The 57,671-nt window shown below is 62.3% G+C and carries 47 protein-coding genes (1 of these 47 running past the window's edge); 34 read left to right on the forward strand and 13 right to left on the reverse strand.

What is annotated here, in order from left to right; genetic code table 11:
- From idi to CLAC_RS02220, 9 genes are all read left to right on the forward strand, one after another.
- Positions 1–532, forward strand: the 3' portion of a protein-coding gene (gene idi, locus CLAC_RS02180) for an isopentenyl-diphosphate Delta-isomerase (protein WP_053411504.1). Its footprint begins 125 nt before the window's first position; 532 of the gene's 657 nt are visible here — the last part of the coding sequence; its start codon lies beyond the left edge, outside the window; it ends in the stop codon at positions 530–532.
- Positions 533–543: 11 nt separating this feature from the next.
- Positions 544–1,539 carry a mevalonate kinase gene (gene mvk / locus CLAC_RS02185; protein ID WP_053411505.1) on the forward strand — a complete coding sequence of 332 codons (996 nt, stop codon included), beginning with the start codon at positions 544–546 and terminating at the stop codon, positions 1,537–1,539.
- The gene (gene mvaD, locus CLAC_RS02190) at positions 1,536–2,513 is read left to right on the forward strand and encodes a diphosphomevalonate decarboxylase (RefSeq protein ID WP_053411506.1); all 978 of its coding nucleotides are present in this window, start codon (positions 1,536–1,538) and stop codon (positions 2,511–2,513) included. The genes mvk and mvaD overlap by 4 nt, the downstream gene beginning before the upstream one ends.
- A gap of 10 nt (positions 2,514–2,523) precedes the next feature.
- Positions 2,524–3,657 carry a phosphomevalonate kinase gene (locus CLAC_RS02195; RefSeq protein ID WP_245621939.1) on the forward strand — a complete coding sequence of 378 codons (1,134 nt, stop codon included), beginning with the start codon at positions 2,524–2,526 and terminating at the stop codon, positions 3,655–3,657.
- A 5-nt stretch (positions 3,658–3,662) separates the two neighbouring features.
- Positions 3,663–4,715 (forward strand): hydroxymethylglutaryl-CoA reductase, encoded by a 1,053-nt coding sequence (locus tag CLAC_RS02200; RefSeq protein WP_053411507.1) that lies wholly within the window; start codon positions 3,663–3,665, stop codon positions 4,713–4,715.
- A 161-nt stretch (positions 4,716–4,876) separates the two neighbouring features.
- Complete coding sequence (locus CLAC_RS02205) at positions 4,877–6,067, forward strand: hydroxymethylglutaryl-CoA synthase (protein ID WP_053411508.1); 1,191 nt, start codon at positions 4,877–4,879, stop codon at positions 6,065–6,067.
- A 170-nt stretch (positions 6,068–6,237) separates the two neighbouring features.
- Positions 6,238–6,534: a hypothetical protein gene (locus CLAC_RS02210; RefSeq protein WP_245621940.1), complete on the forward strand. Its 297-nt coding sequence runs from the start codon at positions 6,238–6,240 to the stop codon at positions 6,532–6,534.
- A complete protein-coding gene (locus CLAC_RS12785) occupies positions 6,513–7,748 on the forward strand; it encodes a hypothetical protein (RefSeq protein WP_169750314.1) in 1,236 nt (411 codons plus the stop codon). The genes CLAC_RS02210 and CLAC_RS12785 overlap by 22 nt, the downstream gene beginning before the upstream one ends.
- Before the next feature lie 3 nt (positions 7,749–7,751).
- Positions 7,752–8,057, forward strand: a complete 306-nt coding sequence (locus tag CLAC_RS02220) for a hypothetical protein (protein ID WP_156324745.1) — start codon at positions 7,752–7,754, stop codon at positions 8,055–8,057.
- A gap of 1 nt (position 8,058) precedes the next feature.
- On the opposite strand, the gene CLAC_RS02225 is transcribed toward CLAC_RS02220, so the two are convergent.
- On the reverse strand, positions 8,059–8,907 hold the full coding sequence (locus CLAC_RS02225) for a dienelactone hydrolase family protein (protein ID WP_053411510.1): 849 nt from the start codon (positions 8,905–8,907) through the stop codon (positions 8,059–8,061).
- A 165-nt stretch (positions 8,908–9,072) separates the two neighbouring features.
- Here CLAC_RS02225 and glmS point away from each other — a divergent pair, with 165 nt between their 5' ends.
- Positions 9,073–10,947, forward strand: coding sequence for a glutamine--fructose-6-phosphate transaminase (isomerizing) (gene glmS / locus CLAC_RS02230; RefSeq protein ID WP_053411511.1), 1,875 nt, complete (start codon positions 9,073–9,075; stop codon positions 10,945–10,947).
- Here glmS and CLAC_RS02235 read toward each other — a convergent pair.
- The gene (locus CLAC_RS02235) at positions 10,930–12,288 is read right to left on the reverse strand and encodes an HNH endonuclease signature motif containing protein (RefSeq protein WP_053411512.1); all 1,359 of its coding nucleotides are present in this window, start codon (positions 12,286–12,288) and stop codon (positions 10,930–10,932) included. The genes glmS and CLAC_RS02235 overlap by 18 nt on opposite strands.
- Positions 12,289–12,495: 207 nt before the next feature.
- Complete coding sequence (locus tag CLAC_RS02240; RefSeq protein ID WP_082313031.1) at positions 12,496–13,581, reverse strand: esterase/lipase family protein; 1,086 nt, start codon at positions 13,579–13,581, stop codon at positions 12,496–12,498.
- A gap of 24 nt (positions 13,582–13,605) precedes the next feature.
- Here CLAC_RS02240 and CLAC_RS02245 point away from each other — a divergent pair, with 24 nt between their 5' ends.
- The 9 genes from CLAC_RS02245 (at position 13,606) to groL (ending at position 23,461) form a co-directional block, all read left to right on the forward strand.
- Positions 13,606–15,177, forward strand: a complete 1,572-nt coding sequence (locus CLAC_RS02245) for an NAD(P)H-hydrate epimerase (RefSeq protein WP_053411514.1) — start codon at positions 13,606–13,608, stop codon at positions 15,175–15,177.
- Positions 15,174–16,826: an alanine racemase gene (gene alr, locus CLAC_RS02250; RefSeq protein WP_053411515.1), complete on the forward strand. Its 1,653-nt coding sequence runs from the start codon at positions 15,174–15,176 to the stop codon at positions 16,824–16,826. The genes CLAC_RS02245 and alr overlap by 4 nt, the downstream gene beginning before the upstream one ends.
- Before the next feature lie 10 nt (positions 16,827–16,836).
- On the forward strand, positions 16,837–17,499 hold the full coding sequence (gene tsaB, locus CLAC_RS02255) for a tRNA (adenosine(37)-N6)-threonylcarbamoyltransferase complex dimerization subunit type 1 TsaB (RefSeq protein WP_053411516.1): 663 nt from the start codon (positions 16,837–16,839) through the stop codon (positions 17,497–17,499).
- Between the two features lie 14 nt (positions 17,500–17,513).
- A complete protein-coding gene (gene rimI, locus CLAC_RS02260; protein ID WP_053411517.1) occupies positions 17,514–17,987 on the forward strand; it encodes a ribosomal protein S18-alanine N-acetyltransferase in 474 nt (157 codons plus the stop codon).
- Between the two features lie 52 nt (positions 17,988–18,039).
- Complete coding sequence (locus CLAC_RS02265; protein WP_053411518.1) at positions 18,040–19,776, forward strand: pyruvate dehydrogenase; 1,737 nt, start codon at positions 18,040–18,042, stop codon at positions 19,774–19,776.
- Between the two features lie 57 nt (positions 19,777–19,833).
- A complete protein-coding gene (locus CLAC_RS02270) occupies positions 19,834–20,262 on the forward strand; it encodes a hypothetical protein (RefSeq protein ID WP_053413206.1) in 429 nt (142 codons plus the stop codon).
- Positions 20,263–20,296: 34 nt separating this feature from the next.
- Positions 20,297–21,394, forward strand: a complete 1,098-nt coding sequence (gene tsaD / locus CLAC_RS02275; protein ID WP_245621941.1) for a tRNA (adenosine(37)-N6)-threonylcarbamoyltransferase complex transferase subunit TsaD — start codon at positions 20,297–20,299, stop codon at positions 21,392–21,394.
- A 135-nt stretch (positions 21,395–21,529) separates the two neighbouring features.
- Positions 21,530–21,829: a co-chaperone GroES gene (gene groES, locus CLAC_RS02280; protein WP_053413208.1), complete on the forward strand. Its 300-nt coding sequence runs from the start codon at positions 21,530–21,532 to the stop codon at positions 21,827–21,829.
- Between the two features lie 18 nt (positions 21,830–21,847).
- Positions 21,848–23,461: a chaperonin GroEL gene (gene groL, locus CLAC_RS02285; RefSeq protein ID WP_053411519.1), complete on the forward strand. Its 1,614-nt coding sequence runs from the start codon at positions 21,848–21,850 to the stop codon at positions 23,459–23,461.
- A gap of 103 nt (positions 23,462–23,564) precedes the next feature.
- Here groL and CLAC_RS02290 read toward each other — a convergent pair whose 3' ends face one another.
- Positions 23,565–23,876, reverse strand: coding sequence for a WhiB family transcriptional regulator (locus tag CLAC_RS02290; RefSeq protein ID WP_053411520.1), 312 nt, complete (start codon positions 23,874–23,876; stop codon positions 23,565–23,567).
- Positions 23,877–24,014: 138 nt separating this feature from the next.
- Positions 24,015–24,404, reverse strand: coding sequence for a DUF5319 domain-containing protein (locus tag CLAC_RS02295; RefSeq protein WP_053411521.1), 390 nt, complete (start codon positions 24,402–24,404; stop codon positions 24,015–24,017).
- Between the two features lie 140 nt (positions 24,405–24,544).
- Between CLAC_RS02295 and guaB the strand changes: the two genes are divergently transcribed.
- The 7 genes from guaB (at position 24,545) to CLAC_RS02330 (ending at position 33,628) form a co-directional block, all read left to right on the forward strand.
- Entirely contained in the window at positions 24,545–26,074 is a 1,530-nt protein-coding gene (guaB, locus tag CLAC_RS02300; protein WP_053411522.1) for an IMP dehydrogenase, read from the forward strand.
- 68 nt (positions 26,075–26,142) lie between these two features.
- Positions 26,143–27,291, forward strand: coding sequence for a GuaB3 family IMP dehydrogenase-related protein (locus CLAC_RS02305; protein ID WP_053411523.1), 1,149 nt, complete (start codon positions 26,143–26,145; stop codon positions 27,289–27,291).
- 145 nt (positions 27,292–27,436) lie between these two features.
- On the forward strand, positions 27,437–29,185 hold the full coding sequence (locus tag CLAC_RS02310) for an FAD-dependent oxidoreductase (protein ID WP_053411524.1): 1,749 nt from the start codon (positions 27,437–27,439) through the stop codon (positions 29,183–29,185).
- 13 nt (positions 29,186–29,198) lie between these two features.
- Positions 29,199–30,767 (forward strand): glutamine-hydrolyzing GMP synthase, encoded by a 1,569-nt coding sequence (gene guaA, locus CLAC_RS02315; protein ID WP_053411525.1) that lies wholly within the window; start codon positions 29,199–29,201, stop codon positions 30,765–30,767.
- Positions 30,768–30,868: 101 nt separating this feature from the next.
- Positions 30,869–31,180: an antibiotic biosynthesis monooxygenase family protein gene (locus CLAC_RS02320; RefSeq protein ID WP_053411526.1), complete on the forward strand. Its 312-nt coding sequence runs from the start codon at positions 30,869–30,871 to the stop codon at positions 31,178–31,180.
- Between the two features lie 160 nt (positions 31,181–31,340).
- Positions 31,341–32,057: a hypothetical protein gene (locus tag CLAC_RS02325; protein ID WP_211255367.1), complete on the forward strand. Its 717-nt coding sequence runs from the start codon at positions 31,341–31,343 to the stop codon at positions 32,055–32,057.
- Entirely contained in the window at positions 32,054–33,628 is a 1,575-nt protein-coding gene (locus CLAC_RS02330; protein ID WP_053411527.1) for a Y-family DNA polymerase, read from the forward strand. Before CLAC_RS02325 ends, CLAC_RS02330 begins: the two co-directional genes overlap by 4 nt.
- Positions 33,629–33,666: 38 nt before the next feature.
- On the opposite strand, the gene CLAC_RS02335 is transcribed toward CLAC_RS02330, so the two are convergent.
- Positions 33,667–34,329: an AMIN-like domain-containing (lipo)protein gene (locus CLAC_RS02335; protein WP_053411528.1), complete on the reverse strand. Its 663-nt coding sequence runs from the start codon at positions 34,327–34,329 to the stop codon at positions 33,667–33,669.
- A gap of 184 nt (positions 34,330–34,513) precedes the next feature.
- Between CLAC_RS02335 and CLAC_RS02340 the strand changes: the two genes are divergently transcribed.
- Positions 34,514–35,446, forward strand: coding sequence for a sucrase ferredoxin (locus tag CLAC_RS02340; RefSeq protein WP_053413210.1), 933 nt, complete (start codon positions 34,514–34,516; stop codon positions 35,444–35,446).
- Positions 35,447–35,460: 14 nt separating this feature from the next.
- Here CLAC_RS02340 and CLAC_RS02345 read toward each other — a convergent pair whose 3' ends face one another.
- From CLAC_RS02345 to CLAC_RS02355, 3 genes are read right to left on the reverse strand one after another with little or no spacing between them, the layout of a single operon-like run.
- Positions 35,461–36,162 carry a methionine ABC transporter permease gene (locus CLAC_RS02345; RefSeq protein WP_053411529.1) on the reverse strand — a complete coding sequence of 234 codons (702 nt, stop codon included), beginning with the start codon at positions 36,160–36,162 and terminating at the stop codon, positions 35,461–35,463.
- Positions 36,159–37,187, reverse strand: coding sequence for a methionine ABC transporter ATP-binding protein (locus tag CLAC_RS02350; protein ID WP_053411530.1), 1,029 nt, complete (start codon positions 37,185–37,187; stop codon positions 36,159–36,161). The genes CLAC_RS02345 and CLAC_RS02350 overlap by 4 nt, the downstream gene beginning before the upstream one ends.
- Positions 37,188–37,230: 43 nt before the next feature.
- Positions 37,231–38,097, reverse strand: coding sequence for a MetQ/NlpA family ABC transporter substrate-binding protein (locus CLAC_RS02355; protein ID WP_053411531.1), 867 nt, complete (start codon positions 38,095–38,097; stop codon positions 37,231–37,233).
- Positions 38,098–38,390: 293 nt separating this feature from the next.
- Here CLAC_RS02355 and CLAC_RS02360 point away from each other — a divergent pair, with 293 nt between their 5' ends.
- Genes CLAC_RS02360 through CLAC_RS02380 form a run of 5 tightly spaced genes read left to right on the forward strand, consistent with a single transcriptional unit; the run spans position 38,391 to position 45,414 of the window.
- Entirely contained in the window at positions 38,391–41,639 is a 3,249-nt protein-coding gene (locus tag CLAC_RS02360) for an error-prone DNA polymerase (RefSeq protein ID WP_053411532.1), read from the forward strand.
- 13 nt (positions 41,640–41,652) lie between these two features.
- Positions 41,653–43,557, forward strand: a complete 1,905-nt coding sequence (locus CLAC_RS02365; protein ID WP_245621942.1) for an alpha/beta hydrolase family protein — start codon at positions 41,653–41,655, stop codon at positions 43,555–43,557.
- A gap of 46 nt (positions 43,558–43,603) precedes the next feature.
- Positions 43,604–44,122 (forward strand): tRNA (cytidine(34)-2'-O)-methyltransferase, encoded by a 519-nt coding sequence (locus CLAC_RS02370; RefSeq protein WP_053411533.1) that lies wholly within the window; start codon positions 43,604–43,606, stop codon positions 44,120–44,122.
- Positions 44,123–44,156: 34 nt separating this feature from the next.
- Positions 44,157–45,014 (forward strand): bifunctional methylenetetrahydrofolate dehydrogenase/methenyltetrahydrofolate cyclohydrolase, encoded by an 858-nt coding sequence (locus tag CLAC_RS02375; protein WP_053413212.1) that lies wholly within the window; start codon positions 44,157–44,159, stop codon positions 45,012–45,014.
- A 37-nt stretch (positions 45,015–45,051) separates the two neighbouring features.
- Positions 45,052–45,414 carry a DUF3017 domain-containing protein gene (locus CLAC_RS02380; protein ID WP_053411534.1) on the forward strand — a complete coding sequence of 121 codons (363 nt, stop codon included), beginning with the start codon at positions 45,052–45,054 and terminating at the stop codon, positions 45,412–45,414.
- 11 nt (positions 45,415–45,425) lie between these two features.
- On the opposite strand, the gene metX is transcribed toward CLAC_RS02380, so the two are convergent.
- Together metX and CLAC_RS02390 are read right to left on the reverse strand one after the other, a co-directional pair.
- On the reverse strand, positions 45,426–46,580 hold the full coding sequence (gene metX / locus CLAC_RS02385) for a homoserine O-acetyltransferase MetX (RefSeq protein WP_053411535.1): 1,155 nt from the start codon (positions 46,578–46,580) through the stop codon (positions 45,426–45,428).
- Positions 46,581–46,658: 78 nt separating this feature from the next.
- Positions 46,659–47,981, reverse strand: a complete 1,323-nt coding sequence (locus tag CLAC_RS02390; RefSeq protein ID WP_053411536.1) for an O-acetylhomoserine/O-acetylserine sulfhydrylase — start codon at positions 47,979–47,981, stop codon at positions 46,659–46,661.
- A 180-nt stretch (positions 47,982–48,161) separates the two neighbouring features.
- On the opposite strand from CLAC_RS02390, the gene CLAC_RS02395 reads away from it, so the two are divergent.
- A complete protein-coding gene (locus CLAC_RS02395; protein ID WP_082313035.1) occupies positions 48,162–52,958 on the forward strand; it encodes an ATP-dependent helicase in 4,797 nt (1,598 codons plus the stop codon).
- Positions 52,951–53,787, forward strand: a complete 837-nt coding sequence (locus tag CLAC_RS02400) for a DNA-formamidopyrimidine glycosylase family protein (RefSeq protein ID WP_053413213.1) — start codon at positions 52,951–52,953, stop codon at positions 53,785–53,787. The genes CLAC_RS02395 and CLAC_RS02400 overlap by 8 nt, the downstream gene beginning before the upstream one ends.
- A gap of 255 nt (positions 53,788–54,042) precedes the next feature.
- Here CLAC_RS02400 and CLAC_RS02405 read toward each other — a convergent pair whose 3' ends face one another.
- Both CLAC_RS02405 and CLAC_RS02410 read right to left on the reverse strand, forming a co-directional pair.
- A complete protein-coding gene (locus tag CLAC_RS02405) occupies positions 54,043–56,265 on the reverse strand; it encodes an NADP-dependent isocitrate dehydrogenase (RefSeq protein WP_053411537.1) in 2,223 nt (740 codons plus the stop codon).
- 167 nt (positions 56,266–56,432) lie between these two features.
- Positions 56,433–57,419: a hypothetical protein gene (locus tag CLAC_RS02410; protein WP_053411538.1), complete on the reverse strand. Its 987-nt coding sequence runs from the start codon at positions 57,417–57,419 to the stop codon at positions 56,433–56,435.
- Positions 57,420–57,671 lie beyond the last annotated feature (252 nt).

The raw sequence follows: 57,671 nt of genomic DNA on the forward strand, positions 1-57,671 counted from the left end.
CCCGGGAATCCTTCACCGTGCTTTCTCTCTCTTTCTCTTCGACCACGACGGCCGCATGCTCCTGCAGCGCCGCGCGAAGGCGAAGTACCATTCGCCGCTTCTGCTGACGAATGCCACCTGCTCCCACCCGCTTCCGGGAGAGCCCGTCGCCGATGCCGTCGAAAGGCGGGCGAAAGAGGAGCTGGGTGCGGATGTGTCCGACTTGGAGGAGATAGGCATCGTCACATACCGCGTTGACGACGATCGCACAGGCCTGTCGGAGCACGAGTACAACCACGTCTACGCAGGGTATGTAGACACCGACAGCATTGACTTAAACCCTGACGAGGTCGACGAGATCGTCTACGTAACACCTGCCGAACTCGCCACTCGCCGCGCGAATGAGCCGATGACCCAGTGGTTCAATCACGTGTGGGGTGTGGGCGCTGAGAAGTTTTCTAAGTTCGGCTTCGATATCGAAGGCATCGCCGGGATTCATGGCCCGGAGGAAGCCGTTGCAGCGGCCCGTTCTGTCCAGACGGACGAAAGGTAGTTTTTAAAACCGTGACCAGCGTAGATGATACGGAGGATATGGCTACCGGGGAGTTTTACGCACTCGCAAATGAGCAGGGCGCGGCCTTCGGAGAAGCCCATGCCAAGTCCATTCTGATGGGCGAGCACTCGGTGGTGTATGGCCAGCCTGCCATCGCTCTGCCGGTGACTTCCCTGCGCACGATGGCGTGGATCGACCGGGTCGAGGATTCACCGGTCCTATTTTCCATGGACGGCGAGGTCATTAGCATCGATGAGCTGCCAAATCGGTTTGCCTCGATTGCGGCGGCCACGCGTGCTGCTCTCCGCAAGTTCGGCCTGCCTGAGCAGGATTTGCTGATTCGCCTACGCTCGGGAATTCCGCCGGCCGCCGGACTCGGAGGTTCCGCCGCGGTGGCTCACGCGGTCATCGACGCTGTCCGCGACCTAGCTGATGGCGCCCTGACCGAGGCCGAGCGTTTCGAGCTAGTGCAGGAGGCCGAGCGCGTTGCTCACGGCAACCCGTCCGGGCTCGACGCCACGGCCACCCGCGCGGCCGGTCCCGTGTACTTCCAGCGTGGGAAGTTCCATCCGCTGCGGGTCGGCAAGAAGATGTGGCTGGTCATCGGAGATACTGGCGTGCGCGGTTCCACGTCCATCGCCGTGGCGCGTGTGCGAGGATTCGTCGATTCCCACCGAGTCCGCGGGCAGCAGCTGCTCGACGATTTGGGTGATCTTACCGACGCCGCTGTACGGCACCTGGCCAAGGGCGATATCACGCGCCTTGGGCAACGTATGAATGCTGCGCAGTCCGCCCTCGATGAGCTGGGTGTCGGGCATGAGACCATCAGCGATTTGGTGACCGCGGCTCGCCTAGCGGGAGCCTCGGGCGCGAAGTTGACCGGCGCCGGCTGCGGTGGTTGTGTCATCGCTCTTGCCGATTCCGTCGATCACGCCGATCTCATCGCGCACGCGATGATGGGCGCGAATGCAGTTGCTACCTGGACCGTGGAGGTTAATCCGTCGTGAGTGTTAGTGCTACCGCCGTTGCGCATCCGAACATTGCCCTGATCAAGTATTGGGGCAAGCGGGACGAGGCTATGCAGCTGCCCGCCACTGGCAGCCTGTCCCTGACACTGGGAATCGCTCCGACGACTACCACCGTCACTCTTTCCGACGACCCCAAGGTCGCCGCCGACCTCGGCACGCTCAACGGGGAGGAGATGCGCGGCAAGGACCTGGCCCGAGTCCAGAAGTTCTTGGACCTCGTTCGCGAGCGCGCAGGCAGCCAGGCCTACGCTCAGGTCGACAGCGTCAACGAGATTCCGACGGGCGCGGGGCTGGCCTCCTCGGCATCCGGTTTCGCCGCGTTGACCTTGGCTGCGGCGAAGGCCTTCGGTTTGGATTATTCGAAGGCCGAGTTGTCGGCGCTGGCGCGGAGGGGATCCGGCTCGGCGAGCCGCTCCATCTTCGGTGGCCTCGTGGAGTGGCTGCCGGGGCACGACGACGCCTCCAGCCACGCGGTGGAGCTGGACAACCCCGGGCTGGAATTGAGCCTTGTTGTTGCGGTGCTCTCGCCCGGTCGCAAGAAGATTGACAGTCGCGCCGCTATGCGCCAGACGGTGGCGACATCCCCGTTCTTCTCTGCGTGGGTAGAGCAGGTACCCCGCGACATTGAGGAGATGAAGGCCGCTATTGCCGCAGCCGATTTCACGGCGGTGGGATCGCTGGCGGAGGCCAACGCGATGCGAATGCACGCGACAATGCTGGGGGCGCTGCCACCGGTGCGCTACTGGAACTCCGACTCGGTCGCCGCGCTGGATCTTGTTGCTAGCCTGCGCGAGGAGGGCACAGAATGCTACGCGACGATGGATGCGGGCCCGAATGTAAAAGTGATCTGCCGCAGCGGTGACGCCGAGGCGATTGCTTGTCGTTTCCGTTCGGAGTTCGACGGCATCGATGTGCTGGTCTCTGGCTCGGGGCCGGGCGCGTACCTGATGTAAAGGAAGCGAAGTGACCAGTATCGGCCGCGGGTGCGGCAAGCTGTATCTGACCGGAGAGTTCGCGGTTATGTCCACATTGGGTGCAGCTGTAATCGCAGGCGTAAACCGCTACGTATCCGCAACGGCCACGCTGGTCTCCACGGATTCGGATGAGACAACCGGCATCGTGCACTCGGCGTACTACGACGAGCAGGGCAGGCGTCTGTCCGGCGGAGTCCTGGAGGGAGAGCAGGACATAGTCGCGCACGCGATTTCGCTGGTCTATCGCCTTGGCGTCCAGCGTGGGGCCCGGTGGGCCCGGTACGCCGTGGATATCGACATCGTTTCGGGGCTAGACGATAAGGCGAGTGGCCAGAAGTTCGGGCTCGGCTCCTCCGGCGCTGTTGCTGTTGCGGTTGTACGAGCTGTAGCCAGCGAGATTGGTCTTGCTCTGAGCGACCTCGAGGTGTTCAAGTTAGCTTTCTTGGCCACGATTGCATCGGGCGCGGCCGGCTCGGGCGGTGATATCGCCTGCTCGAGTCACGGGGGAGTGGTGTTCTACCGACGCCCCGAGCCTGATGCTCTGGTCGAGTTATCGGCTCTGGCCGCCACCGACCCTGCCGGTGCGCTAGCGAGAAAGTGGCCGAACCTGCAGATTGAGTCCAGGGCGGACTTATCCGAGCTCTCCCTGCTGGTCGGGTGGACTGGAACCCCGGTGAAGACCGATTCGCAGCTGGCCAAAGCGGGGCCGGTGGACGAGGTTCGCACCGCTGACGGTGGGCGATTTGTGACCGCGGTGGCGTCGTTAAGTGAGAAGCTCTGGCGCGGCCTGGCCGAGCACGACCGGGTGGCATGCATGGAGGCGCTGTGGGAAAACCGCAGGCTGCTGCAGGACTACGAGAGTCAGCGGGGCGTGTGCATTGAGACGGATCGCCTCGAGCGGCTGGCTGATATCGCGAATGCGCACGGTGCGGCGGGCAAGAGTAGCGGCTCGGGCGGGGGAGACTGCGGAATCGCGGTGCTGCCGTCAGGTGGCGACGCCCAGACGATTCTTCGTCAATGGGCCTCGGCGGGGATTAGGCCACTCGACCTCGAACTGGCCGTAGACTTTAAGACGCAAGTTTTTAACAAGCAGAACAGCAGAATTACAAGAAAGGGCCTCTAGACACCATGGCTCACGATGTGGAATACGCTCAGGTACCGCTCAGTTGGATTGGCCCGGTGCGCATCAGCGGCAACGTCATGAACGATGAGGTCAAGATTCCTCTGGCGACCTACGAGACTCCGCTGTGGCCGTCGTGTGGCCGTGGTGCGAAGGTCTCCCGCATGATTGAAGGCGGCATCACCTGCACCTTCGTCAGTGAAAAGATGACTCGTTCGGTGATTTTCACGCTTGATTCAGCGGCCGATGCGGTAATTGCGCGCGATAACATCATCGCCCGGACCGACGAGCTGAAGAAGGTTGTGGAGTCCTCCTCGCGGTTTGCGAAGCTGGTCGACATCCACTTCCAGATTGCCTCGCGACTGCTGTTCGTCCGCTTCGATTTCTTCTCCGGTGACGCTTCCGGCCACAATATGGCGACCCTGGCATCCGAGCGCCTGATGGCCTACCTGATGGAACAGATGCCGGAGCTGGGCTACGGCTCCATCTCGGGCAACTACTGCACAGACAAGAAGACCTCCGCAGTCAACGGCATCCTGGGGCGTGGCAAGTGCATGATTGCCGAGGCCGTCATCCCCGAGCCGGTCGTCCGCGAGCGCCTGCGCACCACCGCCAAGCGCCTGGCGGAGCTCAACGAGCGCAAGAATCTCGTCGGCTCGATCATGGCGGGCTCCCTGCGCAGCGGAAACGCTCACTACGCCAACATGCTGCTGGGCTTCTACCTGGCCACTGGGCAAGACGCCGCCAATATCGTGGAAGGCTCGCAGGGGCTCACCCAGGTCGAGGCGCTTGACGACGGTTCGGTGCGGTTCACCTGTACCCTTCCGCACCTCATCGTGGGATCGGTGGGTAACGGCAAAGGGCTCGACTTTGTCGAGAAGAACCTCACTGCACTGGGATGCAAGGAAGATCGCGAGCCCGGAGAAAATGCGCGTCGACTGGCCGCCTGTTGTGCGGCGATTGTATGGTGCGGCGAGCTGTCCTTGTTGGCTGCGCAGACGAACCCGGGTGAGCTGATGGAGGCGCACGTCGCCATCGAACGCGCGAGCAAGAGCGAGTGAGACCGAATAAGAGCTAAGCCAAATCTCAGGTCCTCGCGCTAGTTTCTAGCTAGGTTCTAGTTAAGTTCTAGCTAGGTTTAGAGACAAACGTACTTTGTCTCGGACATCTCCCATATTGGCTCGGTAAAGAGTCCCGTAACGGCAGTGAAAGCACGGTTTTAATGACAACTAATAACGTGACCTCGGTCGGAATCGACGACATCGCATTCGCGACCGGTTCCTACCGCATCGACTTGGCTGATATCGCACCCAGGCTTGGAGCGGATCCGGCGAAGTACCACAAGGGTCTCGGGCAGGAGCGCTCCAGCGTCGTCGCCTCGGATGAAGATCCGGTGACCATGGCGGCCGCAGCGGTGAAGAAGATTGTTGATCGTTCCGGGGTCGAGGGAGTGCGTACCATCATGTTCGCCACCGAGACCGGGATCGACCAGTCGAAGGCGGCAGCAGTCTACGTCCACGAGCTGGTTGGGCTTTCGCCCCAGACTCGGTCTGTCGAACTGAAGCAGGCCTGCTACTCGGGTACTGCTGCGCTCCAGTTCGCCTGCGCGCTGGTTGCTCGCAACCCGGAGGAAAAGGTCATCGTGGTCGCGTCCGATATCGCGCGCTATGATTTGGATTCCGCGGCCGAGCCGACCCAGGGCGCCGGTGCCGTCGCCATGCTGGTGACCGCGAACCCGCGCGTGCTGGCTATTGACGCGGCTAACGGCGTTTTTACTCGCGAGGTCATGGATTTCTGGCGGCCGAATCACCGTAGCCAAGCTTTGGTGGAGGGCAAGCTGTCCATCAGCGCTTATATCGATGCCGTTCAGGGGGCATACGAGGACTACCGCGCCCATGGCGGTGTTGACTTCAGCGAAATCGATTACTTCAGCTACCACCAGCCGTTCACCAAGATGGCGTACAAGGCGCACCGCCAGCTCAGCGCTAACAACGGTGTCGCGCTGACTCCGGATCTGGAGGCCGAGCAGCTTGGCCCGACGACGGTCTACAACCGCATCATCGGTAACTCCTACACGGCGTCGGCCTACTTCGGTCTTCTCGGCCTGCTGGATACCGAGAAGGGCCTGGCCGGCAAGAAGGTCGCCATCGCCTCCTACGGCTCGGGCTCGGTGGCTGAATTCCTGACCGGCACGGTTGTCGAAGGCTACGAGTCGCAGCTGCGCGCGGAGGACAACGCCGCGGAGCTCGACGCTCGTATCCAACTCGACGATCCGACCTACTACAAGCTGGCCCAGGTCAAGCACACCGATCCGGGCGAATACTCGAACGTCGGCGAAGGGGCCATGCTCGGTACCGGCCCGTTTAGCTGGACCGGAGTCGAGGGGCACAAGCGCATTTACCGCGCCCGTTAGCGTATCCCGGGTGCACCCGGGCATTGCCCTGCTCTGACGGAAATGGAACCGAATCCCCTTTCCTCGCGCCTAAGAATAGTGACAACTATTTCGCGGGGGAAGGGGATTTCGTGTCCGCAGATAAGGCAAATGGGTCGAGTGTAGGGGCAAACGGGAAAGACATTGCCCCAGTGGGTTTTTCTTGCGATGCGGTTGAGGCCGTCGTACGTCAGATTACGCAGGCGTCTGATCAAGGGGTCGCCGCGTGGGCGGCCGTGCCTGATATTCACCCGGAGGATTGTGGTCAGGGGTTTGCGCTTGTAGGTGGGCGCCTAAATCGCGCGGTGGCGAAGCTGCGTGAGCATGGGACGGCCATGTACGAGGGGCTTGGGGCACACGGCCCCGCCATCGGCAAGCAGTGGAGCAACTTCGCTGATGTCGAGCAGGATTCGCAGGGGAGTCTGCAGTGCATCGGGGTGAATTCCTGATGGGTTGGATTACAAGAGTCGGCCCGTTGCTGATGCAAATCCTGGGCAGGGCTGATCGGATAGGCCACCGTCACGGCATGGGGAAGGTCGGTTCTCGGGCAGGGGAGGTCGTCGACAAGGCCAATCGCGCTAATGGTTGGAAGCGTTCGGCACTTTCGGTTTTTGCGGACATTGTTGGACTTATCGTTGGCATGACCTCGTTAGCCAGGACTTTCAACTTCGAGGGCATGTCCGGTGCGGGGGCCGACGGCGCAAAGCAGTGCTGTGATTCGGCTGCCAGCGAGTGCCAGAGGCAGGATGAAAGTGGTGCAGACTGCGGAGCTAGCAATGCTGAGTGCGCCAAGCAGATTGAGCAGATGCTTGAGCACTGTGAGCAGCAGTTCGAGCAGATGGCAAAACTAATGGAAGTTCTACTAGAAAAGCTAGAGCCGCTTGCCGACGACCCCGAAGTCGGCCCCCAAGCCGCTGGAATAGCGAACTCGGTGGGCAACGGGCTAGTGGATTCCGGCGCACAACTGTATCAAGCCCGCAACGACTGCATGGAAGCATGCTTGGCTCAAGCGTGTACTGACACCGAATCCGCGATTGTGTCGGAGCCACCGGTTCCGCCGGCGCCCGTGGAGTCTTCTCCGGTAGTAATTCCGGTGGTGGTTCCGGCGGGAGCCACGGTAGGGGCCACTGTGGGGACTCAAGCTCCAGCGGCCGAATGCGCACCAACCTTGTTGCGGGAAGCCTGCGGTGATGCTGCTGGCGGCCTCTTGACAGGCGGCGCGACAGCACCTGCAATGGCAGGAACCATTACCGGCTCGGTGGAGGCAGGAATTACAGGATCTCTAAAGCTTGGAGCCTCTGCAGCACTGGCTACAGAAGCATTTGTCGGTGCTTTTACAGATTCTCTCTTGGATTTTGAGATGCCTTGCCCTGAGCCTGAGCCGGAGCCTTGCCCTGAGCCTGAGCCGGAGCCTTGCCCTGAGCCTGAGCCAGAACCGGTGCCCGAGCCCTGCCCCGAGCCTGAGCCAGAGCCTTGCCCCGAGCCTGAGCCAGAACCCGCGCCTGAACCCGCGCCTCCTGCGGAGAAGCTAGAGCATATGGGGGCTACACAGGGGCAAGCGCCAGTGGAACCGGCTGAGGCTGCTGTAGAAGAAAAGTCCCGATTCAACGATGCCGCTGAAACACCGAACACTATCAACGCTCCAGCCGCGGGGGAGTGGTAGCAGGTGATGAATACGTTTGAAAACTCTGGCAAACATCGTCAGAAGTATGATGCCATTACGCGTGACTATTACGCGAGCGCTTCGAAAATCAAGGAAAACTACGAGGCTCAGATAGACCGCGCGCTAGAAGAACTACGACGATTGAAGGAGCGTCGGCAAGCGGGGCAGAAAGCGGGGGAAGCTTGCGCCAAAACTGCGGAGCAGGAGGTAGCGGGCCGAAAAACTGTGCCGAAGAATATCTTCGCGGGCCGAGGGAGAAAGAGAAAGGCCCCGCGGTCGACGGTGAAATCGATTGTGCGGGGCGCCTAGGCTAACGGCCGAGTAGCGGGCGATCGGGATTTTCGGGGAGTTGCTGGGTGAGCCACTCCTCATCGCGGTTGGTGAGGCCCTTGATGTTGGTGTCCGGGTCGGCGAAGGCAGCGTACTTCTTGTCTGCTCCGATTGTCGCCAGTAGGAATCCGGTAAGTGCGGCGCGAGCAGTTTCTTGATGCTTGACGTTAGACTTGGAGAACCCCGCGAGACGGCGAAGAAGATTCGTCTCAGAGAATCCGGCCTGGGTGGCGTTATCGACCTCGCGGTAGACGCAATCGCCCTTCCAACTGAGAGCTAGTCGGAACGGGTTTCCTCGATCGAGCCACTGATCTTCACCTGGAGCGAGTATCAGGCCCGGGGCGGAAACATTAGTAGCCGCTGCAGTGGAGGAAGGGGAAGTAGTCGCGGGGAATACGCAGCCGACCGCGCCGATATCCTCGTGGCCTGCAGCTGCGAGTACAGCAACGCCGGCACCCATTCCGTGTCCAGCCAAGCCCAGCTTCTTGGGATGGACTACGACCTTACCTTCGCCGAGGCGGACACCTGCGAGAATCTGCAGGGAGGTCTCTAGGTCATTGGCTAGCCCGCGGTGATCAGCGAAAACGCCGTTTTCAGTATCGGGTGCTGCGACGGCAATACCCCACGTGGCGAGATGGCGAAGTGTGGCGTGATATTCCTTAATCGGCGTACGCCAGTCGTGGGCGAAGGCGATGCCGGGGATTCCGTTACCTTCGGCGGGCGTATAAACCTTTCCGGGCAACCCGGTGAAGGCGAGATCGCCTACCATCACGCGGTGAGGACCGCGCTTCGCGAGATTGGATGTCAGAGTCTTCAAATTTTCAGCCACGAGGCTTAGCTTATCTATAACCTCAAGCAGTTTGCTTGAGAAACAGGTTGGATGGGGTCTTTTTGCTGCTATTTAGGTAGCAATCCAGGGGTCGATAGCTCTTTACTCTGGCCGTGACCTTTACGATAGTGACGTTTCTTGACATGGCGGGTTATTCTGTTTGTCATGTGTGGAATCGTTGGATACGTGGGACACCAGGGTGCTCTTGATATCGCCGTCGATGCGTTGCGGAGGATGGAATATCGAGGCTATGACTCCGCAGGTGTTGCTATTGCCGATGGCCAGGGCCATATTGCTGTCGAGAAGAAGGCCGGTAAACTCGCCAATCTCGAAGCGGCGCTAGAAGAAACAGGCCGAGACAAATTCTCCGGCACCACAGCAATCGGCCACACCCGATGGGCTACGCATGGTCGCCCGGTCGACGAGAATGCCCACCCGCATGTTTCTTATGACGGCAAAGTCGCCATTGTTCACAACGGCATTATTGAGAACTTCGCCCCGCTTCGGAAGGAACTCGAGGAAGCCGGAATTGAGCTGAAGTCGGAAACTGACTCCGAGGTTGCAACGCACCTTCTCGCGCGTGCGATGGACGGGTCTGACGGCAATGGCACAGCCGGGGACTTTGAAGCCTCCGCACTTGCCGTTTTGAACCGCCTTGAGGGCGCCTTCACGCTGCTGTTCAGCCATGCGGATCACCCGGACAAGGTCATTGCTGCGCGTCGATCCACTCCTCTCATCGTCGGTGTTGGAGAGGGGGAGATGTTTCTCGGCTCCGACGTGGCTGCGTTTATTGCCTACACCCGCAATGCCGTGGAGTTGGGGCAGGATAACGTTGTAGTTATCACTGCAGATAGCTACAAGATTCTCGACTTCGACGGCAACGAGCAGGAGGGGCGTCCCTTCACTATTGACTGGGACCTGGCTGCGGCAGAAAAGGGCGGCTACGACTCCTTCATGATGAAGGAGATCCACGAGCAGGCCGCCGCTGTTCGCGATACCCTCGCTGGTCACCTGGTCGACGGTCGCATTGTGCTGGATGAGTCCCGGATGAATGACCAGGACCTGCGCGATATTGAGAAGGTATTCGTCGTAGCTTGTGGTACCGCATATCACTCGGGTCTGCTGGCTAAATACGCCATTGAGCACTGGGTACGCATCCCCGTCGAAATCGAGGTTGCGTCTGAGTTCCGCTACCGTGATCCAGTGCTGGATCGTCAGACGCTTGTAGTTGCTATTTCACAGTCCGGTGAGACTGCTGACACCCTCGAGGCTGTGCGTCACGCGAAGTCCCAGGGTGCTCGGGTCCTTGCTGTCTGTAATACCAATGGCGCGCAGATTCCGCGAGAGTCTGATGCCGTCCTGTACACTCACGCTGGCCCGGAGATTGGTGTCGCAGCGACAAAATCGTTCCTGGCGCAGGTCGCAGCAAACTACCTCGTTGGCTTGGCTCTTGCCCAGGCTCGTGGCACGAAGTATCCAGATGAAGTGACTCGAGAGTTCGACGAGCTAGAGTCCATCCCGGCCCTTATCGACAAGGTTGTCGAAAAGGGTGATGAGTTCATCTCGATGGCGAAGGAGATTGGCGCCATCCCGACGATGCTGTTCCTGGGGCGCCATGTTGGTTTCCCAGTCGCATTGGAAGGTGCGTTGAAGCTCAAGGAGCTGGCATACATCCACGCAGAAGGCTTCCCTGCAGGTGAGCTGAAGCACGGCCCCATCGCGCTGATTGAAGACGATCTGCCAGTCGTCGTCGTGGTTCCTTCCCCGAAGGGGCGTGCGGTACTGCACTCCAAGATTGTGTCGAACATTCAGGAGATTCGTGCGCGAGGTGCCAAGACAATCGTCATCGCCGAGGAAGGCGACGAGGCTGTTATCCCGTACGCCAATTACCTAATCGAGATTCCGGAGACCTCGACTCTGCTGCAGCCGCTTCTGTCGACCATTCCGATGCAGTTCCTGGCAGCGGAGATTGCTCGCCAGTGCGGCAATGAGGATATTGACAAGCCGCGTAACCTTGCTAAGTCAGTCACCGTCGAGTAGGTCATTGAAGTACTGATTGATTTCCCTATCGAGTTCCTCATCCGTGAGGGACTCGATTCTCTTTTCATCCTCCTCGGTTAGTTCGTAGTGCTCGTCCACTGGTTCACAGAATGACAACAGCCAGTCCATGTGGCGCTTGTGGATAGTCTCCATCTTCCGCGTCGCCCGCTTATCGAAGGTCTGCTTGCCGACGTTCTTGAGCGGCCCACTCGGGACACTGGTAGCGATGTCGCCTTCGCGTGAGGTCCATATCTCCGTGCCGTCCTCGAACCTGTCGATATTCCAACCCTCATGTGTTTTGAGGTTATGGTGGCGTCTGCACAGGCAGTGGAGATTTTGGCTGCTAGTCGGGCCGCCATCTTTGGGCGATTCGTGGTTATAAGGCTGGATATGGTCCAGGTCGCACTTGTGGGCAGGGACATCGCATCCGGGGAAGCGGCAGGTGCCGTCTCTGCCTCGCACTCTTGCGACCTGGCTTTCGGAGGGGCGATATCCGGTGACCGTGCTGTCGGAGGAGAGGCGAATATGAGTCGCGCGCTGAATCCACTCCTCGGTCGCGACCTCACTTAACCACCCCGCGCCGTCAACCCACGCGGGACCACCAGCGGCATCGCGGTAGACGTTGATGACGATTTCCGCGTTGGTGGAACTCTGCGCAAGTTTTAATAGAGCGTCTGCCTGCGTGCAGTCGTTTCCTTGGCTTATCTCTTGATTTCTAACACCCTGAATCGCCGCCATGAGCTCGGTAGCCCGGTCGCGTTCGAGGACAGCCGTGACAAACGAGTGGGTGCCGTCGCCTGCGTCGCTGACAGTTACTCCTTCCCCTTTGTGAACGCGCTGAGTGCCGTCGTTTCGGGCTCGGTCGTCATACTCTGCGACAAGATCACCAATCAGCCGAGCGAGGCGACGTACGCCAATAACTGCTTGGCGTGGTCGGACTGGAGTTAATAGCTCTACAAGGTGTGGCTCGACAGCGGCTAGTTGGTGCGGGGCGAGTCCAGCGACGCCGGTCGAAATGGCACGCAAATGAGAAAGCGAAAAGGACAAGGTTGTTTCTATGACCTCCCTTAGCTTGGGAAGCGCCTCGAGCAGAAGCCCAATATCGCACAGTGCCAGGCACTGACCTCGGCCTAAACCTGTGCGTACAGACAGCCGTGCGGCATGATTGTTGACATCAGTTTCCGGATCCGGCACGCAAGCGTCAATTAATTCCAAGTCCGCGCGATTACGGGCGCGAGCAAGCTCGCTGACCGGATCTGAGCTGCATTGGTTAGCCCAGTAAGGATCGCCTCTGAGCTGGTCGAATTTTCTCTTGCGATGTGACTTGTAAGTCGGGTCCATGATTCCCTCCCCATATTCCCCGAAAACCCCTTGGAAGATGCAGCTGTAGTGGCGTGAAATGCTTTTCGCCTATTGCTGCCAAATTGCTTCCCTTACACCATTAATCGTACACACTTTCGAAGGTAAGTCAATGCCTTTTGGAAAACCTTTACTGCTCATTTTGGGGCGATGTAAGGTGCGTAGGGTCTAGGAAGCGAGGGGCTTTCGTTAGTGTCGATTTCGCAGGTGAACGCGCATCCTGCCGCGGGGAAGGGCGCCCACAAAGGGCAGTACTCGGGGAGAGCGTGAGCGCGCGGCGCGAGGCCTGGCGCCCTGCGCTCGCCAAACGTCGCCCGCACCTGACTCGCCCGCTTGGTCCATCTCCTCGAGGTAATCGGCCACGGTCGCAATAGCGTTGGGAGAGAAGAGGATTGCAAGGTGGTCGGACCAATCTCCGGCTGCATCCGCATTGTTGACATTGCGAATATCGTGCCCCTCGAAAAGCGGTAAAAACTCGCCGTGCCACGGGGTCACCACCGTGTCGAAAGGGGTGCCCACATTCAGATAGTGCGGGCCGCGGCGTGTTAGTCCCCGCTCAGCCTTATTTACGCCGGTGATGTATACCGAATTAAGGCTCTGCTGCACCCCGGCCCGGCCGAAGACAGAATCGAGCGCGCGTCGCACGGGCAGGCCTCGCCGGTCCAGGGGCTTCAGCACTCGATAGGCAAGGCCTCCCGAGGTCCCGTGGTGGTTGCCCGCCAGCGAAACCACCGCTCGAACCGGGCTGTTGATCGCCGCGAACTCCTCCGCCTCATCTGGGGTGAGGCCGCGGGAGAGGGCGTCGTCGTAAAGCGAATCGATGTGGGCATTGGCGTAGATGCGGCAGTGGAGCGCGCCCTGGGAGTGCCCGACAAGATCGATGCGGCGGGCTCCAATGTGCGCACGGAAGGCGTCGAGGAGACTGCTGACCTCGTTAAATGCGTCGGCAAGGTCGGTGGAACCGTAGACTCCGGGTGCCTTGGTCACGAGGGCGTTAGGGTCGGCGCCGTAATCGAGGCAATAGACGGTGCGGCCCTCGGCGAGTTTAGGCGCGAGCATTGTGAAGGTGTTGAAGGAGTTCATCCAGGTGCCGTGGATCAGGACGACAGGGACCTCATCTTCAGGGGTGTCGAAGGGATCGCCTTCCAGTACCTCCCGAACGTCGCGCGCCCCGGTGGGGATCCACTCGGGATGGCGCAGAGAACGCGCGTAGGCCACCGGAAAGAGTGAGATTAAAGGGCCCTGGGCGCGTCTTCCAGTGAGGTAGTTATTCATAGAGCCCAATCGTAGGCTTGGGGTATGACCTACTGCTATACAGTCGCCGAAATTCGTGACGCGGAGCGGCCCTACCTGGACGCGCAGACGCGTGACGACGAGCTGATGCTCCACGCCGCGGCCGCCGTCGCCGAGGTAGCCGAGGGAATGGGCACGCGCGGGAGGGTTCTGCTGCTCGTCGGCTCGGGCGGAAACGGGGGAGATGCCCTTTACGCCGGGCGCGACTTGCTGGCCGCCGGGCGTGCGGTCGACGCCGTGTTATTGGGTAAAAATCCACACGAGCGGGCGCTGGAGGCCTTCCGGGACGCGGGCGGGCAGGTAATCCAGCTCCCACTGGAAAACTCGATTGGGAAACGCTACGGCCTGGCGATCGATGGAATCGTCGGTTTAGGTGGGCGCGGGCCCCTGCGAGTGTCGGCCGCGGGAATCGTGGAGGAGATCGAAGCGGCGCGGGTGCCAATACTCGCAGTCGATGTGCCGAGCGGAGTCGAAGCGGACACTGGACGCGCGGCCGAAAAGCATGTGCATGCAGCGAAGACCGTTACCTTCGGAGGGCTTCGCTACGCCCACGCCATGGCGGAGGCATGTGGAGACGTCATTTTGCGAGATATTCGCCTGGACCGGGTGAGCCCGGAGCTTCCCGGACTTGGGGAAACTCTCCTTGCGAACGCTCTAGCGAGCGGGGCGCGGCAGGTAGCGCTCCGGCACGCGCTCGAGGACGGTTTGATTCGTGATCGAAGCAGCCTTGTCCTCGAGCCCGGTTCGGCGGACCACAAGTACTCGACGGGTGTTACCGGGATTGCCGCAGGCAGCAGTCGGTATCCAGGGGCCGGAGTGCTGTGTGCGACCGCGGCAGTGCGCGCGACCAGCCCCGCGGTGATCTACCGAGGGGACGCCGAGGCCTGCGCCCGCGTCACGACGGCCCTGCCCACCGTCATCGCCCGCGCGGATACGGAGCCGGTATCTGAGATTCGGGTAGACGCCTGGGTTGTGGGACCAGGGCGGGGAACCGGCGAAGACGCGGCGCGCGAGCTTGGCGAAATTCTCGGGAGCGAAAAGCCCGTCGTCGTCGACGCCGATGCCCTAACAGTCCTGGCCCGGGAGGAGTCGTTGCGACAGCGCGTTCGCGACAGGGGCACTGCAGGGTTGCGCACCATCATGACCCCGCACGCAGGCGAGTACGAGCGACTCATGGGCAGGCCTGTTGCCGCTCCTATCGATGACGCTCGGGCTCTGGCCAGCGATCTTAACTGCGAGGTGCTGCTGAAGGGCAGGCGCACGGTTATCGCCGCGCCGGGAGAGTCTGGGGTTGATGTAGTCGTGGTGGACGCGGGCAGTTCCTGGGCCGCCACGCCCGGCTCCGGCGATGTGCTGTCGGGTCTGGTCGGGGCGTGGGTTGCCCGTGGCGCGGAGCTCTACGTCCCCGCCGTGATTCACTCCCGCTCGGCCTATCTCGCTGCGAGGACCGAGTTCGGCCCCGCCCCGTGTGATGCGGCTGCGATTGCCGAATCCATTCGCCCCGCCACCGCATGGCTGTCCCAATCCGACAACCAATCCGAAGGTCAATCCGGGACGGGTGGCACAATATCGCTATGACTTCTTCGCAGTCTCCGCAGCCTACCGTGCAGCCGCTCCTAACCCAGACAGTCAACCTCGATGCGGTCGCGCATAACGTCGCCACGATTAAGCAGATTAGCGGCGTCGACGAGTTCATGGCCGTGGTCAAGGCGGACGGCTATTCGCAGGGCGCGACGCAGGTCGCCCGCGCTGCGATTGGCGGCGGGGCTACGCAGCTGGGTGTCGCCACACTGGAGGAGGCTCTTTCGCTGTGCGCAGCTCTGTCCGACCCGCTTGCCGACGCCCCCGCGGTTCCAATCCTCGCCTGGATTTGGGATGCGGCGGCGGTCGACCTGGTCAGGCAGGCCGTGGAACAGGAGATTGAGCTGGGCATCCCGTCGGTCGCTCACGCTCACGCGGTTGCGCAGGCTGGCGCGGTCCTGGGGCGTAGGCCGCGCGTAACGGTCATGGTGGACACGGGGCTCGGGCGCTCCGGAATTTCTATGGCCAATGGAGACTTCGACGTTGCCGTAGGCGAGGTGGCCCAGCTGCATGCTGAGGAGAAGCTGCTGGTCACCGGTCTGTTTACCCACTTCGCTTGCGCGGACGAGCCGCAGCATCCGAGCGTCGATAGGCAGGCGGAGAATTTCCGAGCCGCGATTGCGGCGCTGCGCGAGGCGGGCGTTGAGGGCCTAGTTAATCACGCGGCGAACTCTCCGGCGGCGCTGGAGCGGCCCGACCTGGCGTTCGACATGGTGCGGCCGGGACTGGCCATCTACGGCGGAGAGCCCGTCGCGGGTGCGCGCCACGGCCTGCGCCCGGTAATGCGCTGGGAGGCCGCGGTTGTGCTGGTCAAGAAGCTGCCGAAGGGAGAGTCGGTCTCCTACGGGCTGACTTGGACCGCGGATCGAGACACGACTGTCGCCGTCGTCCCCTGTGGTTATGCCGACGGCATGATGCGTTCGGCGTCGGGGCGCTTCGAGGTCAGCATCGACGGCAAGCGATACCCGCAGGTCGGGCGCGTGTGTATGGATCAGTTCGTGGTGGACCTCGGCCCGGATTCCGATGTGCGCACCGGCGACATTGCGGTCATAGTCGGTGACCCGGAGCTGGGTGAGCCTGGCCTGGATGAACTCGCGAATGCGTCCGGGACGATCAACTACGAGATTCTGACGGCCCCGAAGGGTCGCACGCAGCGCCATTGGGTGCACTCGCGTGTCGTGCCGACGGCAGAGGACATGCGCTACCTCGGCGAGGAAATCGGCCGCACCCTGCGCGGAGGGGACCTGGTGATCATGGACGGGCCACTCGGTGCGGGCAAGACCACCATGACTCAGGGCATCGCCCGCGGCATGAACGTCCGGGGTCGTGTGACCTCGCCGACCTTCACCATCGCCCGCGAGCACCGGCCGCTGGACGATGGCGCGCCGCTCATCCACGTCGACGCCTACCGCCTGTTCGGGGAGGAGGGCCCGGATTCGGACGGTGCCGCCGAGCCGAGTGCCATCAGCGCATTCGACGCCCTGGACTCCCTGGACCTGGATACCGAGCTGGAGGACAGCGTTGTTGTCGCGGAATGGGGCACGGGCCTGGCCGAGCAGCTGGCGGAGAACTACCTGCGCATTACCATCGACCGCTCGCGTGCTGACGACACCCGCGTGGTCACGTGGGCCTGGTCGCGTGGGTAAGGTACAGGGCATGAACATTCTCGCCGTAGACACCTCGACTCCGCAGGTCACCGCTGGTATCGTCCGAGTGGCGCCCGGTGGGGAAGTCGAGACCCTGGCCGCGCAGCTCCACCTCGATGCCCGCGCGCACAACGAGGTTCTGGTGCCGCTGATTCAGCAGGCGCTTGCCGACGCCACCCTGGCCCCGGCCGACCTCGATGCGGTGGTAGTCGGCTGCGGACCGGGACCGTTTACGGGGTTGCGCGTTGGTATGGCGACCGCGGCCTCTTTCGCGGATGCCCTGGGCGTTGCCTGCCACGGAATCTGCAGCTTGGACGCCCTTGCTGCAGGTGTGAGCGAGGAACTGGTCGTCACCGACGCCCGGCGCCGGGAGGTTTACTTCGCCGCCTACCGCGACGGCGAGCGCGTTTTCGGCCCTGCGGTAGCCAAGCCCGCTGATGTCCTGGGACTAATCCAGCAGGAGCTGCCGGGCTTCGAGCCGGCGACCGTTCGCGGCAGCCTCGACCATGCAGAGCTGGTCGCGCCGGGCAAGGGGACCCAGGCGCTGCCGCAACCGGAGAACATGGCGCGCGTTGCCGGTTTCGTCGACGGCACGCAGGAGGCGCAGCCTGGCCCGCTGGTGCCGCTGTACTTGCGCCGCCCGGACGCCGCCATCCCGAAGTCGATGCGCTAAGAGGAGCATTCGTCATGGATCTTGTGCGACTGGGGCCGTCGGCAGCAGCCGCGTGCGCGGACATCGAGGCCGAGCTTTTCGCTGGGGATGACCCCTGGTCACAGGGGGCGTTCGTGGCGGAGCTGTCGGCGCCGAATAACTTTTACGTGGGCGTCGTAAAGCGGGAGGGGGAGCTGTGCGGCTATGGCGGCATCACGAAGTTGGGGTCTGCGGGGGCGGCGGAGTACGAGATTCACACGATTGGTGTGGCGAGTAAGTGGCAGGGGCGAGGGCTCGGCGCGCAGCTGATGGACGCGCTGATGGCCGCGGCGGGCGAGGACCCGGGGCCTGTGTTCTTGGAGGTGCGCACGGATAACGCCCCGGCGATTGCGCTGTATGAGAAGTACGGCTTCGAGCGGATGGGACTGCGCAAGAACTACTACCCGGCCTCCGGGGCCGACGCGTACACTATGTGTCGGCCTGCCAGCGCCTGTAACGATTCCGCATAGTTCGCAGGCGGATCGTTGACGCGCCATGTATCCCCGGAGTAGACCGGAGCCCGTGGCTAAAACCTATGCAGAACAACTCGTAGAAACCCTCCAGCGACAGGGCGTAAAGCGCATCTTCGGCCTGGTGGGAGATAGCTTGAATCCCATCGTCGACGCAGTGCGGCAGTCGGACATCGAGTGGGTTCACGTCCGCAACGAGGAGGCTGCGGCGTTCGCCGCGGGGGCCGAATCGCTGGTCACAGGTGAGCTTGCCGTCTGCGCCGCCTCGTGTGGCCCCGGCAATACGCACCTGATTCAGGGGCTGTACGACTCACACCGAAACGGCGCGAAGGTGCTGGCGCTGGCATCGCATATCCCATCGCGGCAGATCGGCTCGCGCTACTTCCAGGAGACGCACCCGGAGGCGCTCTTCGCCGAGTGCTCCGGCTACTGCGAGATGGTCAACTCGGCTGAGCAGGGCGGTGTCATCCTTCATCACGCGATCCAGTCGACGATGAGCGGCCACGGCGTCTCCGTGCTGGTCCTCCCCGGCGACATCACTACCCACGAGGTGGAAAACGACAACTACGTCACCTCCACCGTCAGCCGCGGTCGCCCGGTTTTGTTCCCGGACGCGGGCGAGGCCGCCGCGCTTGCCGACGCCATTAACGCCGCAAAGACCGTCACACTCTTCTGTGGTGCTGGCGTGAAGAATGCCCGCGAGCAGGTTCTGGCGCTCGCCGAGAAGATTAAGGCCCCGGTGGGGCATGCGCTCGGCGGGAAGATGTACATCCAGTACGACAATCCCTTCGACGTCGGAATGTCGGGCCTGCTGGGCTACGGTGCCTGTCACGACGCGTCCAACGACGCGGACCTGCTGATCTTGCTCGGCACCGACTTCCCCTACAACGACTTCCTCCCGAACGACAACGTCGCGCAGGTCGATATCGACGGCCGTGCGATTGGTCGCCGAACGACGGTGAAATACCCGGTCGTCGGCGATGTCGCGGCGACAATCGAGACGATTCTGCCGCACGTCGAAGAAAAGACGAATCGGAAGTTCCTAGACAACCAGCTGCGCAACCACGAGCGGCTGCTCAGCCAGGTCATCGAGGCGTACACCCACGGCGTGGAGAATATGACGCCAATCCACCCGGAGTACGTTGCCGACCTGATCGACCGTTACGCGGACCAGAACGCCGTGTTCACCGTCGACACCGGCATGTGCAACGTGTGGGCCGCCCGCTACGTCACGCCGAACGGCAAGCGCGAGCAGATGGGTTCCTTCCGGCACGGCACGATGGCCAATGCGCTCCCGCAGGCAATCGGCGCCCAGGCCGCGGACCGAAACCGCCAGGTCATTTCCTTCAACGGCGATGGTGGCCTGTCCATGCTGCTGGGCGAGCTGATTACCGTCAAACAGCACGACCTGCCCGTGAAGATGTTCGTGTTTAACAACTCCTCGCTCGGCATGGTGAAGCTGGAGATGCTCGTCCAGGGCTTGCCGGAGCACGAGACCGACCACGACCACGTCGACTACGCAGAGATCGCGAAAGCGGTCGGGATCAAGCACTTCCGTATCGAGGACCCGGAGGATGCCCCGCGCATTATTCAGGAGGCGCTGGCCTACAACGGTCCTGTCCTGGTCGACATGGTCACCGACCCGAACGCCCTATCTATCCCGGCAAACATCACTTGGGAGATGCTGATGGGTTTCTCGCGGGCGGCAACCCGCACCGTCTTCGGCGGAGGCGTCGGCCAGATGATCGACATGGCACGGTCGAACCTGCGTAACGTGCCGCGGCCGTAGCCGGGGGTAGGCGCCTCGAGATGCGGGGCCCGGTTGGTTGGGGTACCTGTAATGCCCATGACCAAAGGATTTCTCGTCAACCCGGACCTGACGCATCGCGTCATTGAATTCGAGCTGGACTCCGCCGCGGCCTTCCTCGGCGGGGTGTCCACCGACCGGGTCTCCGTTGCCTTCCAGGAGGACGGCTCACAATACGCCGCGCTTTTTAACGCCAATGCCAAGGCGGAGGGGGCGGAGCCGAACCCGGTTGCCTCCCTCGGCCGCAATGAGGCCGCCACCGGCAACTCGGCCTTCTTCTCGGACCCAACTACCGCCATCTGTGGCCCCGTGCTGTTCGTCGACGCGCAAGGCGAAGACATCACCGACGCGGAGATTGACAAGGTCAAGCATGGCATGCGCGCCGTGCGCCACTACCGCGATGACTACCCGGAGGAGTTCGCCCTGTGGCGTGGTGCCGTGATGAATCTGGGGCGCCTGGAGATTTAAACCGCATTGCATCTGGCCTAGTAACATCACGGTTATGACCGAGATGACCCTCCTGGCGATTGAAAGCTCCTGCGATGAGACCGGTGCCGCAGTCATGCGCATGCGGTTTGCGGACGACGGTTCGAAAACCCTCCCGCAGGTAGAGGTGCTCTCCAACGTGGTCGCCTCCTCCATGGAGCAGCACGCCCGTTTCGGTGGCGTCGTTCCGGAGATTGCCTCGCGCGCGCACCTCGAGGCGCTGCAGCCCGTGGTGCGCCAGGCCCGCGAGGAGGCAGCCGAGAAGCTCGGTGTTGACACCTTCATTCCGGATGGTGTCGCAGCCACCGTCGGTCCAGGCCTGGCCGGGGCGCTGCTCGTCGGCTCCGCAGGTGCCAAGGCCTACGCCGCCGCATGGGGTGTTCCCTTCTACGGCATCAATCACCTGGGCGGCCACGTGGCAGTGGGAGCCCTCGACGGTGCCGACCTGTCCAATGCTGTCGCGCTGCTGGTCTCCGGTGGGCACACCCAGCTTCTTCGGGTTCGCGGGGTGGGGCAGCCCATGGAAGAGCTCGGCTCTACGCTTGACGACGCCGCGGGGGAGGCCTACGACAAGGTCTCTCGCCTGCTCGGCCTTGGATACCCCGGCGGCCCAGTCATTGATCGCCTGGCGAAGCAGGGCGACCGCAAAGCCATTGCCTTCCCGCGCGCGATGATGCGCCAGCAAGACGCACGCTACGACTTCTCCTTCTCTGGCCTGAAAACCGCCGTCGCCCGATATGTCGAGGCCGCCGAGAAGGAGGGCCACGAGTACTCGGTAGAAGACGTCTGCGCTTCCTTCCAGGAGGCCGTCTGCGACGTGCTAACCAAGAAGGCCATTCGGGCCGCACAGGATGTCGGCGCCGACACATTACTACTCGGCGGCGGCGTGGCCGCGAACTCTCGGCTGCGCGAACTAGCGGCGGCCCGGGCAACGTCGGCGGGCATCACACTACACGTCCCGCCCATGAAACTATGCACCGACAACGGAGTGATGATTGGTGCCGCCGCCGCCTACCTCATTGCCGATGGCGCACAGCCTTCCGGGTACGCGTGCCCCACTGATCCATCCATGCCGGTCGAGGAGCCGATTCTTTCTTGCATTCATTCTTGTTGAGTGTTAGCACTTGCGCGGGTAGAGTGCTAACGAAGGTTGTTTGACACACAGTTGTTCACCCGCGACGACGGCTGTGCACGGCAGACCAACCGGCACAAAGAACATCGAAATACCGCATGTATGGAGGATTTCATCGTGGCGAACGTCAACATCAAGCCGCTCGAGGACCGCGTCCTCGTCAAGATCAACGAAGCAGAGACCACCACCGCATCCGGCCTGGTCATCCCGGACTCCGCTAAGGAGAAGCCGCAGGAGGCCACCGTTATCGCTGTTGGTCCGGGCCGCTGGGCGGATGACGACGACCGCATTCCTATGGACGTCAAGGAGGGTGACGTTGTCATCTTCTCCAAGTACGGCGGAACCGAGCTGAAGTACGCGGGCGAGGAGTACCTGCTCCTGTCCCAGCGCGACATCCTGGCTGTCATCGAGAACTAAGAGGGGGCCTTCCCACACATGGCGAAGCTTATTGCTTTTAACGAAGAGGCCCGCGAAGGCCTCAAGCGCGGTGTGGACACGCTTGCCGACGCAGTCAAGGTCACCCTCGGCCCGAAGGGCCGCAACGTGGTCCTGGACAAGGCGTTCGGTGGCCCGTTGGTTACCAACGACGGCGTGACCATCGCCCGCGACATCGACGTTGAGGATCCGTTCGAAAACGTCGGTGCGCAGCTGGTCAAGTCGGTGGCTGTCAAGACCAACGACATCGCCGGCGACGGCACCACCACCGCGACCCTGCTGGCGCAGGCGCTGGTCCACGAGGGTCTGCGCAACGTTGCCGCTGGCGCGAATCCGGTTGCTTTAAACCGCGGTATCGCGGCTGCCTCCGAGAAGGCTGTTGAGCTGCTGGCCGAGCGCGCAACCCCGATCACCAGCTCCGCTGCAATCGCGCAGGTCGCTACCGTGTCCTCCCGTGACACCGAGATCGGCGATCTGGTCGCGGGCGCTATGGACAAGGTGGGCAAAGACGGCGTCGTCTCCGTCGAGGAGTCGCAGTCCATCGCCACCGAGCTGTCCGTGACCGAGGGTATCTCTTTCAACAAGGGCTTCCTGTCTCCCTACTTCATCACCGATGTTGAGGCGCAGCAGGCAATCCTGGACGGAGCTCAGGTCCTGCTGGTCCGTGAGAAGATTTCCTCCCTGCCGGACTTCCTGCCGCTGCTGGAGAAGATCGCTCAGTCGGGTAAGCCGACCCTGATTATGGCCGAGGACATCGAGGGCGAGGCTCTGTCCGCACTGGTTATCAACGCTATGCGCAAGACCCTGAAGGTCGCCGCCGTGAAGTCCCCGTACTTCGGCGACCGCCGCAAGGCCTTCATGGACGACCTGGCTGTCGTCACCGGCGCCACCGTTGTCACCGCCGACACCGGCATGCACCTGAAGGACGTCGGACTCGAGGTTCTGGGTAGCGCACGCCGCATCACGATCACCAAGGACGAGACCGTCCTGGTTGACGGTGCAGGCACTGCCGAGGCTGTCGAGGAGCGCCGCAACCAAATCCGTGCCGAGATTGAGCGCACCGATTCCGACTGGGACCGCGAAAAGCTGGAGGAGCGCCTTGCGAAGCTCTCCGGGGGCGTCGCAGTCATCAAGGTTGGCGCCGCCACCGAGACCGAGGTCAACGAGCGCAAGCTCCGCGTCGAGGACGCCATCAACGCTGCCCGCGCGGCAGTGCAGGAAGGTGTCATCGCAGGCGGCGGCTCCGTGCTGGTTCAGATTTCCCGCGAGCTTGAGGCGTTTGCCGCGCAGTTCGACGGTGACGAGGCCATCGGCGTCAAGGCCGTTGCTGCGGCCCTGACCCGCCCGGCCTACTGGATCGCCGAGAACGCTGGTAAGGACGGTGCCGTCGCCGTCTACCACATCGGCGAACAGGAAAACGGCTACGGCTACAACGCCGCGACCGACGAGTACGTCAACCTCATCGAGGCCGGCGTCATCGACCCGGTCAAGGTGACCCACTCGGCAGTCGTCAACGCTACCTCTGTAGCGCGCATGCTGCTGACTACGGAAGCCTCCGTCGTCGATAAGCCGGAGGAAGAGCCGGCACACGACCACCACGGTCATGCTCACTAAAAATAGTGTGGCGGGGCCGCGAGCGGTCCAATAGAAAAAGCCTCCGTTCGGGAGTAAATCCCGGCGGAGGCTTTTCCTATGTTCAATCTACGTTCGGCGGGGCCTAACCGGCGGCGACGAGAACGCGCTCGCGCTCGCGCGGGGTGGCGCGGAGAATCTCATTGCGCTCGGACTCGCTGAGGCCGCCCCAAACTCCGTAGGGCTCCCCGACGGTCAGAGCGTGGCTGCGGCACTGCTCCAGAACAGGGCAGGAGCGGCAAATTGCCTTAGCGCGAGCCTCGCGCAGACTGCGGGCGCGTCCACGCTCGCCCTCAGGGTGGAAGAACGTTGCGGAGTCCGCTCCGCGGCAGGAGCCGTGCAACTGCCAATCCCACAGGTCGGCATTGGGCCCAGGCAGGTGGTCGATGTACGTCATCGGAACTTCAAGTCTCCTCAAAAACACTTTTTTCTTAGTGAGCCCAAGTCTGAAAAACGTCTGTGAACGGTTGGTAAACCGGAGGAGACTAAACGGGGTACTTGCGGAACAATTCCGAAGAACTTTTTGGGCCGGGGCCTAAAAACGCCGCGAGCGGCGCCCGTCGACGAATCCTGCGCAGTACTCCCAGGGAGCGTATCGGCGCACGTCGGGATCGAATTGCGGCTCGTGGACAGGCGACTCCTGGCCCGCAAGCAGCATGAGATAGTGCGTTTCCAGCACATCCCAGTTGTAGAAATGCTCTTCGCCACAGTCCTCGCAGAGCATCGAAATGCCGAGCAACCCTTCTGGGGTCAGCACCTCGCGGAACTCGCGGACGGCCGCCAGATCCTCGATAACCTCGCGGCGTTCCTGGTCCGTCAGCGGGGCGAAAGGCTCGTCGGGCTCGAGCAGGTTCGCCGGGTCGTCGGGGTCTCCCTCAAAGGGGTCCCGGGGTAGGCCCTCGAAAAAATTGTGGTTCACAATCATCACCGTAACAGTTACGTGCCCCTTGTTTGGAGTCTGGATTCTCCTTATTCATGCAGTTGGGTCTACCCTGTATGTAACGTTTGGCAACCACGAAGCGAAAACACCTCTGACACAGGTCAAGAGGGAAGCAGGAGGAGTCCATGAACAACCCAACCGGAATTAGCCTCGGCGGAGATAATCCCAACAAGATTCCACTAGTCGGCCTTACTTTTGATGACGTCCTGCTTCTGCCGGATGCCTCCGACGTGATTCCGTCCGGTGTGGATACCTCCACCCAGTTCACTCGCGAGCTGCGACTGAACATCCCAATCGTTTCCGCGGCGATGGACACCGTCACCGAGGCCCGCATGGCCGTTGCGATGGCCCGCCAGGGCGGCATGGGCATTCTCCACCGCAACCTCTCCATCGAGGACCAGGCTCAGCAGGTTGAGATTGTTAAGCGCTCCGAGGCCGGCATGGTCTCCGACCCGGTGACTTGCTCGCCGGAGGACACCATCGCTGACGTGGACGCCAAGTGCGCTCGCTACCGCATCTCCGGACTCCCGGTCGTTGACGCCGACGGCAAGCTGGTCGGTATCTGCACCAACCGTGACATGCGATTCGAGGCGGACCTGAACCGCAAGGTCTCCGAGATCATGACCCCGATGCCGCTGGTCGTCGCCGAGCAGGGCGTTTCTGGTGACGCCGCACTGAACCTGCTGCGCTCCCACAAGGTCGAGAAGCTCCCGATCGTCGACGGCGAGGGCCGCCTGACCGGACTGATTACCGTCAAGGACTTCGTGAAGAAGGACCAGTACCCGAACTCCGCGAAGGATGGCTCCGGTCGCCTTCTGGTCGGCGCTGGCATCGGCACCGGTGAGGACTCCTGGAAGCGCGCCCATGCGCTTGCCGACGCCGGCGTTGACGTCCTCGTTGTCGATACCGCCCACGCGCACAACACCGGTGTGCTGGAAATGGTCTCGCGTGTGAAGAAGGAATTCGGCGAGAACATTCAAATCATCGGCGGTAACCTGGCGACTCGTGGTGCCGCCCAGGCCATGATTGAGGCCGGCGCGGATGCCATCAAGGTCGGTATTGGCCCGGGCTCCATCTGCACCACCCGCGTCGTCGCTGGCGTCGGCGCCCCGCAGATTACCGCTATTATGGAAGCCTCCGTGGCCGCCAAGAAGGCAGGCGTCCCGATTATCGCCGACGGTGGCATGCAGTTCTCCGGCGATATCGCCAAGGCGCTGGCAGCGGGTGCTTCTTCCGTGATGCTGGGTTCCATGCTGGCCGGTACCGCTGAGTCGCCGGGTGAGGTCGCCGTCGTCAATGGCAAGCAGTACAAGATGTACCGAGGCATGGGCTCCCTGGGGGCCATGCAGGGCCGTGGCCTGACCGGCGAGAAGCGCTCCTACTCTAAGGACCGCTACTTCCAGGCTGATGTTAAGAGCGAGGAGAAGCTGGTTCCGGAAGGCATCGAGGGGCGCGTCCCGTTCCGTGGCAGCATCGATGGCATCGTTCACCAGCTAGTCGGTGGCCTGCGTGCCGCAATGGGCTACACAGGTTCCGCTACCATCGAGCAGCTTCACGACGCGCAGTTCGTCCAGATTACCGCTGCGGGCCTGCGCGAGTCGCACCCGCACGATATTCAGATGACCGTTGAGGCGCCGAACTACTACCAGCGCTAAGATGTAGCGGGCGCCGGGAAATACTGCGGCGTGAATCTTCACCACTGAAAGGGCATGCGAGGAAACTCATGCGTGACATCGTTGAAATCGGCATTGGGCGTGAGGCACGTCGGACCTACGAGTTGGCGGATATCGCCCTTGTTCCGTCCCGGCGCACCCGTTCATCGAAGGACGTCGACACCTCTTGGCGTATCGATGCCTACGATTTCGACATCCCGCTGATGACTCACCCGACGGACGCCCTGGTCAGCCCGGCATCCGCCGCGGAGTTCGCCCGCCTGGGTGGCCTGGCAGTTCTGAACGCGGAGGGTATCTGGGCCCGCCACGCAGACGCCGAAGAGAAGATTGCCGAGGTCGTCAAGGTTGCGCGTGCTGCCAAGGAAGACTGGGATTTGGAGGCCGCTAACCGACTCCTGCAGGAACTGCACGCAGCTCCTATCAACGAGGAACTCCTGGTCTCGCGGATTAAGGAGATTCGCGAGACCGGTGCGATTACCGCCGTGCGTGTCTCTCCGCAGCACGCCCGTGACCTGGCGCCCGTGGTTATTAAGGCAGGCATCGACCTGCTGATCATCCAGGGCACCCTGATTTCCGCTGAGCATGTCACGGCTCAGGGCGAGCCCCTGAACCTGAAGGAGTTCATTGGTGGCCTGGACGTTCCTGTGATCGTCGGTGGTGTTGTGGACTACCACACCGCGCTGCACCTGATGCGCACCGGCGCAGCAGGCGTCATCGTCGGCACCGGTTCGACAACTTCGGCGGAGGCGCTCGGTATCGATGTGTCGATGGCCACCGCGATTGCGGATGCTGCGGCAGCCCGCAAGGACTACCTGGACGAGACTGAGGGCCGTTACGTCCACATCATCGCCGACGGTGGCATTGAGACAGCGGGCGATATCGCCAAGGCAATCGCCTGCGGTGCGGACGCGGTAGCCCTATCTGATTTGCTTGCTACCACCGAGGAAGCCCCGGGTCAGGGTTACTCCTGGCCGTCGGCCGCTGCGCACCCAACCTACCCGCGCGGTTTTGTCTGGTCGAACATGGCTGAGTCGGAGAAGCTGGTGAGCCTGGAGGAAGCTCTGTTCGGGCCGTCGGCATCCGCACTGGGTGACCGCAACCTGGTCGGTGGCCTGCGCCGGACGATGGCCAAGTGCGGCTTCACCGATGTGAAGTCCTTCCAGCGCGTTGAACTTTCGGTTCGTCCGAAGGGGGTATAGCAAACTCCTAACGGGGTTACTGGCCGTCCTACATAAGTTCATTTCTCTGAGAAAAGCTCCATAAGATAAGTCACTTTCACTTAGGGTGTTAAGGAATATGCCCCATGCATATGCCTCACCCCAAGAGAAAGTGACTTTTTAGCTAATGAGTGCAACGCGCGACTATGACGTCATTATCGTCGGCTCCGGTTTCGGGGGTTCCGTCTCCGCACTGCGCCTGACCGAGAAGGGCTACCGCGTGGCGGTCCTGGAGGCAGGCCGACGCTATGAAGACAAGGACTTCGCCAAGACCAGCTGGCGCGTCCATAAGTACGTCTGGGCACCGAAGCTGGGCCTGTTCGGCATCCAGCGTATTCACATGCTCAAGGATGTGATGATTCTGGCGGGTGCCGGCGTCGGCGGAGGCTCTTTGAACTACGCCAATACTCTTTATAAGCCGGGGCCCGAATACTTCCAGCACCGCCAGTGGGCGCACATCACTGACTGGGAGTCCGAGCTATCCAGCCACTACGACAACGCATCCCGTATGCTCGGCGTTGTGCCTAATCCTACGACTACGCCTGCCGACGTCGTTATGCGCGAGGTTGCGGAGGATATGGGTGTCGGAGAATCGTTCCGGACAACACCGGTGGGCGTCTTCTTCGGTGAGAAGACCGGAGGAAAGGGTAAGCCGGGCGAGACCGTCGCCGACCCCTTCTTTGGAGGCGCCGGCCCGGACCGTACCGCCTGCACCGAATGCGGTGAGTGCATGACGGGTTGCCGTCATAACGCGAAGAACACCCTGGTCAAGAACTACCTTTACCTGGCAGAGAAGACTGGGGCGAAGGTATTCGACCGCACCACGGTCACGGCACTGCATCCTCGGGCCGATGGCTCTTGGGTTGTGGACACCGAGCGCACTGGCGCATGGTTTGCAAAGGGGAAGAAACAGTTAACTGCGGACCGCGTCATCGTCGCAGCCGGTGCTTGGGGCACGCAGAATTTGTTGCACCGGCAGAAGGCCGACGGTCACCTTCCTCTGATTTCGGACTTCCTGGGGCAGCTGACGCGCACCAATTCGGAGGCGATTCTCGGTGCGATGGGTTCGAAGATTGATCCGGCGAACGACTTCTCCAGCGGTGTCGCGATTACCTCATCATTCTTCCCGGATAAGGACACGCACATCGAGCCCGTTCGTTACGGCAAGGGTTCCAACGCGATTGCCGCATTGCAGATGATTATGACGGACGGTGACACAGGTGTGCCCCGCTGGCGTCAGGCGGTAAATGCTGCCATCGAACGCCCGGATTATTTGCTGCGTTTGGTCAACCTGCGCAAATGGTCGCAGCGCACGATCATCTCCCTTGTAATGCAAAATCGCGATAACTCCATCACGACCTACCTGAAGAAGTTCGGCCCGCTGCGCTTCCTGGTGTCCAAGCAGGGCGAGGGCGAGCCGAACCCGTCGTGGATTCCTGCGGGCAACGAGGCGACTCGTCGTGCTGCGAAGAAGATGGAACAGCGTGGCACTCACGGTGAGGTGATTGCCGGCGGCACCATCGGCGAGCTGGCGAATATCCCGCTGACCGCGCATTTCATCGGCGGCGCTACGATCTCGGATTCCCCGGAGCATGGCGTGGTCGACCCCTACCTGCGTGTGTGGGGATATCCGACCTTGTCTATTCACGACGGATCGGCCATGGCGGCGAACCCCGGAGTGAATCCGTCGCTGTCGATTTCCGCAAACGCGGAGCGCGCGACGTCGCTGTGGCCGAACAAGGGCGAGGAAGACCTGCGACCTGCCCAGGGGGAGAACTACGTGCGTATCGATCCGATTGCGCCGAACTACCCGGTGGTTCCATCGGATGCCCCGGCAGCCCTGAACCTGGGTATGCCTGCGATTCGGAAGTCTTGATAAGCTAAGGATCGTGTCTGATCAGGTGACTAAGCCCGTCCTCGTCGTTGACTTCGGTGCGCAGTACGCACAGCTCATCGCGCGACGAGTGCGCGAGGCAAACATTTATTCCGAAGTGGTCCCGCACGATGCGTCGGCCGAAGAAATCAAGGCGAAGAACCCGGCGGCCCTGGTGCTGTCGGGCGGCCCGTCGAGTGTATATGAGGACGGTGCGCCGAAGCTCAACCGCGAGTGGCTTGAGCTGGGCATCCCCGTGTTCGGTATCTGCTACGGCTTCCAGGCTATGACGGAGGCCCTCGGTGGTACCATCGCTGCGACCGGTGACCGCGAGTACGGCCGCACTCAGCTGTCCGTGGTTGGCGGTATTGCGCACGCGCATGCACCGGAGTCGCATGAGGTCTGGATGAGCCATGGTGACGCGGTTTCCAAGGCCCCGGAGGGCTTCACCGTTACCGCAACCACCAAGGGCGCTCCCGTCGCAGCCTTCGAGAACCTGGACAAGCGCATGGCTGGCGTCCAGTACCACCCGGAGGTTAACCACTCTCCGTACGGCCAGGGCGTTTTGGAGAAATTCCTTACCGAGATCGCGGGACTGAAGGCCGACTGGACCGCAGCGAACATCGCGGACGAGTTGGTAGAGAAGGTCCGCACCCAGGTCGGAGAGGACGGCCGCGCCATCTGTGGTCTGTCCGGCGGTGTTGATTCCGCAGTGGCAGCAGCTATCGTGCAGCGCGCCATTGGCGACCGCCTGACTTGTGTCTTCGTCGATCACGGCCTGCTGCGCCAGGGAGAGCGCGAGCAGGTGGAGAAAGACTTCGTCGCCGCCACCGGCGCGAAGCTGATTACCGTCGATGACCGCAAGGTATTCCTCGATGCCCTCGACGGCATCACTGACCCAGAGACCAAGCGCAAGACCATCGGCCGTGAGTTCATCCGCTCCTTCGAGCGTGCCGTGGCTCAGGCTCTCGACGGTGCTCCGGAGGGCGAGACTGTGGACTTCCTGGTCCAGGGCACCCTCTACCCGGACGTGGTCGAATCCGGCGGCGGCTCCGGCACCGCGAATATCAAGAGCCACCACAACGTCGGCGGCCTACCGGACGATGTCGAATTCACTCTCGTTGAGCCCCTGCGCCTGCTGTTCAAGGACGAGGTTCGTGCCGTCGGCCGCGAGCTGGGTCTGCCGGAGGAAATCGTCGGCCGTCAGCCCTTCCCGGGCCCGGGTCTGGGCATCCGCATCATCGGCGCCGTCAACGAGGAGCGCCTGGATACCCTCCGCCGCGCCGATGCCATCGCCCGCGAGGAAATGACCGCCGCCGGCATGGACAAGGTCGTCTGGCAGTGCCCGGTCGTTCTGCTTGCCGACGTCCGCTCGGTCGGCGTCCAGGGGGATGGCCGCACCTATGGTCACCCAATCGTGCTGCGCCCGGTGTCCTCCGAGGACGCGATGACCGCGGACTGGACCCGCGTTCCCTACGAGACCCTGGAGAAGATCTCGACCCGCATCACCAACGAGGTTCCCGAGGTCAACCGAGTTGTCCTCGACGTCACCTCGAAGCCGCCGGGAACCATTGAGTGGGAGTAAGGTTTAGCCTCTAGTTTTTTGGAGGTTTAGGCCGCGTCTGTGAGCTCGACTAGCTTGCGGGCGCGGCCCTTTTTCCATTTTGGCGGCTACAGTGGTGTGGTATGAGCATTGTAAAGATTAACGCCATCACTGTTCCTGAAGGTTCCGGCGAAGAACTAGAGCGTCGCTTCGCGGGCAACGCCTCCAAGATTTCGCAGGTACCGGGCTTCGTCGGTTTCCAGCTGCTGCGCCCGACTGCCGGGGAGAGTCGCTACTTCGTATTTACTGAGTGGGAGAGCGAAGAGGCCTACGACGCCTGGCGCAACGGCCATGCTTTCAAGAAGTCGCACGAGGGCGAGCGGAAGGCGCCGGTGTCGACGGGCGCTGAGCTGCTGGAATTCGACGTTGTGCTGGATGTGAAGGCACAAGCGTAAAAGGGGGCTTGGGAGTTTTCTTTCGCTAGCTGGCGGCGCCGCGCACTGTGGCGCCGTATTTTTTGAGCTTTAGTTAGAACGTGTGTTCTATGTAGAATTGTTTGGAGTCCGAGTATGGGGAAAGAATGTTCGATATTGCTGGAAGGGAGGAATTGTGGTGGTGCTGCGAAGTGGAGCGTCTCGTGCGCAGACAATTGCGGAGCTGCGTTCGGGAATTGCGGCGCTGTCGGGACTTCCAGGAGCGGATGCGTTCGTAGGGGGCTGGGGCGGCTCTCCTGAGGGGGAAGCTTTGCCGGTACCAAAAGCCCTGCGGCAGGTTTTGGGCGGCGTGGTGCGTCGGGGTGCGGTAAGTGCCATAGATCGTCCCGGTGCTGTGCTGTCTGCGTTGGTGGCTGAAACCACTCGTGTTGGCTATGTGGCCGTCGTGGGCGTTTCAGAGCTGGGGTTGCTGTCCGTTGTGGAGCAGGGGGGAGATTTGTCTCGGATCATGTGTGTCCCGGACCCGGGTGTACAGCCGTTTGAAGTGCTGGGGCTTCTGGCTGAAGGCGTTGATTTACTGGTGGTGTCGCTGCCAAAGGCCCCGGCGCCATCGCAGGCTCGGCCGCTGCAGGCGCGGCTGCGTAAATTCTCTACGGCCCTTATTTCCATCGGAGGCAGCTGGCCGGGGGAAAACACAAAAATTAGCAGCAGCGTGGAAGGCGTGGTTGGGTTATGCGCTGGGGGCGGCCGGATTCGTTCGGTGTCATACAGTGTCGTAGTCTCGGGCACTCGCTTCCCCCGGCGGCATATGTCGTGGAGGGTCGGAGATCGTGGGCCATTGGAATCGGCGCGAAACGTTGTGTCTTTCCCCTGGCCGGTGCAGGAGGTTGGCGCATGAGCCGGGTTTTTGCCCTTTGGCTGCCGGATTGGCCAGTGCAGGCGGCCCGGCTGGCGGGAGTATTGGATTCGCAGCCGACGGCACCGGTCGCGCTGTGCCTACAGGGTGAAATTAGCGTTTGTTCTCCGGCGGCTCGTAGAGCAGGGGTGCGCCGAGGTCAGAGTCGTCGGCAAGCACAGGCGCTGTGCCCGGGGCTGGGGCTCGCGGAGGCGGATGAGGGGAGGGACTCGGCCGAGTTCGAGCCTGTGGTTCAGCGGCTTGAGGCGATAGCGGCGGGCGTGGAGGCGTTGCGCCCGGGCCTAGCAGTCGTGGCGGGTGGGGGAGTGGCACGGTACTACGGTGGGGAGGATATCGCGCTGGAAAAGCTGGTAGACGCCGCGGCGGTGCCTGGCGTGGACTGTATGGTCGGGGCTGCGGACGATATCGTCACGGCGATTTTGGCTGCTCGCCGCGGGATTCTGGTCCCGGAGGGGGCGAGCGCCGGGTTCCGGGCAGGAGTGTCCCTTGCGGAACTGTGTGCGGAGACTTCGCTCGGCCTTCCGGAGGAATTGGCGGCCGCATGGTCGGAGCTGGGTTTGCGCACTCTGGGAGATGTGGCGGCTGTGCCGAAAAGGGCCGTCGCTAATCGTTTCGGAGCGCGCGGTGCTCGCTGGCATGATGTGGCGGTCCGAGGAGAAGCCCGTCTGGTTGCGCCGCGGTCTTTGCCCGCAGATCTAGCAGTGGTGCACGGAGCGTGGGAGTCTCCGTTGCAGCGGGTGGATGAGGCCTCGTTCGTGGCAAGGTCGCTTGCTGTCCGGTTGCACGATGTTCTGGCTGAGCACGGTTTTTCCTGCTATCGGTTGCTCATTGAGGCGCAGTTTGATGACAGCACGCAAGTGAGGCGGGTGTGGCGTTGCGCGGAGCCTCTATCTGAACGTGCCACGGCCGACCGGGTGCGCTGGCAGCTGGACGGGTGGCTCAACACAAGGGCGGCATCGGAGGAGGCCGAGGGACGGGGGATCGTCGAGCTGCGTCTGGAGCCGATGGATGTCGTTACCGCAGGGCTCGTTCGCCAGGACTTGTGGCGCGGAGGCGATGCCGCGGCGGCTCGTGCGCGGCGGTCTGCCGAGAGGGTGCAGGGCCTATTGGGTACGGACGCTGTCAGTAGGCCAGTACTGCGAGGAGGCCGGGGCCCCGGTGAGCGAATTGAGTATCTCACCTTCGGGGAAAGCCGAGAGCCCCGGGGCGGGTGCGCTGAGAGTGCTTGGCTGGGTGCCATCCCCGCGCCTAATCCCAGCGTGGTAGGAGCGGGGGCGGACGTGCAGTTGTGTGACTGCCGTGGAGATCCCGTAGGAGTGACAGGGCGTGCGACGGTGACGTCTGCGCCGAGAACTCTGCATGTGGAGGGAACCGAGTATCACGTCGAATCGTGGGCCGGGCCATGGCCTATCGACGAACGGTGGTGGGCGCCGGACGAAGCGCGCCGGGCGGCGAGAATCCAGGTGCAGGCGGTCGCCCCGAACGGCGATGTCCGGGCGATGCTGCTAATCGGGCGCAGAGGCTTGTGGAGCGTGGAGGGCATCTACGATTGACCCCCTTAGGCACGGCCCCTCCGGGGCGGGGTGCAGTACTACTTCGCCTCGAAGTCGATAACCAGCCGCGTGGGGTTGGACAGGGTGAAAACCTTGTAGCGCAGCTTCTCGCCCTTCATTCCAACGACGTACTGGCTCTGCCCCTCGAAAGTTCCGGCTCCGACAACTTCGTTGACTCCCGAAGTCTTTTCAGGGCGGACCGGGCCGGATGGGTAGTCAGTCTTTTCGAAGTCGAATGGGTAGCCGATGCCACGGAGGTCAACCGAGAGCTTCGGGCTGCCGTCGACCGAGATGGGTTTGCCCGACGCCTGCTGTGCCGGAATGTCCTCGTAGCGGATGAAATAGCCCGGTTTGCCCTCGCCTCCGAACTCGAAGACTATGCGGTCGTAGCCATCGTGAGATCCGATTCGGACATCCTCAATCGAGAGGTAGGAAGCGTCCGCCTGCGCAGCTTCGGCAGGGCCAAAGGAGAAATCACCGCCCGGCGCCGGATCGGTGTCGAGGGTGGCTTTCTCGGTCTTCTGATTCTTGGCATCGCCTGGAGCTGCGGAGGAGGAATCCGTCTTCATGGACACCGCCGCGGCCGTATCTTGCGTCTCTGAATCGCGAGCGCAGGATGCGAGGGAAAGGCCCATCGCAAGGCACAGGGAAGCCGCGAGTCCCGCGCGGACACGAGAGTTGCGGAGCGTGTGCATAGTCATACTCCTGACGGTATGTGTGACTGGTGGGAATATCAATTAGTTGTGTTACTAAAAAGCCAGTTCACTAAGAGTTGTTGTGAAACTGTTGCTAAACAGTGACCAAATAATCGCGCTTAACCCGAAAGAAACTTCAGTATTTCGCAGTGAGTGCGCAAAGCTCGGCCGACAGATTAACCTGGAAGCCATGACCCAGCAGGCCAAAGATGCAGCCAAACTAGATACCGTGTGCTCCGCGCAGTTCGACGAGCCGCTACCGGGAACTGCGAAACCGGGCAAGCTCTTTATCGCTCTGGAGCACCAGTTGGGTTGGTCTCGTGACATCCTCGACGGCGGGGTGTGGGGTGACGAGATCACAGGGCGAGTCAAGCATTGGCTGGCCGAGCGGGGAGCCGTGATGCAGCTGATCCGTAAGCCCGGGCGCCTGGGGCAGCAGCCCTGCGATGGGATCAACGTCTATATCTCGCACTGCGATCCGAGCGTCGGAGAAGGGGTATTTCTTGAGCATCGCTTAATCGCCGATGTTGAGGTACTGCTAGAACTCGATGTGCAGCTGGGGATCCCCACCGAAGGGGCAACCCGCGTCGATCATCCCCTCTACCTGGTGTGCACACACGGCAAGCGCGATCGTTGCTGCGCGGTGAAAGGGCGCCCGGTCGCGGCGGCTATGCATAATCTTTTCCCGGAGATGGTCTGGGAGACTTCTCACTCTAAGGGGCATCGTTTCGCTCCTGCTATGGTGCTGCTGCCGTGGAATTACTGCTACGGCCGCATCAGCGCGGTAGAGACGAAGGCCGTCATCGAGGAAGCTCAACGCGGAATCATCCACGCCGAAGGATGTAGAGGGAGGGGAATCTACCCTGCTGCGGCTCAGGTGGCCGAGTTGGCAGTGCGTCGTGAAGTGAACTCTTGGGGAGCAGACGACATCGCGCGGGTAGAGCTCAGTGATGACAACGCGTGCGCCGTAGTCACGCTTGCCGACGGGCCGGTCGCAGGCGGTGCGGAGGCAGAATACGAAGTGGCCCTGGAGCGAATCGTCACGCAAGGAGTGGTGTCCTCGTGCGGCGATGCTCCAGGGCCAAAGAAGGGCTGGGCTGCCGTGGAAGTACGGCGGCTCTAGCGGCTCTAGCGGCTTTAGCGGCGCATAATCTTCTTCGCCAGCCAGTTGCCGAATAGCTGGGCGACCTGAACAATCAGAATGATGACCAGCGTGGTCACCAGGGTCACGTTCCAGTCGAAGGCCTGGTAGCCGTAGGTGATGGCGAAGTTACCCAGTCCGCCGCCGCCGATGTAGCCGGCCATCGCGGACATATCGACGACCGCGATGAAGGCGAAGGTGTAGCCGAGGACCAGCGGTCCAAGGGCCTCCGGGATGATGACGGTGCGGATGATTCGCCACGGGCCCGCGCCCATCGCGCGCGCCGCCTCGAGGACGCCGGGGTCGATGGACATGAGGTTCTGCTCGACCAGGCGAGCAATGGCGAAGGTCGCGGCGATCGACATGACGAACACGGCCGCCTCGGTGCCGATGGTCGTGCCGACCACGCTCTTGGTCAGCGGGCCGATGGCTGTGACCAGGATGATGAACGGAATCGGGCGGACGAAGTTAATGAAAACGTTGAGCACCTGGTACAGCGGCTTGCTGCGCAGCACGCCGCCGTCGCGGGTGGTGTAGAGCAGCACGCCGATGGCGAGGCCGGCCAGACCACCGATAATCATGGCGATGCACACCATGTACAGCGTCTGCCCGAAGGCCTCGCCAAGCATCGGGCCGAGGCCTTCCCAGTTGGTGTTCTTGCCGCTGACGGAGGGCAGGGAGTTTAGAAAGTCGATCATGATTCAAGCTCCTCTACCTGGGTTAGTTGGGCAATGGCGGCTACGGCGGCCTCCGTATCGGTGACATCGGCTCCCGCTGCAGGCGTGAGTCGGAGGGTCAGGCGACCATAGGACTTCGCCTGAACGTTGGACACAGCGCCGTGCGCAATCGTGGCGGTTGCGCCATGGGATGCCGCCGCCTGTGACAGCGCAGAAATGTCCACGCCATCGTTGATGGTGATCGTGATCAGGCGGCCTCCGGCGCTCTGTACCGACTCGCGCTCACGGCCAATGGGCATGTCCCGCAGCGCCGTAGTGGCGAAGCGGCGCCCCACCTCGGTAGCGGGGTTGGAGAAGACCTCGTGAACGTAGCCGGTTTCCACGATGTTGCCCAGCTCCATGATGGCCATGCGGTCCGCGATGCCGCGGACGACCGACATATCGTGGGTAATCAGGACGATGGTGACACCCATCTCGCGGTTAATCCGGCGGAGAAGCCCGAGCACATCCGCCGTCGTCTCTGGGTCGAGGGCGGAGGTGGCTTCGTCGGCAAGCAGAAGGGTGGGCTCGGTGGCGAGCGCACGGGCGATGCCGACGCGCTGCTTCTGGCCGCCCGAGAGCTGCTCGGGGTAGGACTCGGCCTTATCGCCCAGGCCGACGAACTCGAGGAGTTCCTGGGCGCGGGCGCGGCGCTTGGCCTTCGGCATGCCCGCGAGTTCCAGCGGGTACTCCACGTTCTTAATCGCATTGCGCGAGGTGAACAGGTTGAAGTGCTGGAAAATCATGCCGATATTGCGGCGCAAGCCCCGCAGTTGGCGCTCGGACATGCCGGCGATGTCGGTTCCGTCGAGTAGAACCTGGCCGGAGGTGGGCTTTTCCAGGCCGTTAATCATGCGGATCAGCGTTGACTTTCCGGCGCCGGAGTAGCCGATGACGCCGAGGATTTCGCCCGGCTCCACCGTCAGGTTGATATCGGTGAGCGCGGTGACGTCACCGAATTTCTTGTTTAGCTCGCGGAATTCGAGCTTCGTTCCCTTGTTGGTCACGAGTGAATCATTGCCCCTATGGGTTGGCCCCTAGATTGTGGTGTTAGTTCTGCTCGCGCTGCTGCTTCTCGACGCGGTCGAGAATCTGCTGCAGCTCGTCCGCCGGGCGATCGACGGATACCGAAGTGCCCTTAGAGTCCTCGGCGACGGCATCCTGGACCTCCTTGGTGTGCCACAGCTTCGACAGCTCGGCAAATTTAGGATCCTTGGCCTTGTCGGCCTTGGTGACGAAGACGTTGATGTAGGGCTCGGCTTCCTTGGAGTTCGGGTCGTCCTGGAAGATCGCGGTGTTCGGGTCGATACCCGCGCGGTCCAGGAAGGAGTTGTTGATGATGGCCGGCTTGCCCTCGCCGTAAGCTGCCGGGGTCTGGGCTGCGTCGACTGGCAGGACCTTGACCTTGGAGGTGGCCTCGTCGATGTCGGCCGGGGACGGGGTGAGCAGGTCGTCCTTCTTTAGCTTCAGTAGGCCTGCCTGAACCAGAACGTTGATGGCGCGGCCCTGGTTGGAGGGATCGTTCGGAATTGCGACCTCGTCGCCCTTCTTTAGTTCATCGACGGACTTGTGGTCCTTCCAGAACAGTGCGAGCGGAACGATCTCGGTGGAGCCGATTGGGGTTAGATCCGCGTTCGCGCCGACGTTGTACTCGGCTAGGAACTTGATGTGCTGGAACTGGTTTACGTCGAGCTGGCCCTCATCGAGTGCGCGGTTTGGAGTCTGGTAGTCGGAGAAGTTCTGAATTTCTAGGTTGATGCCCTTTTCCTGTGCTTTTTGTTCGAAGACTGTCCATGCCTTCTTGCTGGCATCAGTGGTGCCGATGCGGATGGTTTCGCCGGAATCGCCACAGGCGACCAGCCCGGTGGCGGCAAAGGCGAGGGTGAGGGCTCCTGCTGCGAAGCGCTTGAATGCCATGAGAGTTTCTCCTTCGGTAAAAGAATTTTAATTTTGTTTGTTCGCACGTCAGGCCCTGTGTCGGCCAGCTGTGGAAGAAAAATAGACCAAGCGGTCTTTATTTAGTCTTAGACACTATCACCACCGCAGGTAGCACAGGAAACTTCCGGCTCGAGTAGTGCAATGAATTCGGGGGCGTTTTTATCTCGGGTGGAGGCTCGGGGGTGTGGGGTTTGTAAGTGGAGGTAGGGGCGCTGTCGGAGAATTCGAACATGTGTTTGGAATAGTCCGGCTTTTCGTCTAATCTTCCGTCTATGGGAAACGGCACGGAGGGGCTTTCGGGCTCGGGGGAGGCAAGGCCACTTTCGTGGTCTCGGATTGAACGGATTCTCTCTGGCAAGTTTGAGGGAAAACTGCATCCGCATGGGAGTTTTAACGGTTGGCGCGGTCATCTGGGGGAGGGGATAACGGGGGCTTTCGGTGTTTACGGGGGCGAGGGTGGTCGGTTGGAAAAGGACGCGCATAGTGCGTCTTTGAAGGGGGTCGAATTGCACTGTCGTTCGAGTTATTCCTTTCTGCGAGGAGCCTCTGACCCGCAGGAATTGGTTCAGGAAGCGGTGCGACTGGGGCTATCAGCCCTGGGCCTTGCCGACCGTGACGGGTTTTACGGAATTGCCCGCTTTGCAGAAGCTGCTGCGGAGGCCGGAATCGCCACCATCATCGGCGCGGAGCTGTCTCTGCCGCAGCGTCCGCTCACCGTGCTGGTGCGCGGTCCGGAGGGCTACCGCAGGCTCAGTCATGTTCTCTGTGACGCGCATATGGCCTCGGGTGAGAAGTCTGTGGTCTCTTACCCCTCGCTGCATGAATTGGCTCGGGCGGCAGGGGGCTCCTGGCAGGTGCTTGCCGACGTCGCCTGGGGCCCCGACATCAGTGAGCTGGTGGCGGCGTTCGGTGTGGAAAACGTGGCTGTGGAGCACCGCGTGGACGTGACTCCGCAGGCGGTGGACAACGCCGCTGAACTCAGTGCAGTGGCGCAGCGTTTCGGGCTGCGCGAGGTCATCACGTCGATGGCGACCGCGGCATCTCCCGGGGCAAGCAGGCTGGCCAGTGCGAAGCAGGCGTTGGCGGTGCGGGACAGTCTCGAGGGATATGAACCGCACCTGGCGCCGGCCGGTGGCGCCTGGTTGAGATCATGGGAGGAGCTGTGCACTGCGGCTGAAGAGTTGGGAGACCGACCCGGCGCTGTGCTTGCGGCAACCGAAGCCATAGCCGCGGAGTGTGCTTTTACCCTGGACCTTATTGCGCCGCAGCTGCCCGAGTGGGAGGTTCCGCCAGGTCATGACGAGAACTCGTGGTTAGCGGAGATTGCGCGTGCCGGAGCCAGACGTCGCTATGGTCCGGTAGGTGACGCCTCGGGCCAGTCTCGCCAGGATCGGGCGTGGAGGCAGCTTGAGCATGAGCTCAAGGTGATTCGGCAGCTCGGATTTCCCGGATACTTTCTTATCGTCCACGACATCTGCGAGTTCTGTCGCAGGGAGGGAATCCTCGCCCAGGGGCGCGGTTCGGCCGCGAATTCTGTGGTGTGCTTCGCGCTGGGAATTACAAATGTTGATCCCATCGGTGCGGGGTTGCTCTTTGAACGCTTCCTGTCCCCTGAGCGAGACGGACCGCCTGATATTGACATCGATATTGAATCCGGCAGGCGGGAAAAGGTAATCCAGTACGTCTACGAGAAGTACGGGAGGGACAATGCCGCCCAGGTCGCCAATGTTATTACGTATCGGCGTCGGGGTGCGCTGCGGGATTCGGCCCGGGCCCTTGGGTATGAGCCGGGAGTCGTAGACGCCTGGGTCAGCGGTACTGCTCAGCCCCCTCGGGAGGTACTCGGTCTTGCGGATCAGCTGCGCGGACAGCCGCGCCATCTGGGGATACATTCCGGAGGGATGGTGATTTGTGACCGCCCCATCGCTGATGTCGTTCCTGTGGAATGGGCGCGGATGAAAAACCGCTCGGTGGTGCAGTGGGATAAGGATGACTGCGCCGCCGCGGGGTTGGTGAAGTTCGACCTGCTGGGCCTCGGCATGCTGGAAGCAATCCACCATTGCATCGACCTGGTGCACCAGGTACATGGACGAGAGATCAACCTGTGGGAGATCGATATCGCGGAGCCGGAGGTTTACGAGATGCTGGCCAGGGCGGATGCGGTCGGAGTGTTCCAGGTGGAGTCCCGTGCGCAGATGGCGACTTTGCCGAGGCTCAAGCCGCGCACTTTCTTTGACCTGGTCGTCGAGGTTGCACTGATTAGGCCGGGCCCCATTCAGGGCGGTAGCGTGCACCCGTATATTCGGCGCCGGAATGGGCAGGAGGCCGTTACCTACGACCATCCGGTGTTGGAAAAATCACTCGGAAAGACTCTGGGGATTCCGCTGTTCCAGGAGCAGCTGATGCAGATGGCCGTCGATGCGGCTGGTTTTAGCGGGGCCGAGGCTGATGCGCTGCGCAGGGCAATGGGATCGAAACGCTCTGTGGAGAAGATGGAGGCGCTGCACGCCCGATTCCTAGAGGGACTGCGGGCCACCAACGACATCGATATTGAGACTGGCCAGCAGCTGTGGAACAAGATTGTGGCTTTCGCCGCCTACGGTTTCCCCGAGTCTCACGCCCAGTCCTTTGCTTCGCTGGTCTACTTCTCGGCCTGGTTCAAGTATCACTATCCGGCGGAGTTCTGCGTTGCACTGTTGCGGGCGCAGCCGATGGGCTTCTACTCGGCGCAGTCCCTGGTGGCGGATGCCCGTCGGCACGGAATCGGCTGCGACGGGCCGGACATCGAGTTCTCCGAAGTCGAGGCCGCTGTCCAAAACGGCCGGATCAGGCTCGGACTGGGCGGGGTCGCAGGGCTCGGTGCCGATGCCGCGGAAAGAATTGTTTCAGCTCGCCCCTTTTCCTCCGCCGCTGATATCGCGCGCCGGGCGAACCTCAACGTTTCACACATGGAGGCGCTGGCCCGTGCGGGGGCCCTTGGCTCGTTGGGGGTTGACCGTCGGCAAGCGATGTGGGCAGCGGGTGTGGCCGCAACAGAGAACGAGGGCATGCTCGAGGGGCTCACGCTTGCCGACGCTCCGGCGTTGCCGGGCATGACGCAATTCGAGCTCTCAGCGGCGGATCTGGCCTCTACCGGGGTGACCCCGGACGAGTATCCGGTGGCGGCGCTGCGGGAGGAGCTCAGAGCGCGCGGAGTGGTAGCTGCGGAAGAACTGCTAAGCGTTGCGGACGGGACTCGGGTGGAGGTAGCCGGGGTGGTGACGCACAGGCAACGTCCCGGTACGGCTGGAGGCGTGATTTTCCTCGGGGTAGAGGACGAGACCGGCCTGATGAACGTTCTGTGTACGCCGGGGTTGTGGGCACGGTTTCGTCCGGTGGCTGCGATGTCGCGAGCACTGATTATCCGCGGGATTGCGCAAAATTCCTCCGGCGCGGTGACACTTGTGGCTGATCGTCTCGAGGACATGGCCCAGGCGCTGGGGCGTCCGGTGGTCGCGGGTAGGAGCCGGGACTTCAGGTGATGGGGAGTCGGGAATGGGTGCGCCACTAGAATTGATTGGCATGCGCCAGACCTACGAATCCTCACTGTCCCCGGATGGTCGAGCCATCGCATTTATCGTCCGAGATCGTGGCTACCCGCACGCAGTGCAACAGGAGATCACGGATGAAGGATTGGGTGTCGAACGCCCGGTAAAGCTACCGGTAGAGGGGCCAGTGACCCGCGTGTTGCATTCGCCGAATGGCAAGTGGATTGCGTGCGAGGTCTCGCCGCGAGGCACGGAGCGCCTGGAAACCTGGCTGGTATCCACCAATCCGGCAGTCGACGGTGCTCGGCCGCTGCGGATGGACGCGGATATGAGGGCGACGCTGGTGGAGTGGGACGGCGACCTGCTTGCGATGAACGCCGTGGACGCCAAGGGCATAAACTTCGCCCGACTGGTCAGCCCGGGAAACTCATCCTACGAGGTGCTCGATCAGCGCACCGACAGCCAGTTGGTGGCAGCCGAAGGAGGCTATGGCCTGGTCAGAGTGGGGCCACGAGGGCATCGCGAACTGCTCCTAGTCGGGCCGGATAATCAGTGGCATCCGCTACTGCCCTCGGACCCGGGCTCGACGACGGAGGAGGGAATTCTGCTCTCGCACGAACATCCCACAGCAGGGAAGCTGACAGCTTTCGTACTGTCCGATCACGGGGCGGAGCAGCGTCGAGTTTTGCAGCTGGGAATCACCCCGACTTTCGAGGCGGGCGCAGTTCACACCGCAATTGATGTCGTAGTCGAGGAATTTATTGGCAACCCCGACCAGGATGTCGAGGAGTTTGTCATCAGCGAGGATGCCTCGACCGCGGCAGTGCTGTGGAATAACGGTGGCGTCACATCGCTGGAGGTGTTGACTCTAGGGGTTAATCCCTCCAGCAATGAATTGCGGGTCAACGTGCGCAGGAATGTCGAGTTGCCAGGAATGGTGGCGCGCGAGCTGTCTATCTCGGGTGATGGAGAGCTAATTTCGGTCACAGTGGAAGGGCCGGGTCTTGCCCCGACCGTGGAGATTCTGCGCAACGTCGGCGGAGTAATTGAGCCGCTGGATGCCGAGCGCACCGAGCGAATCCTAAAACTCGAAGAATCCAACCTCGAGTCAATGCCGGCGCCGGAATTGGTGTACTTCGTCGCCCGCGACGGCGTGGAGCTATCCGGATGGCTGTATCTGCCCGAGGCGGTACGCAACGGCACCGTCGAGGGGTTGCCGCCTGCGTTCATTCATATCCACGGAGGCCCAGAGCTTCAGGCCAAGCCGATCCACCATGACATTCTTGCCTCAATGGTCGATGCTGGCATGGTAGTTTTCACCCCCAACCTGCGGGGATCTTCGGGCTCTGGCCGCTCCTTCGAGCACGCAGGTGACCGCTATGGTCGCTTTGCCGCCATCGGCGATATCGATGCGGCGCGTGAATTCCTTGTTAATGCTGGGCTCGCGGATCCGGAGAAGGTCGCCCTGGGCGGTCGCTCCTACGGTGGTTTCATGTCGCTTTTGGCCTCGGCGTGGTACCCGGAGAAGTTTGCCGCCATCGTAGACGCATGCGGAATGACAAGTTTTGAGACTTACTACCAGTCCACTGAGCCCTGGCTGGCGCAGGCCGCGTTTCCCCGTTACGGCTACCCGTATCAGGACGCTGAACTGCTTCGGGACATCTCGCCACTTCATCGTGCCGAAGAGATGAAAACGCCGACACTGTTCATTCACGGTGAATGGGACACCAATGTCCCGCCTCGTGAGTCGGGGCAGATGCGCAATGCCCTGGACGCCTACGGGGTAACCACCGAGCTGCTTATTGTCCCTGGCGAAGGACACAAGTTCTCCAAGCCGAAGAGCCGAAAGCTGATTGGGGACACCATGCTGCAGTTCCTCGCAGCAAACGGGGTTACGGCAGCAAACGAATAAAACAACGAGAGTACAAAAGAGCAGTACAAAAAGCAGAGCGAAACCTATGCATAACGACGAATCCAACGACCCCGAGTCCTGGCTTTGCGAGCACACATGTCACGTGATGTTCGACCGACCGGTTATCCCACCGAATACGGGAAATGCGATCCGCATGTGCGCTGGGTCCGGCGCTATGCTGCACCTGGCGAAGCCGCTGGGCTTTAACTTCGACGACAAGAACCTGCGTCGCGCCGGGCTGGACTACCATGACCTCGCCGACGTCAAGCTTCACGAATCCATCGAGGACGCACTTGAGCTATTCCATTCCAGGGGTAGCCGAATCTTCGCGTTCACCGCGCACTCAGACACGTGGTACACGGATATTGAATACCGGCACACCGACGTTCTCCTCTTCGGCCCGGAGCCGACCGGGCTGGATCAGTCGGTGCTGGAGGATAGTCGGATCGCCGAGCTAGTACGGATTCCCATGCTTCCTGGGAGGCGCAGCATGAACTTGTCGAACGCCGCCGCCGTCGCGGCATACGAAGCCTGGCGGCAGCAGGGATTCGCGCGCGCAAAGTAGGCTTCTGCACTTAGTCCCCCCTATGATGAATGCCATGGCAGCGACAAAGCTTGATGGCAAACTGTACCGAGATGAAATCTTCGCAGATTTGGCGAAGCGCGTAGAGCGTCTGAAGGAAGCAGGCCACACTCCGGGCCTGGCTACCGTCCTGGTCGGAGACGACCCGGGAAGCCACGCCTACGTAAAGATGAAGCACCGCGACTGCGAGCAGATCGGTGTTGCCTCTATCCGTCGAGACCTGCCGGCAGATACCACGCAGGAGCAGCTCGAAGCCGTAATCGATGAGCTGAATGCGGATCCGGCTTGCACCGGCTACATTGTGCAGCTTCCACTCCCGAAGCACCTGAACGAAAACCGCATCCTGGAGATGATTGACCCTGAGAAGGATGCCGACGGCCTGCACCCGGTGAACCTCGGCAAGCTGGTGCTCAATGAGCCAGCACCGCTGCCGTGTACCCCGAACGGCTGCATTCACCTCCTGCGTCGCTTTGGTGTTGAGCTAAATGGTGCCAAGGTCGTAGTCATCGGGCGTGGCGTCACCGTCGGCCGCCCGATTGGGTTGATGCTGACCCGTCGCAGCGAGAATTCCACAGTCACCCTCTGCCACACTGGTACGAAGGACCTGGCCGCGGAGACACGTAACGCGGATGTTGTCATCGCCGCGGCCGGTGTGGCTCACATGCTCACCGCCGACATGATCAAGCCGGGTGCAGCTGTGCTCGATGTGGGAGTTTCGCGTGTCGACGGCAAGCTGGCCGGCGACATAGCCGAGGATGTCTGGGACGTTGCCGGATACGTTTCCCCGAACCCGGGCGGCGTCGGCCCGCTGACCCGCGCATTCCTGGTTGCCAACGTCGTCGAGAGGGCGGAGCAGCTGGCCGGCCTGAAGTAGGCCGCGTAAGGAACCGACCAGGACCAGAAAGCAGCTGATGAGAGAAATTGCCCGGCGTGCGCGCCCCGAGGATTTACCCGATCCGAAGGTCAATCCGCACACTAAGGACGAGGCCCCCATGGGGGCCGCCTGGCCGCTATGGGTGCAGTATGCGCTCTATGGGGCACTCTTCTTCGGTATTGGTGCTTTCCTAGTATTCCTCGGCCTTGAAAGATGGCGCCGAGCCACATTCATGCTGGGCATGACCATGATTTTGCTGGGCGTGATTCGGCAGTACCTTCCGGACAAGATCCTGGGCGTGTTCTCGGTGAGGTCGAAACTTTTCGACCTCACCTTCTGCACGGTCATAGGCGCCGGGATGGTTTTTCTCTCGGTCAGCGTTGACGCGCTGGGGAGCTAGCCCCTTTTCGCTTAGGCAGATTGGGGTAGCTCCGGTTCCTCCTTGAGGAACTTGCGCACAATTCCGTCGACCCGCTCGAACTCGGTCAAGAATCCGTCGTGTCCCACGGCGGATTCAATTCTTTCCAGCCCCAGGCAGTTGCCGAGATTGCGGGCAAGGTGTTCCTGCTGGTGGAAGGGGTAGAGGATGTCGGTGTCCACGCCGGCAACCATTGTCGGGACTTTCGACGAATGGAGCGCCTCGTTCATTCCACCTCGGCCCCTCCCGATATCGTGGCGGTTGAGAGTGTCAGTGAGCACAACGTATGAACCCGCGTCGAAACGCTGGGCCAGCTTTTCCGCCTGGTGGTCGAGGTAGCTCTCCACCTGGAATCGGTCGGCGGTGCGCATCGGGCTCAGCGGGTTTTCACCCGGCTGGGCGGTCGCGCCGAACCTGTCGTCGAGCTCGAGCTCGCCGCGGTAGGTCAAGTGCGCGATGCGACGCGCAAACCCTAGGCCACGATCCGGTGCAACGCCCTTTTCGTAGTAGTCTCCGCCGTGCCAATCGGGGTCGGATTCGATGAACTGAATCTGCGCCGACTGCATACCGATCTGCCAGGCGCTTGCGCGCGCGCCGACGCACATGACCAGCGCCTTGCCGACGAAATCCGGGTGCATCAGTGTCCACTCGAGGCTTCTGGCGCCTCCGAGAGATCCTCCGATAACCGCGTGAACGTGGGTGATACCGAGGGCCTTGAGCGCCATGTGTTCGACGGTGACGGTGTCGCGCACTGAGATAGCGGGAAAGCGTGAACCCCAGGGGCTGCCGTCGTCGGGATGCGGGGAGGAGGGGCCTGTGGTGCCGCGGCAGCCGCCAATCACATTGGTGCAGATGATGCAGTATTTGTCGGTGTCGAGGGCACGGGCGGAGCCGATCATGCCGTTCCACCAGCCCGCGGTCGGGCGGTCGATATCGGCGGGGCCGGAGGCATGCGCATCTCCTGTGAGGGCATGCTCGAGAACGATGACGTTGGAGGCGTCCGCATTGAGGCGCCCCCAGCGCTCGAACTCGACGGTCACGTCTTTGATGACGGCACCAGCTTCAGTGGTCACGTCGCCGATGCGGACGTGACCGGGTTCGCCCTCTGGTGGGAGGGAAACCGAATGCGGGGCAGATTCGACTGTCATGTTGTATAGACTACTCGGTCTGCAGCGACGTTTACGAACTATTCGGCTTTAAAGACGGCCGACTAGAGTTCGATGCTTTTAGTCGAGCGCGGCGAAGCCGGCATTGAGGTCGGCGATAATGTCGTCGACGTTCTCGATGCCGACGGAAAGGCGAATGGTCGCCTGTGAGATGCCGGCGCGGGTGAGCCCCGCCTCGTCCGACTGGGAGTGGGTCGTGGTGGCCGGGTGGACGACCAGAGATCGGACATCGCCGATGTTTGCGACGTTGGAGTGCAGCTTCAGGGCATCGATGAACTTCCAAGCCTTGGCGGTGTCGGCATCCGCCAGGTCGAAGCTGAGCACGCCACCGGCGCCTGCCAGCCCCAGCTTCTTCACAGTAGCGTTCCACGGCGAGGACTCCAGGCCAGCGTAATTGACCTTAGCGACCTTGTCGTTGGCTTCGAGGAACTCGGCCACTGCCTGCGCGTTGGAGTTGTGTCGCTCGATGCGCAGGGCCAGGGTGTCGAGTCCCTGGGCGAGAACCCACGCGTTGAACGGGGCTGGGGCAGCGCCGGTGTCGCGGAGAATGCCCGCGCGAGCGCGCAGTGCGAAGGCCGGGGCGCCCAGGTCCGCGAACTTCAGGCCATGGTAGGCCTCGTCGGGCTCGGTGAAGTTGGTGAAGATGTCGCGGCCGTCGCGCTGGGAGGTCCAGTCGAACTTGCCGCCATCGACAATCACGCCGCCGAGGGCGGAGCCGTTGCCGGTCAGGTACTTGGTCGTGGAGGCGACAACGATGTCGGCGCCGTGCTCCAGCGGGCGGAACAGCGCGGCGGTCGGCACGGTGTTATCCACGATGAGCGGAACGTTGTTGCGGTGAGCGACCTCGGAGATTGCCGGGACATCGAGTACGTCGACCTGCGGGTTGGCGATGGACTCCGCGTAGAAGCCGACGGTGTTGTCCTGAACCGCAGCCTGCCAGGACTCCGGATCGTCCGGGTTCTCAACGAAGGTGGCGTCGATGCCAAGGCGCGGGAGAGTGACCTTGAACAGGGTTTCGGTGCCGCCGTAAAGGCGCGGCGAGACGACAATATGGTCGCCCGCGCGCGCAAGGGTCAGGATGGCGGCGGTCTCGGCACCCTGGCCGGAGGCGAATAGTACGGCTGCGACGCCTCCCTCGAGGCTGGCGATGCGCTGTTCGACGGCATCGACAGTCGGGTTGGTCAGGCGGGAGTAAATCGGGCCGGCGTCCGACAGGTTAAAGCGGTTGGCGGCGTGCTCTGCTGAGTCAAAGACGTAGGAGGAGGTGTTGTAAATCGGCAGGTTGCGCGCCGAGGTCTCGCCGTCCGGGCTAAAACCAGCGTGAATGGTGCGGGTCTCGAGGCTCCAGTTGGTGGCATCGCTGTTGTCGTACTTGGTGGTCATAGTTGCAAGCTTCCTTAAAAAATATGTTTCTTGAACTGTGTGTAAAAACAATAGTGAACCAAGCTGTCTATTGCAAGAGGGCTGTAGAGAAGGGTAAAAGGGAGCGGGACTGACTCTAAATAGCCCGCTTGGTACGCAACTGCGGTGGGGTGGTCCGCCCTCAGTGTTTAAATAGTCAGTATGAGTTCACCCCACGAATCCGACGTACTAAACCGGTTCTCCCCGGCAGTGGCGACGTGGTTTCGTGACGTCTTCGCTGGCCCCACTGCAGTGCAAGAGGGGGCCTGGTCGGCAATCTCCGCGGGTGAGAATGCATTAGTCGTCGCGCCCACCGGCTCGGGTAAGACGCTTGCGGCATTCTTGTGGGCAATCAACTCCTTAGTCAGCGGGGGTAATGCGGAGAACCGGGGCTCCGGCCGTCGGAAAGCGGAGAGAGAACCGGACGGGAACGGGCAACGAGGGGTGCGCGTCCTCTACATCTCACCCCTGAAGGCACTGGGCGTGGATGTGGAAAATAACCTGCGCGCACCTCTGACCGGCATCAACGCGGTGGCGGCGCGGCTAGGAGAGGCACAGACAAAGATTTCCGTGGCTGTGCGCTCGGGGGATACGTCGCCGAACGAGCGTGCGCGGCAGGTCCGGAACCCGCCGGATATTCTGATCACCACGCCGGAGTCGCTGTACCTGATGCTTACGTCCAAGGCACGGAAAATCTTGCAGGCAGTCGACACGGTCATCATCGACGAGATTCACGCGCTGGCGGGCACGAAACGCGGTGTCCACCTGGCCCTGAGCCTGGAGAGGCTGGAGCGGCTTGTCTGCGCCAATTCGAAAGAAGACAGGCACATTCAGCGCATCGGACTGTCGGCTACCGTTCGTCCCCTCGAAACCGTGGCAAAATTTCTCGGCGGAGACCGGCCCGTGGAGATCATCAATCCGCCGGCACAAAAGGACTGGAAGCTGCGTGTCCGCGTGCCAGTGGAGGACATGGCGGAGCTGCCCGAGGCAAACGCCAGCAACGACTTCGACGGTAGCTTTGGCGGTGGCTTCGGCAGCGATGATGTACTCGACATGGAAGGCGATGCCGTATTCGGGGAGGGCGAGTCGGCCCTGCCCACGCGCAACTCCATCTGGCCCTTCATCGAGACCGAGATCTACGACGAGGTGATGTCCAACCGCTCCACTCTCGTCTTCGTCAACTCGCGCCGCACGGCGGAGCGCCTGACCAGCAGGCTCAATGAAATTCACGCCGAGCGCACCGACCCCGAATCGCTCACGCCGCCACTGCGTCGCCCGCCGGCCCAGGTCATGAAGGCTGTTGATGCCGTGACCACCGTGGACTCTGTAATAGCCCGCGCGCACCACGGCTCGGTATCGAAGGACGAGCGAGCTCGGACCGAGTCGATGCTGAAGGCGGGGGCTCTACGCGCGGTGGTGGCGACCAGCTCGCTGGAGCTGGGCATCGACATGGGTGCCGTGGACAAGGTCATTCAGGTGCAGTCCCCTCCGTCAGTGGCCTCAGGCCTGCAGCGCGTCGGCCGCGCCGGGCACGTCGTGGGCGCGGTGTCGAAGGGATCCTTCTACCCGCAGCACCGGGCGGACCTGCTGCAGACGGCCGTCATCGTCGATCGCATGCAGCAGGGCCTGATTGAGGAGCTGCATGTTCCCGAAAACGCCCTCGACGTGCTGGTTCAGCAGACCATCGCGGCCGTCGCGGTCGAGGATATTCACGTCGACGACTGGTTCGCCAGCGTCACCGGCGCCTACCCGTACCGCAACCTTTCCAGGGAGGTCTTCGACGCCGCCATCGACCTGACCTCGGGTGTCTACCCTTCAACCGATTTCGCCGAGCTGAAGCCCCGGGTCGTCTTCGACCGCGTCAATGGCATGCTTTCGGCCCGGCCAGGAGCGCAGCGCACCGCCGTGATTAATGGTGGCACCATTCCCGACCGCGGCATGTTCGGGGTATTCCTGGCCGGCGGGGCCGACTCCGGGGTGCCCCGCCGCGTCGGCGAGCTGGACGAGGAGATGGTCTACGAATCTCGCGTCGGCGACGTGTTCACGCTGGGCGCCTCTAGCTGGCGGATTGAGGAGATCAACCGTGACCAGGTCCTGGTCACTCCCGCGCCGGGCCACACCGGCCGCCTGCCCTTTTGGAATGGCGATCAGGCTGGTCGTCCCGCAGAGCTGGGTGCGGCGCTCGGTGCTTTCCGACGCTCCGTGCGTGCCAATTCCGCGAGCCTTGATACCACGGACCTGGACGAAAACTCCCGGAGAAATTTACTTGCCTACCTTGCCGAGCAAGCAGAGGCCACCGGCATCGTGCCCGACGAGAAGACGCTGATTCTGGAGCGTTTCCGGGATGAGTTGGGGGATTGGCGCGTGGTGTTGCACAGCCCGTACGGCAAGGGCGTCAATGCCGCGTGGGCACTGGCTGCCGGCGCGAAGTTCTCTTTGTCCACCGGCATGGACGCGCAGCCGGTGTCCTCCGACGACGGCATCGTGCTGCGCATTCCCGACTCAGATCGGGAGCCCGATGCCGAGCTATTCCGCATTGACCCGGGTGACATTGAGCAGATAGTCGCAGATCAAGTGGGTAACTCCGCGCTGTTTGCCTCCCGGTTTAGGGAGTGCGCCTCGCGTGCCCTGCTGCTCCCTAGTCGCAATCCCGGCAAGAGAGCCCCGCTGTGGCAGCAGCGGCAGCGCTCGGCGCAGCTGCTGGATGTCGCAAAGCGGTACCCGAAGTTCCCCATCGTCCTAGAGACTGTGCGCGAGTGCCTTCAGGATGTCTACGACCTGCCCGCACTGACGAAACTGTGCCAGGATCTGCAGCAGGGCAGGGTGCGCATCGCCGAGGTCACCACCCAGGAGGCGAGCCCGTTCGCCTCGTCGATTCTGTTTACCTACACCGGCGCGTTCATGTACGAGGGGGACAGCCCCTTGGCGGAGAAACGCGCGGCCGCGCTGTCTCTGGATCCGGCACTGCTGACCCAGCTGCTGGGCGGGGTGGAACTTCGGGACCTTCTCGACCCCGAGATCATCGCCGAGGTGGACCTGGACGTTCGCCGCCGTTCGGAGCGTCGGAAAGCGAAAACTGCGGAGCAGCTGATCGACACCCTGCGCGTGGTTGGCCCCATCCCGGTCGGCGAGGTGGGGGAGGTTTCGGATGTAAGCTTCGAGCAGGCGCGCGCGGAGCTGGGCTCCCGCGTCATGGAGGTGCGTATAGCGGGAGTGCCGCACCTGGCGCAGTCGCTAGACGCCGCTTTGCTTCGCGATGGCCTCGGCGTTCCCGTGCCCCCGGCGGTCGCCGCGCAGCCTGAGACTATTCCAGATGCCCTGGAGCAGCTAGTAACCCGGTGGGCCAGGACACACGGGCCGTTTATTCGCGGCGACGTTGCCCGCGCGTTCGGCCTGGCCGCAAGCGTTGCGCATTCGCTGCTGTCGAAGCTGGTGGAGCAGAAGGCCTTGGTTAGCGGCCACTACCGGCAGGGCATCGACGAGGCGGAGTTCGTTGCGCCGGAGGTCCTGAAGATTATCCGGACCCGATCGCTGGCGGCGGCCCGCGCGCAGACGGAACCGGTTAGCGCCTCCGCGCTCGGCCGCTTCCTGCCCGCGTGGCAGCAGGTCGCACCCGTGGGCGCGCGGCCGGAGCTGCGCGGCGCCGACGGGGTTTTCACCGTCATCGAGCAGCTTGCGGGCGTGAGGCTTCCGGCGTCTGCCTGGGAGAGCGTGGTCCTGCCGCAGCGTGTGCGCGATTATCAGCCGCGCGACCTCGACGAGCTCACCGCCAACGGGGAAGTGCTGGTGGTCGGCGCGGGCAGTGCCGGTAGCGCGGACCCGTGGGTGATGCTGCTGCCGACTGACTACGCGGCGCAGCTGATTGAGGTCCCCGACTCCTCCGAGCCACCGGTTCTCAGCGCGCTGCAAACAAAGGTCCTCGACGTGCTCTCTCGCGGCGGTGGCGGCGGCGGATTCCTGTTTAGCCTTATCGACCAGGAGGTCTCGGCGGGCGAGGCCGAGGACCCAGGCGCACACCTCGGAACGTCGCATACTAACGCCGACCTGCGCGAGGCCCTGTGGGCCCTGTTCGAGCTGGGGTTGATCAGCCCGGACGGTTTCGCGCCACTGCGCGCCAGGCTCAGCGGCTCCGGCGGCTCCAGCGGGACGAGGACCGCCCACCGCGCCAAGCGCACGCCAACTCGTGGCCGGCTGCGGATGGGGCGCACTAGTTTCGCGCAGGCGCAGCGTGCCATGGTGCCGCCGGACATGGTGGGCCGTTGGTCGTTGACCGTTCCTGCGGATACGAACTCCACGTCGCGCTCTGTCGCGCACGGTGAGGCCTGGTTGGAGCGCTACGGCGTCGTCACGCGGGGAAGCGTGGTTGCCGAGAACACTCTCGGTGGCTTCGCCTTGGCGTATAAGGTACTCACGCGTTTTGAGGAGGTGGGCAAGGCCATGCGCGGGCTCATCATCGATGGGCTCGGCGCGGCGCAATTTTCCACGCCCGCCGTCGTCGACCGACTGCGCTTGCTCGCCGATAGTGCCGACGTGGAGGGCTGGCCCTCCGGCACGACGGACCCCGAGGTCTACGTCCTCGCCGCCGTTGACCCCGCCAACCCCTACGGCGCCGCACTGCCGTGGCCGGAGCAGGGCCCGACCCGTTCCGCTGGAAGCCTGGTTGTGCTTGCCGACGGCCTCTGCGTCGCCTACCTCACCCGTGGCGGCAGGAACTTGAGCATCTTCACGCCGCCGGTCGGGCTGGATTACGCCGATGTCCTTCCCCTGGTGGTGTCGGCCTTCCAACAGGCGGTGTCGTCCAACATGATGAAGCGCATCGTAATCGAGAAGGTCAACGGCGAGGCTGTGATTGGCTCCGAGTGGGCGCAGCGTCTGCGCGCAGCCGGCGCGAGGATTACCCCGAAGGGCGTGCGCATCGCGGCAACGTCTGGCGCAGATAATGGAGGCGGTCGTGCCTGAGGGAGACACCGTCTACCGTCTCGCGCACCGCATGCAGTTCATGGTCGGTCGCGAGGTGCTGACCACGTCGATTCGCGTGCCGAAATACGCAGTGACCTCCTTCGATGGTAGCGTCGTGCGCCGCGTCTGGCCCTACGGCAAGCACCTTTTCATGGACTTCGGTGGCACCGTACTTCACACGCACCTCAAAATGGAGGGCACCTGGTCGGCCCATCGCCTCGGCGCGCGCTGGCACAAGCCCGGGCACACCGCGCGCGTCGTCCTCACGCTTGCCGACGACAGCAACGCCCCCGGTAGTCGTCCCATCGAGGTTGTAGGCCACGAGCTGGGGCTCGTGCGTGTATTCCCGTTCGACGAGTATGAGACCCACGTGTCCTACCTGGGCCCCGATGTGCTGGGAGACGATTGGGAGGAATGTGGCCGCGCGGAGGCCCGGCGTCGGCTCCTGGCTGATCCCGACCGCGCGATAGGGCTGGCGCTGCTGGATCAGAAGGTGCTCGCTGGAGTCGGAAACGAGTACCGTGCGGAGATCTGTTTCCTGGGTGGCTTTCACCCGGCCACTCCAGTGCGGTACGTCGATACGAAACGCGTGCTGGACTTGGCGCGAAGGCTGATGTGGGCAAACAGGCTCTCGCCGGTACGCGTGACGACGGGCGTAAAACAACCAGGCCAGACCAGCTTCGTCTTCGGGCGGAATCAAAAGCCATGCCGGAGATGCGGAACAACTATCCGCAAGGACACCCTTGTCAGAGACCCGGAGGAGGAGCTAGAGCGGATTATCTGGTGGTGTCCGAACTGCCAGCCGCTATTGCACCGGGCGCAGGAGTAGGAGCAGGGTGCGTTGACTGCGGCGATAGCTCCCTTCGGCATTTTTGCCAGCTTTTTGTAGGAAGTACGCTCGATTTTCGCGTTACTTCTGCCAAAAAGCTGGCAAAAAATCCGGCCGTGCGTACTTCTTTAAAGCCTTGCCTCAAAAGGAAACGAGCAGCAAGCATGAGAAAAGGGGCGCAATCAGGAAAAATCCATCTGATCGCGCCCCTTCTGCGGAGCCGGGGCTAGGCGCTTGGTAGCTAGCGCTGCAAGGTTACTTCTTCAGTCCGTCGATAATCTCGTTGAACTCTGCGGACGGGCGCATGACCGCGAAGGCCTTCTCATCGTCCGGCAGGAAGTAGCCGCCCAGGTCGGCCGGGGAGCCCTGAACCTCGAGGAGAGTCTTAGCGATGGACTCTTCCTTCTCGGACAGTGCCTTGGCGACAGGTGCGAATACCTCCTTCAGCTCGGAGTTTTCGTCCTGAGCTGCCAGCTCCTGAGCCCAGTACAGGGCCAGGTAGAAGTGGGAGCCGCGGTTGTCGATTTCGCCGACCTTGCGGGACGGGGACTTGCCCTCGTCGAGCAGGGTGGCGGTCGCCTTGTCCAGGGCATCTGCCAGGACGCTCGGGCGCGGGTCGTTGTCGTCGCTTGCGGCGTAGCGCAGGGACTCGGCCAGAGCCAGGAACTCACCGAGGGAGTCCCAGCGGAGGTGGTTTTCCTCCTCGACCTGCTGGACGTGCTTCGGAGCGGATCCGCCAGCACCGGTCTCGAACAGGCCGCCGCCAGCCATCAGCGGAACGACGGAGAGCATCTTCGCGGAGGTACCCAGCTCCATGATCGGGAACAGGTCGGTGAGGTAGTCACGCAGGACGTTACCGGTAACGGAGATGGTGTTCTCGCCGCGGCGGATGCGCTCGATGGAGAACTTGGTGGCAGCCACCGGGTCCATGATGCGGATGTCCAGGCCCTCGGTGTCGTGGTCAGCCAGGTACTCGTTGACCTTGGTAATCAGGTTGGCGTCGTGAGCGCGCTGCGGATCCAGCCAGAACACAGCCGGGTCGCCGGTTGCGCGGGCGCGGGTGACGGCCAGCTTGACCCAGTCACGGACCGGGGCGTCCTTGGTCTGGCAGGAGCGCCAGATGTCGCCCTCTGCGACGTGGTGCTCGATGAGGACCTCGCCGGCGGAGTTGATGACCTGCAGGACACCGTCGACCGGAATCTGGAAGGTCTTGTCGTGGGAGCCGTACTCCTCGGCCTTCTGAGCCATCAGGCCGACGTTCGGGACGGTGCCCATGGTTGCCGGATCGTAGGCGCCGTTTTCGCGGCAATCGTCGATAACCGCCTGGTAGACGCCGGCGTAGGAGGAGTCCGGGATGACCGCGAGGGTGTCGTTTTCCTCGCCCTTCGGGCCCCAGCCCTTGCCGCCGTTGCGAATCAGGGCCGGCATGGAAGCGTCGACGATGACGTCGGACGGAACGTGCAGGTTGGTGATGCCCTTGTCGGAGTTGACCATGTACAGTGCCGGGCCCTCAGCCAGGTCCTTCTCGATGGCCTTCTTGACGGCTGCCGCAGTGGCGTCGTCCAGCTTGTGGAGGCCATCGAGGATGGCGCCCAGGCCGTTGTCCGGGGTCAGGTTGGCTGCGGCCAGCTTGGACTCGAACTTCGGGAATACGGACGGCAGGAATGCCTTGACGACCTCGCCGAAAATCAGCGGGTCGGAGACCTTCATCATGGTGGCCTTCAGGTGCACGGAGAACAGGATGTTCTCACGCTGTGCGCGGCGAATTTGGGCGCGCAGGAAGTTAGCCAGGATATGGACGTTCATGCCAGTGCCGTCGATAATCTCGCCCTTGAGGACCGGCATGTCCTTCTTCAGGGTGATGACGTGGCCGTCGTTCGCCTCGAGCTGGTAGGTCAGCTTGTCATCGGCCGGCATGATGACGGACTTCTCGTTGTGGCGGAAGTCGTTGGAGGCCATGGTGGCGACGTTGGTCTTGGAGTCGGAAACCCAAGCGCCCATGCGGTGTGGGTGCTTGCGAGCGAAGCTCTTGACGGCTTCCGGGGCGCGGCGGTCGGAGTTGCCCTCACGCAGAACCGGGTTGACGGCAGAACCCTTGACCTTGTCGAATTTGGCGCGGTCGGCGGTCTCTTCTTCGCCCTCCGGCTGCGACTTGTACTTCGGGATGTCGTAGCCCTTTTCCTGCAGCTCGGCGACGGCACGCTTAATCTGCGGAACAGAAGCGGAGATGTTCGGCAGCTTGATGATATTTGCGTGCGGCTCCTTGACCAGGTCACCAAGAGCAGCCAGCGCGTCCTCGACCTTCTGGTCCTCCGAGAGGCGCTCCGGGAACTGGGCGAGGATTCGTCCGGCCAGAGAGATGTCACGGGTCTCGACGTTAACGCCCGCCTGGCTGGCGAAAGCCTCCACAATCGGCTTCAGCGAGTAGGTCGCGAGCAGCGGGGCTTCGTCGGTGCGGGTCCAGTAAATGGTCGCCATAGTGTTAGTACTCCTATCTGTTTTGTTCCACGATAACGCAGTTTTGATGATTTATGCGCAATGGGGCATAGCGCACTAATGCCATTTGTGATGCGAATAACGACGAGAAGTGACTCAAATCACATATGTGCATATTCGTACGTTTTTATGAATATGCGTACTTTTGTCTAAGCGGTCCGTCCCGTCGGCGCAGTCGTTTTCACCAGAATCTTGCCTCGGAACCATGCCTTGACCTCGCCCGTCAGGGACAGTCCGGTCACTACAAACAGCAAAACCCCGGCCACGCCTAGCAGCGCCCCAGAGTAGGTGCCAACAAAGAGGATGAAGGCTGCGGTGGCAGCAATGCCCGTTGTTGCTGTGGAGGTGGGTAGGAAAATGCCGGCGGTCGCACTGCGGCCTAGAAGAATCTCACGAACCCAGTACAAGCTGAGCAGTGCGACGACGAGTCCGGTTACAAGCACTACCGGAGTGACGACAAGTGGGAGAATTGCTCCGAATACAGTGCCGAGGCCGGCGATGGCTCCGAGGAGTCCTGAAGAATCGGCGTTTTTCGCGCCTTCTATCTCCGACAAATAGTAAAACCCTTCGAATGTTGCCCACAGCATTGTTAGGAAACTGAGGGCAAAGCTGGTGGACAGCAGAGCTGCGACCACACGAGGAATCTTAGGCAGGCGCTTCCACAAGTCTTTGTGTGCCGCGCCCTCTGGCAGCGGCGACACATCGCGGACAACCACCTTGGGCTTAGCGGGCGGAAATGGTGGATGCGCCGCAGAATCCGCGACCTTCCAGTCCAGGGCCGTATCGGTCGGCTGTGCAGAATCGGAATCGGTTGCGCTCTGATTCCTACTAACCTCAGTACCTGCAGGGGGCTGCGGGGAACGATCAGGAGCGGGGTGTGCGGCGAGCGAGCGCAGGGAGGCAATGGTGATTGGTGCAGCGTCGGTGTCGGCAAGCCTGCGGTCGTACTCGCCCCTGCGGTAGTCGTTGCCGAGAATGCTGAGTGCGGCCAGATTCTCCTGAACGGGGCCGGAGTTCGGGGCCAGGCCCTGCTTGCGCAGTTCGGTGAGGGTATTTTGAATCTGCTCACGCAGGTGCAGGGTAGAGTCCTGCGGGTTTAGGCCGAGGGACTCGTACAAATTGTAGTGCTGAAACACGGCAGAGAACTTCCTTCGCGCATAAATTTTCAAATGTTTTCTATAGCTAGGAACTTACCCGCGTTTAGTGAATGTGTAATTCTGCTTACAAAACCGGCTCATATCCGCTCCTGAGATAGTGGATGGCTAGATACGCGGAGTAGAGTCGCACTTCTGTCTGAAACCAGCCAGAAGCAGATGTGCGGGACTGCGGCAGGCACCCAACGCCTGCGCCACAGGTCTCGCTGCTAACGACGACATCAACGACCGGAA

Source organism: Corynebacterium lactis RW2-5 (genome assembly GCF_001274895.1).
In the GTDB taxonomy this organism is placed as follows: Bacteria; Actinomycetota; Actinomycetes; order Mycobacteriales; family Mycobacteriaceae; genus Corynebacterium; species Corynebacterium lactis.

Coding starts and splice junctions, on each gene's coding strand:
- CLAC_RS02380 (WP_053411534.1), top strand. CDS start 45,052: ATGAGAGAAATTGCCCGGCGTGCGCGCCCCGAGGATTTACCCGATCCG.
- CLAC_RS02345 (WP_053411529.1), bottom strand. CDS start 36,162: ATGATCGACTTTCTAAACTCCCTGCCCTCCGTCAGCGGCAAGAACACC.
- alr (WP_053411515.1), top strand. CDS start 15,174: ATGACTTCTTCGCAGTCTCCGCAGCCTACCGTGCAGCCGCTCCTAACC.
- CLAC_RS02370 (WP_053411533.1), top strand. CDS start 43,604: ATGCATAACGACGAATCCAACGACCCCGAGTCCTGGCTTTGCGAGCAC.
- rimI (WP_053411517.1), top strand. CDS start 17,514: ATGGATCTTGTGCGACTGGGGCCGTCGGCAGCAGCCGCGTGCGCGGAC.
- CLAC_RS02340 (WP_053413210.1), top strand. CDS start 34,514: ATGACCCAGCAGGCCAAAGATGCAGCCAAACTAGATACCGTGTGCTCC.
- CLAC_RS02360 (WP_053411532.1), top strand. CDS start 38,391: ATGGGAAACGGCACGGAGGGGCTTTCGGGCTCGGGGGAGGCAAGGCCA.
- CLAC_RS02375 (WP_053413212.1), top strand. CDS start 44,157: ATGGCAGCGACAAAGCTTGATGGCAAACTGTACCGAGATGAAATCTTC.
- CLAC_RS02270 (WP_053413206.1), top strand. CDS start 19,834: ATGACCAAAGGATTTCTCGTCAACCCGGACCTGACGCATCGCGTCATT.
- CLAC_RS02365 (WP_245621942.1), top strand. CDS start 41,653: ATGGGTGCGCCACTAGAATTGATTGGCATGCGCCAGACCTACGAATCC.
- CLAC_RS02395 (WP_082313035.1), top strand. CDS start 48,162: ATGAGTTCACCCCACGAATCCGACGTACTAAACCGGTTCTCCCCGGCA.
- CLAC_RS02305 (WP_053411523.1), top strand. CDS start 26,143: ATGCGTGACATCGTTGAAATCGGCATTGGGCGTGAGGCACGTCGGACC.
- CLAC_RS02335 (WP_053411528.1), bottom strand. CDS start 34,329: ATGACTATGCACACGCTCCGCAACTCTCGTGTCCGCGCGGGACTCGCG.
- tsaB (WP_053411516.1), top strand. CDS start 16,837: ATGAACATTCTCGCCGTAGACACCTCGACTCCGCAGGTCACCGCTGGT.
- CLAC_RS02240 (WP_082313031.1), bottom strand. CDS start 13,581: ATGAATAACTACCTCACTGGAAGACGCGCCCAGGGCCCTTTAATCTCA.
- tsaD (WP_245621941.1), top strand. CDS start 20,297: ATGACCGAGATGACCCTCCTGGCGATTGAAAGCTCCTGCGATGAGACC.
- CLAC_RS02330 (WP_053411527.1), top strand. CDS start 32,054: ATGAGCCGGGTTTTTGCCCTTTGGCTGCCGGATTGGCCAGTGCAGGCG.
- CLAC_RS02390 (WP_053411536.1), bottom strand. CDS start 47,981: ATGACCACCAAGTACGACAACAGCGATGCCACCAACTGGAGCCTCGAG.
- metX (WP_053411535.1), bottom strand. CDS start 46,580: ATGACAGTCGAATCTGCCCCGCATTCGGTTTCCCTCCCACCAGAGGGC.
- CLAC_RS02310 (WP_053411524.1), top strand. CDS start 27,437: ATGAGTGCAACGCGCGACTATGACGTCATTATCGTCGGCTCCGGTTTC.
- CLAC_RS02235 (WP_053411512.1), bottom strand. CDS start 12,288: ATGGACCCGACTTACAAGTCACATCGCAAGAGAAAATTCGACCAGCTC.
- guaB (WP_053411522.1), top strand. CDS start 24,545: ATGAACAACCCAACCGGAATTAGCCTCGGCGGAGATAATCCCAACAAG.
- CLAC_RS02200 (WP_053411507.1), top strand. CDS start 3,663: ATGGCTCACGATGTGGAATACGCTCAGGTACCGCTCAGTTGGATTGGC.
- CLAC_RS02320 (WP_053411526.1), top strand. CDS start 30,869: ATGAGCATTGTAAAGATTAACGCCATCACTGTTCCTGAAGGTTCCGGC.
- CLAC_RS02290 (WP_053411520.1), bottom strand. CDS start 23,876: ATGACGTACATCGACCACCTGCCTGGGCCCAATGCCGACCTGTGGGAT.
- CLAC_RS02405 (WP_053411537.1), bottom strand. CDS start 56,265: ATGGCGACCATTTACTGGACCCGCACCGACGAAGCCCCGCTGCTCGCG.
- glmS (WP_053411511.1), top strand. CDS start 9,073: ATGTGTGGAATCGTTGGATACGTGGGACACCAGGGTGCTCTTGATATC.
- groL (WP_053411519.1), top strand. CDS start 21,848: ATGGCGAAGCTTATTGCTTTTAACGAAGAGGCCCGCGAAGGCCTCAAG.
- CLAC_RS02355 (WP_053411531.1), bottom strand. CDS start 38,097: ATGGCATTCAAGCGCTTCGCAGCAGGAGCCCTCACCCTCGCCTTTGCC.
- CLAC_RS02205 (WP_053411508.1), top strand. CDS start 4,877: ATGACAACTAATAACGTGACCTCGGTCGGAATCGACGACATCGCATTC.
- CLAC_RS02295 (WP_053411521.1), bottom strand. CDS start 24,404: ATGATTGTGAACCACAATTTTTTCGAGGGCCTACCCCGGGACCCCTTT.
- CLAC_RS02245 (WP_053411514.1), top strand. CDS start 13,606: ATGACCTACTGCTATACAGTCGCCGAAATTCGTGACGCGGAGCGGCCC.